Below are 57,671 nucleotides of genomic sequence, written 5' to 3'. Positions count from 1 at the left end.
CTGGGTCCATACCGGACGTACCAGGTGCCCATCGTGGACATTGCGGTCCTCACCGGTTTGAACCTGACCGTTCTGGCTGAGGCGGATGTTCTGGCGCCCCTGCCCACAATTCGAGACGATGCCGGCCCTCGAGAGCTATGGGTTGAGCTGCCTGAAATATCAGAAGTGCGCCTCGAACCCCCGCCAGATCGCCTGCCGGCCTAGCTCGCCGCAGAAGCTCGCGGCTTCGTTCTTCCGATCAGCTTCACACCGTCTGGGCGCAGTTCTCCGGACGGCGAGACGTGACGGTAGAGAGTTTGCCGGGTGACACCGAGCTCCTTGCAGAGGTCACCGATATGGGTTTCTTTCTGTCCCATGGCGGCCATAGCGAGGCGAACTTTGGCCGCTGTCATCTTGTATGGCCGGCCACCATTTCTTCCGCGGACCCTCGCCGCGGCGAGGCCGGCAATAGTGCGCTCGGAGATGAGCGTCCGTTCGAACTCTGCCAGGGCGGCGAAGATACCGAAGACGAGCTTCCCTGATGCGGTCGTGGTATCGATGGCGGTGCCCTCACCAGTAAGGACCTTCAACCCGATCCCCCTCCGTAAGGTCGCGCACCGTGTTGACGAGGTGACGGAGATCGCGGCCGAGCCGATCGAGCTTCCACACCAGAAGGGTGTCGCCGTTGCGGAGCCCTTTTAGGCACGCCGCCAGTTGGGGGCGGTCATCCTTCTTCCCGACGCCTGGTCCTCGTAGAGATTGTCCTTATCGACGCCGGCCGCGACGAGAGCGTCGCGCTGCAGGTCGGTGCTTTGAGATCCATCAGTCTTGGAGACGCGCATGTGCCCGACGAGCATGGCGGAACCCCTGTCATTTATGCCGCCGAATACGTGACAGACCTCTTCGTTCCTCATAGCGAATGGAAGTTGTCACTTAACCAATCACTCATTCTACGTTCCGTAAACACACGTAACCTTTGATTGCGTTATAGAGCTGCCCGGCGGGTCAACCGTGGCAAGACCTAGCGGCTGTCGGAGACCCGTACAGCACCGAGGGCGCAGGTCTGAGTCTCACACCGGCGGCGGAGGTGGCCCGGGAAAGTGATGTCTTGGTAAATGCTGACGAATGACTTGTTCGGTCAGCTCCACCTGCAGCGGATCCGCGCAGTGCATTCCTAAATCGATGAGTGAGGCGTGAAGCTCATACGGTCCGGCGTGCACGTCAGCCCACTGGCTGGAATCGATCTCGACACGCACTCGCGCGTACTCACCTGAGTCCAGCGGCAATGCAGGGTACTACCCGGCCACATACCCAAAATAGACGCCACGCTGCGTGCCACCAGGTTGTTGGAGCGCCGCGAAGACCATGAACGAGTCCCCTTGCGGAAGCCAGCGCTCGGGCCCGGTAATGATGATGTCGATCGCGAGCAGTTCGAGATCCGGTGCCGAGCGGGTCACCGCCGGCCAACGCAAGGCAAGCCCGCCGGCACGGTCCTTTCGACTGGGCCGACGAAGCTGAGATGCCGGATGCAGGCTCAAGCTGGGTTGGGCTGAGTCACCTGCTCCACGCACAATGTGACCAAGCCGCCACCACTGACCCTCATCATCAGCGGGAGCTCCAATAAGCGTGACGGTCCCGTTCGAGGTAGCAAGCACACGCCATCCCCGTCGGGGCGTGCCCACCGGCAACTCCCCCGTGACCTCCACAGCGAGATCAGTAACGAGCGCTTCGAGACCCCGGCCCTCTTGCTCGAGCAAGCCCAGGTCAACCGAAAGCATGCCAATCTGCGGACGCACATCTAACGGATCCATACCCCATAGTCACACACGGCAGTTGTCTCGTCCCGTGGATCACTTGCAAGCCCCACCGCTGGGAACCACAGCACTCACCGGGACGTAGCCCACGCTGAAGGACAGCATTTCTGTTTCGCTGAAGCGCTCAATCGCAACATATTCAGCTCGCCGGTTGACCGCAATCAGCTGCCGAGCGTGTCCGGTTGAACTCAAGGACCCCAGCAACAGGACTGTCAAACAATCCAAATACGACGCTATTCAGACGGGACGAGATGGATAGGCCGTACGCCCAGTTGAGCTGTACCCCAGATGTGCGCGCCGAGTACGAACGCGAACTTATCGTCGAGCGGGTCAATGCCGGAATTGCCGCCGCCAGGCTGACCGGGACGCGCTTCGGTCGTCCGCTGTCCGATCCGGTCGTGATCGCCGACAAGCTCCACTCTTAGCAGAAGCCCGAGCACACGCCGCACCGGCAAGGACGCAGCGCAACTGGGCGGATGGAGCCGCGCCACCCTTTACCGTCACCAGCAAGCCAAAGCAGCCCTAAGAGCACGAAGCCGTCCGACGGCGTAGAGCGGTGTCAGACTCGTCGGCACGCACTGCCTGGCGACACGCTCCTCCTTCGAGGACAGGCTTGTCTATTCCATCGAGGTTCCTCAGCCCAGCCGGAGTGACAGTCAGTTCCTTCTAGTCGCACAGGTAGAGGGCGCAACTCAAAGCCTCCATGAATACAACACCCATGCGTGGCCGAGTGGGGTGACTGCCCCTGAACGGGCCAGTCACCCCTACTTTCAGCTACAAGTGTGATTTCTCTCTGCGGCGAACGATGAGCGCGGCAAGGCTCAGCAGCGTTGTGAACAGAGCGAGCAGCACGACGAGGTTTGTTCGTACGGTATCCACGACGCCGCCAGCGAAAAATACCGATAAGGCGACCGCGGCAGTGGCAATTGCGAACAGCAGAGCGCCACCAGCAAGAACAATGACGATCCGACGAGTAGTCATGTGATTCAGCCTACTGACCCCAACAACTCGCGGCCGGAGAGCCACCGATGTTCAACCAGATCCCACCGTTACTACTGAAAGCCTGGCAAGTGGCCATGGCGGCCGCTCCGAAACCGATCACAGCGGTAACAAGCCCTGCGATCGGCGCCGCGACAGCCCCCACCCCGACCAGCAGGAGAGCTGCAGTCACGGCTCCAACTCCAGCTGTCCCAAGTCCGGCAGCTGCAATGATTTTGCTTGTGTTACAGCTGTTCGCCCCGAATTGAAAGCCCCATGGAATGTAGCGGCCGTTGTAACCGTTTTTACCCGAGCAGCTGGCTGCCAGGGCCGCGACCCGCTCTGATCCAGCCGAGGGTGCAGCGTTGACAGTGCCGACCACTGTCCATCCGTCGGACTCGAGGACAGCAGCGTAGTCCGCGATGCTTTGGGATGTCGCACCATCCTGGGCGGCGGCAGCCGCGTCAAAGACTAGGGCTTCGGTGTCGGTGGATCCGATCACAGCAGCGATGTCCGTTTCTTCTTGGACGGTCAAGGTGACCGGCGTCCCGCCGGAGACGACAGGTGTCGGCGGAGGTGTTTGCGGTGCGGCATTGGCCGCAGAGCTCGCCCCAAGAACAAGAGCGACCACTGTGGTGGTCGTTAGAAGGAGGGCCTGCCACTTGCGACGGCCAGTATTAGCGTGCATCTGTGGTCCCCTTTGAATAGCGTCGGTTTTGTTTCTTCTCTACGGGATGTCCGGCTAGGTCCGAAAGGTTCATGGTGGAGATGATTTGCAGGCGGTAGTCCCTGTGCCCCTAAGCGACTAGCTGGTTTCTTGTCGCGAAAGCTAAGTGTTCTACGACACCGAACGCAGCCGCCGGAGTGCAAAAAACGAGGCGTTTTCGCTGATATCCCGTCCGGAACTGGGTCCGCGATCGAGCGGCCGGGGATGAAGAAGCAACTCGACCACGCCGAACCGATCGACACGGTCCTCGTGTGCGGGTGAATAGCCCGTCAGGTCGTCGCCGTAGGTCGAAGTACCGTCGCCTGGCATCAAGCCCGAATTGCCTCGCCGCAGGGTTTGCCAGGAGCTGTATCGAGTGAACCGTTCCGGTTGTCCGGACATCTCTCTGTGAAGGGGAAACACCCCAGTCATGCAGAGGAGCTCATATGGGCAAAGTAAGTAGGCGCGGGACTTTTGCGGTTTTGGTCATAGCAGGTGTGCTGTCATTCGGGCAGGTATCCAGCGCCATGGCGCAATCGATACCCGACGCAGCAGAGGTGCACTGCGCGGCAGAGGTCACACCAATCAACGAACCGACGCTCCCGACCGATCCAGTCTGTTTCGGTACCGAGGTCGAAGCCGCAGCGTATATCGAGAGCCTTCAGCCGCAGGGCTGGGCTGCGCGCGGAGCCACCGCATCAACGATCGTCGGGACGGTGTATCAGGACACAAACCGAACTGGTTCCAGTCTGACGCTGTGGGGGGCGAATGGGTGCGCCGGTTCAGTATTTGGGTTCTCTTCGCTGGAGTCCGGTTGGACCAACACCATTAGCTCCGCCAGTGGTCAGAACGGGTGTTGGGTGACTCTCTATACGGCGGTGAGCTATGGAGGATCCCGGCTGAATTGCACGCCGTATTGCGCCAGTCTTGGGAGCTGGAATGACAATGTGAAATCGTTGGTTTTCCGTCCAAATGGAACATTCGGATAACCGGCTAACTCACCAGGGGTGCGAGCCCGACTATCTGGCAAACGTTCGCCGTTTCGCCGGGTACGACGGCCGCACTCCCATCACGCATCACACACACCTGCAGCTCCGGAACCACACCGGGCTTATTGGCTGGTGTGGTGGGTTCGAAATCGTTCGCGAGCACTCCTTGTTCCCACATGGCCGTGCAGAGCGTGAGAGCATCCCGGGCTTGGCCGCGTCCGTTGCTGTCCGCGATCGTCGCTGACGACCCAGGGTAGCTGCCATCAGCGTCTGCGCTCGTGGAGCTGTAGCAATGAACGATCGCCGTGTTCTCCACGTTCCTCTCCTGCAGCAGGACCGTGGCACCCGTGGTAGCTACGCCCGCGACCAGGAAGAAACCAGTAACCGAGAGCAAGATCCGGCGACGTCGACGTTGGATCCGACGAGCGGGTTCGTTCCGGAGAGTGTGCAGAAGGAGCCCCCGAATCGCGTCAGTTCTCTCAGGGGTCATCTCAGGCTCAACGGAACTCATCCTGATATCCCTTCTGAGGTCAATTCGCCGGCCGTACGTACTGTTATGTCCGACTCACCTAGATAGGTTCGGAGTTTCCTTCGCGCACCGTTCAATCGTGACTTTACTGTCCCGATTGGCACATCGAGCACCCCGGCGACCGTAGCCATCGAGAGCTCCTCTACAAGGCACAAGTCGACAACAGTCCGCTCGACCGCGCTTAATCGGCGCAGCGCCTGCGTGAGTATGTTGGCTCGCTCTTGCAGGTCCAGCCGGTCGTCAACATCGGGAACCGGATCAGCCGCAGGAGCAATTGGAAGCTTGGCGAGAAGCCGGCGATAGCGTCGCGCGGCTCGGTCACTGTTCAGAGTGAGGTACGTCGTGACCGAGAGCAACCACGGCAACAGCGAACCATCGACGATTCGCACTTTCTCGCGGGATCGCCAAGCTTCCAAAAAGACCATGGCTACCACATCCTCCGCATCATGCACGCTGCGAAGACGGGAATAGGCCTTCCGGAATATTCGGGCGCGATGCCGATCGAAGAGGACTGCAAACGCACTCTCCGTGCCCGCCACCGCTTCAAGCCACAGCGAAGCATCCGATACAGCGTCGCCGTTCACAAGCCCCTCCCCCCGGACACTTTTCAGACTAGCCGGTCAATCATTGCCCAATCCAAATATGCCCCGAACTAGGGGCCAAACCGGAAGGGGTCCGTTGCAAACCCATCAGCCCAGATTTGAACCTTTGGGAATCACCCGGACATACCAGGGAGAACCACTCCTCAAACTGATCCCCCCTTGGAGACACTGATGGCTGAATCACGAACAATCTCCGTCGATATAACGCACCTCGTAGAGGCAGCTCTCCACCTACCGGATCCTGAACGAGATGCCCGATCAAACCCTGTCGACGGCGCCACTCATCCAGCTTTCAGCGCGCAGTAGTTTGTTCATTCACGAGCTTGATTGATCCCGAGTCCGTCCTGTTCCTCATTGGCGTACTCCTCGTTCTCAACCTGAGCGTTCTGGGTAAGATCAAGACCCTCGAGCGCAAGACCACTGACCGAGATGACTCGGGATGCACATGCAGATGACCGACACCGAATATCGCCACTCTATGAAACGACGACTGTCCGTTCTGTTCTCGCCTATCCGTCTCGCCCTCTTCCTGGGGTCTGTGGTGTGGCTCATCGTGTTGAACGTGATCTACATCAGTAACTCCGGCAATCCGTCATGGGCTGGTCCCGCCTCGGCCTTTCCGATCCTGGTGTGGGTGACGGTCATGTTAATGACGGACAGCCGTTATCGGAGGGCGGGGAACGGAAGCTCTTCACCGAATCGGCCCAGAACGCGTCCTCACTAGCAGAGGAGGGTGGCGACGGGACGGGACAGTTTCGTCGCTACCGTCAGATCCAACGGCACCCTCTTTATAGTTTTCAGGCGCTCTCCGGCTTTCCATCAATTCAACGGATATCACGGCGTCCGGTAGTGCTCTCCGAATTCCGACGGCTGGCCATTCCCTACCGCGTCCGTTTCTCAAGTCAAGGCCGAGAGCATCTCATGATCCCGGCTCCTGTCCGAAGATGCATGCCAGCCTGCATTGGTCCTGCGAGTTCGACGTAGATTACTGGGCCAGCTAACGCTAGGCGGCTACCACGGAGCGCCGGTTCCGATTTAAGTCTTCGCCGCGACATCAACGACATGAAAAGGTTCGTGGAGCGCGATACACACGAGGAACTGCTGGCTGTGGTTGGGCGGTACGAGGAATTGCATCGGACCCAGTTCGCCGTGCAGAAGAACGTTGCGGCGGACGCGGAAGCGCTGAGCCGGACCTAGTCGCTGAGCTCGGTGCCCCTGCCCGAGCGTCTCGGAAAGTCGACTCATCACGTTTGGTGTCCCACCGCTCTACATGGGGTTCTTCGAAGCGGAACAGGATGGAGACGCCCAATGCCCAATTGGCCTGCACCCGTGCCATGCACTTGCTTCATTTGAACCGGCGACCCCCTGAAGGTTCTGGCCTTAATTCAGCCACTACCGAATGTCTCCGAAAACCCTCGGATTCCCTTGTGTTTACAGGGAACCAGACGATTCGCTGCCTCCGATTGTAGCCCATCATTTTGGGTCAAATAGAGATGAATTTGATGGGTAAATGATGGATTCTGGAGGCCTCTTTGAGTGGTCCATGACCCCTCGCAACATCCCCCATGTGCCGCTGCATGGGACCGGTCATCGCCGGAGATGGCGATCGGTTGTGCGCTCGGTCCGCGGTCTGTCTCGCATCACCGACGGCGCTATACACTGGGCGCGATTTAGTAGGTCGATCAGACAGCCCCGGCAATCGATCGAGACGGGTTTGACAAACGCGGGGTGTGCATCGAAGGAGAGCAACGAGATGAGACCACTCCGATACTCGATCAACGTCACGCTCGATGGCTGCTGCCACCACGAGGCAGGACTCCCCCCGGACGAGGAGTCGATGCGCTTCTGGACCGCTCAGCTGGAGCGAGCCGATGCCCTGCTCTTCGGCCGGGTGACCTACGAGATGATGGCGTCGGCGTGGCAGAAGCCGGCCACGGGCACGTGGCCCGACTGGATGAAGGACTGGCAGAAACCGTTCGCCGAGACCATCGACCGGGCGCACAAGTACGTCGTGTCGAGCACGCTGAACGAGGTGGATTGGAACGCCGAGCTGGTGCGCGGCGACCTGGCGCAAGCGGTTCAGCAGCTCAAGCAGGAGTCAGGCGAGGGCCTATGGGTCGGTGGCGTGACACTCCCCCTGGCGTTGACAGAACTGGGGCTGATCGACGAGTACGAGTTCCTTGTGCACCCGGTCATTGCTGGACACGGGCCCACGTTGCTTGCCGGTCTACGCGAGCGCATCCAGCTCGAACTCGTGGACCGCCACGAGTTCGGGTCGGGGGCAGTCTCCGTGCGATACCTGCCCAGAGAAGTCGCGGCTTGACGTGATTTGTTCTGGCACTTGGCCGGACGTCGGGAAGGGCTTCGGCTTGGCAGCGCGCATCCAAGCGGACACAACACCAGAAAAACAAAATTCCCGCGGAGCTGGCGACTTTGCCCCCATATTGGATCGTCCCGTAGCCACCTTTCGAGATGACCGCGTTTGTGGCTGTCTAGATCGGGGCGCCGCACGAACATCACGTCTGTTACGAGATGCTTCTTAGGCACCGGCACGTAAGGAAAGGTCCGCACTCGCGGACGATTCGTTCCCTTTTGGCGTACTGGACGTCGGCAGTGGCCAACCGATCGGTACCAGCTCTATCAGGCATCCAGAAGGTCGTCGGTACTGATGCCCTCATCGAGCATCATTTTGCCACCCACAAAAACCACGCCCAAGGCAAGTGCTGCAACGCCCACCATGCCTACTGTTTTCAGCAGCCCATCCAGGAAGTGTTTACTTTCGCTGTCTTTCTTGAAAGCAAGCTTCCCTGTCTCTTGGATCTGCTCAATAAGAAATTTCCGCTCATCCCAGCTCAAGTCATTTCTGTCGAGTTCGCCCTTTAGGATCTCCCTGATTTCTTGGAGCGCCTGGTAAACACGATCCTGGCTCTTGTCGTTGGCCGAAAGCGTAGTCGTGTGTGCCTTCTCCATTGACTTCACAGCCTCTAACGCAAATGCCGTAAAGGCTGGAAACTGCTCAATTATCTTGAGCGCCACCTCAGTATCAATGTCGGGCATCATAGCGGCGAACCGGAGCATCTTGTCCCTCGAGAGGTTTCTCCAGGTGTCAATTCCGAGCCTTCGCTTGACTTCGTCCTCGTTGTAGCCCATGTCTCACTCCATCCGGTCCAGTCGAGTATGCCCAAATACTATCGATTCCACGGAACGGCCACCCCAACGCGTCAGGCTGGGTGGGCTGGGCCTCAACTGCCTGACAGGGGCATGTGGCGAGCAGCCGGCCCGCCGCTAGACAGTGGCGACAACGACCACCCGCAAGAGGAATTTGTCGCACTTCTTACAGAGTCGCGAGTCCGCAGGTGGCGGAACTACGCGCTTGGTGTACAGGGTAATCGCAGTCCAGGGATTCAGCCGCTCAAACGGACCGGCCATCGGCCAACGCACTCAGATTGACGCCAAGTGTCTCCTCAACGAAAGCGATGGTCATGGGCTGGGCATCAAGTGACGCCCGTACGAGCTGCGATGTGAAAAGCCCGCTTCGCGGCAACCATTTGGCGCCCTGTCGGTCGACTGTTGCTGCCCAATCCACTGCAACTAAATACTCACAAATCGAGAGGTCGCTGGCGTCGTGTGCAATATTCGGCTCAGCGAGTTCATATTCAGCAAGCTGGAGTCCTTTGCTCCGATAATCGGCGTATGGAACTGCCGGTGACCGCACGACGCCCACACCCACGTAACCCGCACCTTTGAGGTAGGCGACGACCACATCACCGACTTCGAGCCCTCGAATTGGGTCACTCCACTTTGGATCGCCACCGGCGGCAAGAAATCCGAACTGCCGGCAATCATCCCAGTTGCGGGTCTCACCCTCGCCAACGTTGATGTAGTAGATACCGTTCTCAAAGTCGAAACGCGCGAGTCTCTTGTGGAACGTATCCCGCGGTCGAAACCGGCCGACGTATCGACCAGACGCAACATTGGTGAGTGTCCGGCCCAACTTCCAAATAAGCGTGGTCTCAACCATCAGCGCTTCCTCCGAAGTGAGCCCTTTGGCGATAATCCGAATAATGGGCTCCAGCCCTTCTTTCTGGATCGCCCTGATACGGGCAACCTTCACAGAGTCACCGACATCTTGAAGGTGCGCGTGGCTCCGAGACCCCGTTCCTTTGCCGTAATAGAACTCTTCGAAGTTGCGCGGGTCGATGTACACGTACACGTAATAGCGATCGGTCACGTTCACAGTATTCACTGTGCCAGCCGCACCGGCCAACGCAAGCGACTCCCGGCGGACCCAACGACATCCTCGACAAGTTGGAGAAGGCGCACCCTAATCAATCCCTGTACGGGCCGCCCGCCCCCTTGAGTTGGAGAGACGTCCGCGATCCGGTTGGCCGAAACCGCGGGGAGATGCCGCCCCCACCGACGGTTCCTCACCACGTACCAGCTGTGGATTCGATCCTCGACCTAGGGCTCCCGGAATTGCCTACCGACGCAGAGGCTCTCGCGACCGAACTGATAAGCAAAACTGCAATGCAACCGCTTCGTAGGCGACTATTTGGCCGAGAGCACCGGCCCCAAGACCGCGCTTGATCAAAACTTGAGCCCCGTAATCCAATGAGCGAGGTCAAGTTCATGGGTAGAGGGTCACAAGTTCATGCTCTCCGCGGACAACACTCCACAGTCAGAAATTCTAATTCTGTGAGCCTGGCGCGGGCCAGATCGCAACCGTTCGCCGGCTGGACGCTTCAGGCAGGCCAGCCAAGAAGGCACTCATGCGGTCGATATCGGCCGCGCTTCTCTCTCGGCGCGCTTCGCCGATCGGCAGTGAGCCGATTCTCCTCAGCAGCGCGTCGACGTTGGCCTTGGGCCGGAAAACTTCTACAGCGAGGTCTTGAATGGACACCACCTCCCTGCCGCCCCGATCCGTGAACGCGGTTCCGATGAATGAGAGCTTCTTCACCGCATGCCCGATGCCCGTAATCGATGTGCCGTCCATTTCGTAGTCCACCTGGCCGACGTAATCGATGTCAACGATTGCTACAACTTCGAACCTCAGCTCAAGCACTCGCGGGCCTTCCAGCTCACGCGCTTCCAGTGAGGCAACGCCCCAGCTTTCTGCAGCAGTGACAGTCATGCTCTCCGCGCTCGGAAGATCGAACGCCGGCGGAAACAACTCGACCGACGCTAGATGGCCGCCACGGAACATCAGGTCTTCTACCTTGGCAATCAACTCACTGTCTAGGTCGGGTCTGAAGGGTTCGCCGCGATACTTCCCCGGCAGCGCGACAAGCGAGATTGACTTCGCAATTGCAATCGTCCCCCCGCTGAGTATCGAAGCAACTTCGACCGACAAAGAGTTGCTGAGGCCTCCACTCGAGTCCATGAAACCCTTGTCTGCGGACACTAGAACGATGTCGTCTGCGGCATGCGTGGCGGCGATCGTGAGGATGCTGTGCCAATGCAAAGTATCGCGGTATCCACCACCGTTCTCATCAAAAGGTGGTCTGCGATCGATTGCTCGCTGGGCTATCTCGTCGTGAGAGGGAGACGGCGTCGCGAGTATTTCGAACCCTAGCTCAAGCACTCTTGCGTCGAGCTCGGCGCCGTACGCGCAAGCGTCGTCGTCGGTTATTCTGGCGGCCTCTTCAATGAGTTTCTTGGCTTCCGCAGTCGCTCTCTTGGCGGAGGCCAACATCGTGGCGGCGACTTTGGATCTTAGGTCCATGAACCGGGATTTTGCCTCCGCAAGCGCCACCCGAGGAATGAGAACACGCGTAGTTCCGGCGGCAACGGCGACAGCCAGTTGCTCCCAATTGTTGCTTCGGAGCCGGGCACCAGTCACGAGAGCGTTCGCATCGAGAACGACCACAAGCATTTCAGCGCCTCCCAAATGCGACGGCGCCATGAGTGCGCTAGAACTGAAGACTATTGCACACCCCGCATCGAATATGACCTGCCCGCAACACCCGCGCCCTGGCACCCGGTACTGCTCACCCTTGCGGTGCACGACGCTCGGGGGTGGGCCGGGCCGGGGTCAGACAGGTCACCCGTCACCACGCGGGCCAATCGTGCATTTCATACCAAGACAGCAACACAGCTGCATGTCGCTTTTGGCCGGCAGTAGCAGCTGACGCCGATGATCGATGGGCGCTCGAACACCGAGACGTACCTGGCCGACGCGACCTCCCGGCCGACGCATGGGTCCAGTTCGTCGTCCGATGGACGATCGCCCAACGGGCATTCGGTGGGCCGACGGTATCGCCTCAGCAACCGCCCTGGCCGGCAAGCTCTCGGACTCATTTCACACCGTTCAAACACCATGTCAGAACCCCTGTTCATTCAAACCCTCTTCCCGGAACTTGATTGCGGGCAGTTTTGTGAACAGCAGTTCTGACACCTTTGTGGGCTGCCCATATAGGTCCATTCATTGCAGCTCGAAACGATCGTTTTCGGCTCCGAGTGATCATGGTCTTGAGCCCAGGTGACAGGATGCAGTCATGACTGCCGTCGACCAGCCGTTCGGGCCTCCCTCGAAGAAGTACGACCCTCCACTGTTGCGCAGCATCATCTCTTCTCTTTGCGAATTGTGGGAGGAGGACAACGGCACCAGGGGCAACTTCCGCAAGGAGCTGGATCCCGCTCGAGCCGTAGCCATTCACGCCCACGCCCATCACGCGGTCAGGATGGCGAACATGACTTCGCGTCCGATTTGGACATATGTTCTAATTGGGTTGTGGGACCGAACAGGACACCTCCCAGTGACCCCGGCCGGCAATACAGGACGGCACGCGCCGACACCCTCGGGCAGGTTGAGCCCGACCGCGGCGGCGAATTCGTGGTGCGCCCGTCCAGCCTCACGCCCACGGAGCTGGGCGGCCTGCCGGCGGCAATGGCTGGCGAACCGATGCACGTTCTGGCCTGGGTGAGATACCCCGCCACGGCCAACCGCGTGCGCGGCCTGGCTCTGGCCTGGACGCCTCGCGCCGTCTACGTCGAGTGGGAAGATCGCGGCACTCACCGAGCGTGGGTGTGGGCCTCGGCTGTCGAGCGCGCTCCCGGCGACCAGGAGGCCGCCGCCGCCCCGGAGCGGCCTCAGTCGGCCGTGATAACGGGTAGGGGCACGGAACCCCTCGTGCACCTGGTCAACGCTCAATTGGCTCTCATCGGCGCTGAGTTTCGTACCGCCATGGCCAAGCCCACCGGGCCGTTTAGCGCGGTCGTGTTCGGCTCCATCGACGGCCACCACGTGCGGTTGGACTTCTCTACCGACCCCGCGACCGGCATGTGCGTGGTGGTCCTGGTGGGCCCTGAGGAAGCGCTACCCAACCAGAGCGCAGCACCGACATTCGAGAAAGCTATCGCGGCGCACCCCTGGACCGCGGCGATCGGCACACTCGCCCTCGAGGCGTCGAGCGAATGAAAAGAGGAGCCGACCCTTTGCGCAGCCGGCCCCTCTCTATTTAGAGCGACAGTCCCTCCCCGGACAAAGAGCCTCGGTACAAAGACTCGGGTTGATGTGGAAAAGACACCCAGAATGTACGTCGCCTACCCCCGGAGGTGCTTTACAGCTACCCCAAGGGGGTGGCCCCCGTGGGGTCGAGGGTCGACAAACGCGTCAGGGATATAGCCGAGAAAGCACCAAAATGCCCCGCTCGTCCTCGGACTGGCGGGGCATTTAGTATCGGCTGGTTAGTGAACGTCCAGAGCCAGTGACGTGACAAGCAGAGCCGAAGACATTTGGGCCGAAGCCGGTCTGCTAACTAGCGCCTGAGCGTGACGACGGACCAAAATCCTACAATCGTGGGCAAGATAATGGCCCACGGTGAGGTTCCAACAGTTGCCACTCCTACGAGCACGAGGACTATGGCCACCACGCAGACGAATAAGACTCCTAGGCTGACGAAGTCGAGCGGGCCTTCACGCCGCTTCGGAGGATGACTCTTCGGATGCGTTGTCGCTATAGCCATCGTCATCTCCCCGTCGCTTAAAAGTCACCTGGGTGATCGACCATTCCTTGGTCGTTCGACCATTCTTTGTGGTTCTGGTCTCGTTAATCAACACAGTGAAGATATCGTTCTTGTGGAGAGCCATCCCGCGATCAAGCCGAAGAAGAAAGTCTTCATCTTCTATTGTAGCCAGTCTGTTCCCCAGAGGCGTCTGAACGCGCCACTTTTCTCCCGGACGGAAGTCGATGCTCCTCAGCTGCGCCTCGGCCTCAAGGACTTCCGTTTCAATCGATTCGTCGTCTACCTCGGCCGCGGCTGTGTAGTAGTCGGAGCGACTCATCACAACCTCAGGTTCCGACTGCAAGACCTCATCCGACGATTCGTCTAGGGCGCCGTCGCGCACCTCAAGGTGGGCAACGTCGTCGCTTAGGGGCGCCATTATCTTCCGTAGAGCCTTACGTGTGGAAGACTTCATGGCGTTGAGTTGCTTCCACGCTGGTTCCGGCACTTCGCTAACGGTGCCATCGCGCCAGTTGAGCTTTACGTTGCCGTTATTGAGGTAGTCGATATTAGTAACGACGTCCCCTCGTAGTCGCTTCACTGCGACGTTGATGCTCTGACCGATGCCACCGGTCACCCCCATTATGGTGCCAACAGTAGCTACGGGGTCGATGCCGTACGACGTGACGATCGCATCTACGATGAACGAACCCTCGACTGGTGGACGGACTCGGACGACCGGAGCCATTCCATCCCCGAAACTGCCAGCCTTCGCTAATTGACTGGTGAACTCGACCAGTCCCTGAAGAACCTCCGCGAACTCAGCGGCGTTAATATCGTTGACCGTATTGTCTTCATTCGAGAACCGCAGCTGGACTACGCCGTCCGCTATGCCCTCGAAGTCTTGCGATGATTGCTTGCTCATGGTGCCCCCTTGCTGTCACACAGCTCAAGACTCACCGTAGTAGAGAGAATCGGAGCCCCCCTCCGCGCCTGCAGTTCTGAGCGAAGTGGGGCCACCCCAATTCGGGGCGCGAGGAATCAGCCCGCCCTAAGCGCTACAGCTGGACCATCCCGCACTCTGGGCACCGCCACACCATCGTTCCCCGCGTTCTTGGACGGAGCATTCATGACCGAGGCGCAGCATGCCCCACTTCGGGCACTAGACCCAGCAGGTCGCGGTGTAGCTTCGAGCCATGCCTGAAGTAGTCGCTTGGTTCCTTTCCGTCAATTGGTGGGAGGTCACTATGAGTGTCGCCATTCCAGTTGCGGCCATCCTTATCCCCACCGTGATAGCCGTGCGGCTCGCTAGAAACGAGCGTTCGGTGTCCGTACGCAGCCACTACCTTGAGCGTCGGCATGGGGCGGCACGGGGCGTGATAGTCGCCCTGTCCGACATGATCTCGATGGACCCCACGGCTGAAATGGTGGAACCGCTGCTTCGTGGTTTGCGCGGGAGCATTGCTGTCTACCGGGCTTCGTTGACTGCCGACGATGCAGTGTCCGGGCACTGGCTTGTTACAAGACAACTTCAAGGCGCTGAGCTATGGACCGCTGCTCATGGTCGACTTGCATTCGAACTTGCCCGCCGCACTCTAAGCACAGGCGATACGGCTCAAATCCTGCAGCCCGCGCACATGTGGGCGCACGACACGATGGAGACCTTCTCGGAATGGCTGTCCGGTCAGGTCCAAGATGCTGACCTGCAGGCTGATAGCGCGAGGCTCATTGCGGAGCGCGGCTCCAGGGTCTAGTCACTCAGAGCCTCACCATCCCGCACTCAGGACATCGCCAGACGACCGCACCGAATCGGTGGGTCGGATGCATCACATTAAGGCATGTGGGGCAGATTTGGGGCATCCAGATCATTTATGCGCGCCACCATATAGCGATATGTCCAGGACCCTTCCGCGCCGGCATCGTTGCTGATTCAATCGACCGCATGAAGAAGGACGAACTCTGGGCGTACGGAGCCACTGACACCGGGTACTACTACCGCGTCAAGATCCTGAGGGTTGAAGACAGGCGAGTACTCGTTGGGTTCGTCGACGAAGACGGAGTGGAGTACCAACGGAAGAAAGCCATGCCCCATTTTCTCCGCGCACCTTGGGATGACGCTCAAGAGTTCAGGCATGCCGCAATCATCCGAGAAGCGGATGGATATGCCGAGCAGGACGCCGCTGAATGGACCTTCGACCTGCTCGTGCCAAGCGACGTGGCCGTTGCGTCCCATCGATCTGACGACGCGTACATCATGGAGCCGGCAGCGCTCGCCGAGATCAGCGGCCTGAGCCTCGAGGAACTGGACAGCGAGTACATAGATAGCTACACAATCGCTCGCGCACTCGCAGCCCGGTACGGCGACCGCATGTTGCGGGCTCTGGACGATGAAGAACGCTACGACCGCTATCGCGCCGTGCGTGATGCGCAGAACACTGACCTCCAATGGTGGTACATGGAAGATGCAGAACAGATCGAGCGCTTTGCGCTTGATGCCGGGCGTCTCACGGAACGGCGCAACGCTGTGTTGCGTAAGTGGGCAGGTGAGGCTGCTGTCAGCGTTCGCCGAGAGAACAACCAGCTTCGTACCGAGGCGCTGAAACTGCGCCTGCTTGCCGAGCGGGCCCTGGAAGCGTTGGAGGACGCCGCCAAGACACAGAGGGCCCGTCGGGAGGCCGCTGTGATCAGGGTCGAACTGGAAGCCACCACCAGCGACCAACCCCACAACTCCCCACAATTCATCCATGAGTCAGCAAATTCAAACTGACTCAACTCCCGCGTAATTACGGGCTAGTTGGAATCTGACCCTGTCGTTTCGGGGTCGTTCGGCGGGTTCAAATCCCACCGGTGACGCCATGACGCCCTTCAGTTCCTGTTATGAACACTGGGTACTACATGCGGACGCGCACAGGTGTTGGGCCTGCCGTGCGACCCTGACGCCAGGTCGCAAAAGCGTCCTCTTGCTCCGCGATCCGCTTGGCGGCCTCTACTGCGCTACGAGCTTGAGCGGCATCGCGACGTTGGGTCTCTGTCTCCGGTGTGGCACCAAGGGGGCTCGTGCCGACTACTGCGTAGCGGTCTCGGTATGCCGCCACCATACGCGCCTGCAGCCTCCAGGCTGGTGCCTCGCGCCTTCGTGGCGAGACCCCGAGTGCCTGAACCCACCCAGCGCCTCCGCGCAATGCTTCGTCGAGGACGGCGTTCGCTCGTGATTCGATCAGATCGCGGCGCTCATCGAGGGCCTGGCGCATCTCCGCAGCCATCGGTCCGATCGCCTCCGGGATAAGCCCCACGATAAGCCGCGGTGTCCTGCGCGCTCTACCTGCGCGGGCGTCACGCGCGACCGCCGACGTTACCCGGGAGCACAGAACGGCCGCCACGTCCTCGGCATCCTCGAACCCGCGTGCTCCGGCTGCTCGATCAAGCAGCCTCCCGACGTCGATGTGGTGGGCTTCGGCTCGCCGAAGGCCCGCACTCAGGGCCCCGAATGCAGGTGACTTGATGACCTCGTCGGCCTGCCCGGACAAGAGCCCACTACCGAACACCAATGCCGTCCATCTATCGTGCTGCGCGGCCGCAGCGATGGTCTCATACTCAGCCGCAAGTTGCGCCACAGAACCCCAGACAACCTGCTCCTCCACGAGCGTCTCGTGCGCGGACGGTTCGGCGCCGACGTGCTTCAGAACGCCGCAAAGGACACTGTGAGCCGTCGCATCGTTGTCGTCACCCGATCGCGGCCCCACATGAGCCACATCGGGTCGGTCGACGGCGACGAACGCAGTGTTGGCATCACGGCCTCGCGTCATTGCCACGTAGAGGTTCTCGCGCGTCATGCCAGCGGTCACAACAACGTGTGCGGTGTCGGTCGTGATGCCCTGCGCGCGGTGCGAAGTGACGGCGTAGCCGAGTTCGAGGTGGTGCTTGACATAGTCCGCGGGAAGCCGCACCGCGCTCCCCCACCGGCGGCCGTGCCGGCGGAGATCGACCGCGCCGTTCTGGCGCACCCCGGTCACGGTCCACCGGTCGCCATTGCGCACCCAGCTTCGGGAGGTGCGCATCTGCCGGTCGTTTCGGCGGGTGATCACCGTGTCACCGACGGCTGCACGGTTTCCGTCGTGGAGGGAAACTTCTTGGACCGCGTCGATGCGACCCGCGAGGATGAGTTCCGTGCGGGCACGTGCGTTCATCGCGGCGACCGCCTCGTTCGAGTCGCTGATCAGGACGGCCGCCCTGCCGGCTCGGCTGTCCGCGCGCCAGGCTGCGTAGGCGGCATCCGTCATCGACTCGGTGTCACCGCCGATCACTCTTGCGTGCGCGATGTAGTGGTCGAGCGAGGCGGGGTCGCCCTGACGCAGTCCGAGGGAGGCTGTCTTCTCCCACTCGTGTGTGAAGCGGTGCACGTCGACGAGCTCTGGGGCATCCGCCCGGCTGTGAACCAGCATTGAGAATGCGCCGCCGGCGTCCACGGAGTGGAGCTGCGCGTAGTCGCCAACCAGCAGGACCTTCGCCCCGGCACTCGCGGCAAGCGCGGTGATCCGATCCAAGGACAGGGTACCTGCCAGGGAGGCTTCGTCGACAATGACGAGCTGGCCGGCGTGGAAGGCCTCTCCGTGGTCGAGATGGTTCTGCCACCACTTCGCCAGGTTCTCGGTTGGGATGACGAGATCTTCTGCCAATACTTGAGCGGCAGCGGCCGACGGAGCGAGCCCCACCACCGAGCCCGTGTGGTGCGCTGCCTCCCACGCGTGCCGAAGCGCGCTCATCGCGGTCGTCTTGCCTGCGCCGGCCGGACCCACCAGGACATCGACGGCGCGCCCTGAGCCGGCGATCGCGCTGAGCGCGGCGAGCTGGTCTTCAGCGAGCACGACGCCATTCGGTAGCAGTGCGAGTGACGTTGCACGAAGCATGGCCGGGTCGATTCGGGGGCCGGTTGTGTCCGCTGCGCGCTTCAGTAGCCGAGATTCCGCGTCGAGCAGTTCCGTAGAGGTGAAGAGGGTGGCGGGTTTCGGTCGGAAGACGGACGTGCCGTCCGCTCGCACAAACGACGCAGGACACGGCGCGAGTTCGGGTGGAGTGATCCGCAATGAGGCCCGCTCGGCGGCATCCACGACGAGGCCAATGACGGCTTCGCGATCAGATGCCGAGGCGAATCGTTGCTGCGCCAGCTGGCGTGCTGCCTCGGCGGCGAGATTCCAATGCCGCCAGGTCGCACGTTTCTCGCTCACCGCCGTCATAACGCTCGATCCGATCTCGTCGATCGCCTCCCGCGGCACGTCCTCGGCACGCAGCGTAGGTGCCGGAATGGTCGCGGCTGCTGTGGACGCCCACTTCGTCGCGTCCTCGCCGAGCACTCGCTCCGCTCTGGTGCGCCAGGCCGAGGTGAGGTCGGCAAGCGAGTGCACTTCCTTCGCGGGCCTCGTGGAGAGTGTCGCCTGCGCGCGGAGTTTCGTAATGGTCACTGGGCCGGGTCGGCGTCCGTGCCTGGCATGGTAGGCGTCGATGAGTGCGTCGGTCGCGATATCGATGTGCTGCGACCGCGACGAGAACTCTGTCACGAGTGCCTCAGGCACTGAACTGATCGATAGGGCGGGGTGGCGATCTCTCCCCCGCTGCCGCATCTCCCACCGCACGCCCAGTGATCGCGTCAAGGCGTCCGCGAACAAGGACTCGTGTAGTTCGGAGAGCGCGACGACGGCGGCGTGCATCGGTCGGCCGTCGAGGGAGCGCCATTTGCCGTCGAGCACGGTTTGCACCTTGTTGCTGATCACCACGTGCGTGTGCAGGTGCGGGTCGCCGGCTCTGCTGTCGAAGTGGTCGAAAGCCGTGGCGATGAGGCCCGTGACATCGACTTGTGCGACGGCTCCGTCGTATGCGGTGGTTCCTGTCCGCGTCGCCGCGACCTCGCGCTCCATGTACGCCACGACTTCGGAGACCGCTGCATGATGCGCCTGCATGATTCGCGATTGTGTTGCTGCGTCTGACACGCCCCAGAGGACGCTCGCCGACTTTGGAATCGAGAACGCGAAGTCATACCCGGCGACCGCACGCCGCCGGGCAACTGTCTCCTGAGCGTTGCCGGGCGCCGGATCAGCTGCCGTCTGATATTCGGGATAGGCGCGACCGAGGGGTGCCCCGTCGACCGGGTCTCGACCCAGTCCGATCAGTTTCTGCAGCTGGGCCTCCGTGACCTCGGCGCCTTCAAGGATGCGGCCCGAGCTGAGGCCCGGCAGACCGCTTCCTATCCATCGACCCGCCGGTGTTCCCTTGGCACTGTAGTAGCGGGTCAAGGGTGTGGAGAGTGACCGCTGCCCGTCGCCGGCAGCGACGGTGCGCAGCAGGTACTTGTAACCGTCGCCGGCGCTCATCACCCGCATCGACACCGTCACCACGGCCTCCTCCGTTGTTACCTAGGAGGTGTGCCGCCTCGATCTGCAAGAGGCGTGGCAATTCCAATACGGGACTTCCCAAGTCGCTCTAGGTTTCATTTCTCATAAGTAAGCAGGAGTCGGCGAGCAGGCTGCCGGCCTGTCCAAACCACAGTCGCTCAACAACCGATCTAAAGTGGCCTGTCCGGCTGAGAGCGCTGGCCAGTTTATGGGGGATGAATGCCACGCCTCATTCGCTCCCGACGCGGGGCATTCTTACTCCCTGCTCGCTACGGGTGTCATCGCAGTACTTCGGCAATCTTCTTGCTCCGTCCGGAGCCGGTGTAAGACCACCCGAACATAGTCATCCTGAAGCGATTTGAAAGAGAAGAGGACCAATTGAGCGCCGTTTCCCTGCCACAGATTGCACGCCACGGCCCAGCGGGACGTCAGACCCGAGACTCCAGATATCAGTGTCCCTAGATTGCGCTGCTCTGGATGACTCGGAGATCTCCAGCGCGCGTGAAAAGACGTCAATAGATCCAGCACCGCGCGAGCGCTCGCTGGGCCGACACGGCCGTCAACGGCCTGAGAAAGAGGGCGATAGCCTTCTCACCTGTTCGGTTAGATACTTCGGCACACGAACGTCGCTTAGCGCCCCGCGCAAGAACGCCGGGTACCAACCGTTCACACCTTTGTCGAACTTTTCATCAGAGAGACGCGTCTCCAATTCAGTCCGAGTTTCCGCCAGGGTGGGAGAAACACCCACTCTGTTCCTAATCGTGTTCGGGAGCGTCGACCAATAACGCCGGCTGTTCTCTTGCCACTCGGTACCGAGGACTTTCGAAAGGTGGTACTGGACCGTCGGCCACCGACTCGCTGCTACAAGTTCGCTCGGAACTGCCCGAAACACGACGGCGTCCAGATCAGGACCGAACGCGACCTTCCATATCGGGTCAGAAGCCCATTCATCGTAGTAAGGATGAATAAGGCGTTCAGGAGCGCCCACTCCGCGGAAATCCGACCCTTTCTCATCGCTGTTGCAGATAGTGCAAGCTGGAACCAGGTTTTCTCGCACGATCGAGAATTCGGGGAACGCCGCCCTCGGCAATGCATGGTCGAGGGACCTGCCCCCAGACGATCCGCACATCGGGCAGGACGAGAATCCGCCCTCCGGTCTCCTTATCCGACGGATCGGCCCGCCCCTGCGACGATCGTCGTAAAGCTTGCGCAGCGCCGTCTTTTCTTCTTCAGTGAAAGCCGCTGCAGTCACGACCCACGGATCGCCACCGGCCGAGCGGTAAGCGGCCGTTGCTGTCAACCATCGGTCGCGGTATCCATCCCAACCGTTCGCCTTGCACTGAGTAGTTACTACTGCATCCCCGGAGTCTGCGGGCATCGGTAAATGCCTCACAGCGGCTGCCGATCCGCAAACATCTGAGCGATATAGGAGAGTGTCTCCGCGTTCAGATCCTCTCGAAAGCTCTCTCGGAACTGGTCCAGTGTGGCGTTAGGCGTCTCTGTCAGCCAACTATCGAGAACTTTGTGGAAACGGTGCTTCAGCTCGACATCGCCAAAAACGAACTGCGAGATCGTGTCAATGCTGGCACCGAAGGTTTGCATTCCCGGTGGCTCGATAATTATCCCGCCCTCTGGGTCCTTCCGCATGATGCGTACACGTCGGGCTGGCACCTCCCTAACGACATAGGCAGAATGAGTGGCGATCAAGGCAATGGAACCGGACAATTCAAGCAGGCGCTCGAGCATAGTCATGAGAATCGACACGTAGCGGGGATGGAGGTGTGTTTCAGGTTCATCAAACAAAAACAGAGTTCCCGATCGCAGCGACCCTATCGCCTGGGTTGCGAAGCGAAGGAGCGCCTGCTCGCCGCTACTGAGGTCACGGGTTCGCTGTTTTGCTTCTAGCACCCTTGGCGGGGCGTTGGGGACCATCCTCGCCTGGAGCTGCAATCTGCGTTGCTCCCCGCGTATGCCGAAAAAAGGCAAGTAGTGGCGGTCGTCCACCTGAATCGGAACGGGAAGCAGGTCCGCTTGTTGGCCGATTGGGGCGACTTCGACGTAGAGATCGTCTTTGAAACCGAGTGGCCCTAGGACGGCGTCTAGAAGCTCCATTCTGTCGGTGCCATAAAGTCCCGTGAGATCGCCCTCTGAGCGCATGCAATCCAGAAGAGACTGTGCGAGGTCATCGGCCACTCCACCCGGATGACCTATCATCCGGTGGAAGCGGTAGTCGACGCCGCGCCAGGGCGGTACCTGCGAAGGGTAGGGATCCGAAGCCGCCGATGAAAAAACGATCAGTCTCGAGAATTCCGGCCTTGGACTGAAGGTCGGTGGTTGTTGCTGTGATTGCACATCCCAATCCGGGACAGTTTGCACGCCATCAATGAGGGCCCTGAAGAAGCGCGTCTTACCTACGCCGTTCTCTCCGACGAGCACCAACGCCCGCCTTGATAGCGGAAAATCCTGGCCGAAGTCGGCATCGAGTGAATGGGTACCGCTCATCCCCTGCAGCTGTACTTCAATGTTGAAGGACTGCGCCGCGTCAGCGACATCTGGCACGATACCCGGCGTCAGGTATCGGTCGCCCTGACGCATCGCATCCCAAGTCGCGTCTTCGCGGAGAACACTCTGCACGAAGCTCATGCTCTGAGCCAAAGCGAGAGTCACCTGATCTGCTCCTTCGAGCCGCGTAACTACTGCATCGTGCATCCGCCGTAGTGATGCGAACGCATCCGCGAAACTCAGCCGCTCCACAAAAATCCGGTAACTCTCTGTGTTGGCGAGCACGGACACAAAGGATTCTTCAATGAGTTCCAGCTCCGCGTGCGCTCGCTTTCCCAGAATGCCATCCACCGCCGTCGAGGCGTCCACCGCGCTCGCGAACATGAGCTTCATCTCGATGGGGGAATGAAGTTCGGCGAAGCCCGCGAAATGCAGTCGTGCACGGAAGTTCTTGTTGAAATCGTTCCATCCGCTGGCGTCTGGCACGACAACAAGAGTTCGCTGTCCGGCCATTTGCCAAGCCGCCTTGTCAAATGTTCTTGCAAAGGAAATCTCGATCTCGGTGTCGACAGGTATCAACGGCATGTGGGGCCCAGGTTTCAGTTCAGTAGATGAGTATGCAGACGCCGACCGAAAATGGGGCCATTTTGCCGACGGAAAACAGGGCCACTCTCGTTGTGGTTCTAGTGTGCCGTACTCACGGCGGGTCCATGCCGGCTGAGCTTCTGGCTGCTGCCCCTATGGCTGATGACGTCGACGCAGTGGACGACTCGGTCGTCTGTCGTGGGGACGATGGTGAGTCGTCGAAAGCGTCATGGCAGTGCGGGTACGGCAGTTTGCTCGTCATGACAATTAGCGAGTGTTTGGAGAGACTCAAGACGAGATGGGAGTTCGCGGCACCTGGTCGAACGGGATGCAACCTACGCCGTCGACGCTGAGCTGGCTCACCGGAGCAAGGGCCAGTTCTGCGAGGAGGGAGTTACATACTCTGCACCCACCGATAAACTCTCGCTGCGGTTCGCTGCTCGGGCCCGCATTGCTACATTCACCCGGTTGGTCGATGGCTACTCCGTACGATCGTGACCTTGGAGAGCCATCTTCGCGACGTTCGAGCCTCGGCTGCTCACTGGGTGAGATAGGTTTTGAATCAATTGCCTCGTAGGGTTCGTATCCTCAAGTCGAATGCGCGCTAATCATCACCTCTCGAAATTATCTGTAGGAGACCCAGTGCTTTTAGACCACTTCGAAATATTCGAGTTTCGACGGCTGGTCAAGGCATCTGCGTACGTCGGCCGCAAAACCGTGGCCTTCGTAGGCCCGAATGAGGCGGGCAAATCGTCGGTTTTAGCTGCGCTACTGCTCTTCGATAATACAAATCCGGTTTCGCCACAGTCCCGTTCTCGTTCCAGACGTGACGAGGGCTGGACCGCCAATGCCGACGTGGTCAGGCTTGATTTCGCTATACCCGCTGCGCAGATCGCGTTGCTGGGTGATTTGCCGATCCGAATGGCGCCCACGCACTATCGCCGACATAAAAGGGTCGACGGCACCATCGACTACTCATTCTGGCCAGTACCCGAGCTAAAGCCAGAGTTGTTCACTGACGCAGATTCGCTCTTCCCGACTTTGGCCAAATACGTTGACGAGTACACGTCGACGATCGAAGGATCAGACCCGGAGGCGGCCTCAAGTCAGCGCGACGACCCCCTTCTAATAGCCAATCACTTCAAGGGCGGGGAAGCGGATGAAGGCGCGTTCCTCAGGACTCAGTCGTTGATCGCGGAACATATAAAGCTTTCAAACAGGTATTCCAGTGAAGCATCCGGGGCGTTCGACCTGTACATTCGCTTCGCACTGCCATCGATCGACCTGCGAAATCTAGTGCGAAACCAATTGGAGATTGTGGAAACGCAATTCGTCATGTTCGGCTCTGAGGAGCGCGATATTCGGTCGGAATACTCTCTAACCGACCCAGCTACGGATACTTCAATTGCGCTCCGAAACTTGTTACTGGTAGCTGGGCTCGACCTGAACCGTGTTCGTGAGCACAGGGCGGACAGCGCATACATAGCCCAGTTGGTTGACGATGCTCGGGATCGGCTCGCAAGATTTTTCTCAGCGCGGTGGAGCCAGGAATCGATCGCTGTGGGCCTGCAAATCGACGGTGACATCCTGCGCGTTCATGTGAGGGACGTTAGAGAAGGATCAGTCGGCTGGCTTGACATTTCGGAACGCAGCGATGGCCTTCGAACGTTTGTCGCGCTGGCGACGTTTCTTCATAGCAAAGGCACCGAACAGCCTCCGATACTACTTATAGATGAAGCTGAGCAACACCTACACATCAACGCGCAGGCTGACCTTGTTCGGATGCTGCAGGGGCTGGAACAAGTGCAGCAAGTTATCTACACAACTCACTCCCCCGGCTGCCTGCCAGCAGACCTTGGGAACGGCGTTCGTTTCGTCGAGCCTGGCGCCGGCGGCGTTTCCAGGATAAGACACGACTTTTGGTCCATCAAGGCGTCCGACCACGTCGGTTTCAACCCTTTGCTAATCGTGATGGGTGCCGCCGCCGCGGCATTTTCCGGCCTAAGAAGCGCGATGGTGGTTGAGGGCGCCGCTGACATGCTCCTGATGCCCACGCTCATTCAACTCGCGATCGGCGAGAAGGACCTTACTTATCAGGTTGCTCCCGGCATTGCCGCCGCGAGCAAGAATGACATGGGGGTGCTAGACACCATTGCGGCCAAAGTGGTCTTCCTCGTGGACGGCGACGCCGGTGGGAAAGCTTGGAACAAACAGCTGGTGGAGGCATCGATACCCGCGAAACGGATTCGGTCGCTCCCTCCGGAAGAAGCACTTGAAGACTTTCTGCATGAGGACTTCTACATTCAAACGCTCAACGACTTCTTCTCCATCACGAAAGTGTCTACTGAAGCGATTTCAGGCACCGGTCCCATAAAGGTTCGACTAAATGCCTGGGCGTCCACAAACAGAGAATCAATGCCCGGTCCCGTCGCGGTCGCCGAGCATATTCTCGGCCTACACGAATCAGGCGAGCGGCTGATCCGGCTCAAACCCGACCGCCGGCGGACTCTTCAGGCGCTGCACGCCTGGGCCGAGAAGTCTTTCTAGGCAAGGGGCGGCCAGAGTCGGAACGGTGGAAATGCAAATGGGCACGAGGTCACACTCGAATACTCCCATGCTCGCCCCAGTTGCGAGCATGGGCGCAGAGCTTCGCTAAGAGTGGTCATGTCCTAGTCTGTGCCGCGATATAAGGCGATTTTCTCATATCATCTGCACCGAGAAAGGTATTGTCCAATTAGGACGAGATACTTTGTTCGTCGCCGCGCTCAGATGGAGGAGGCTCTATGCCTGTAGGCGACTGCGAAAGTGCATTCGCCCTGAAAGCAGCCGCAGATGGCATCGTGTTGACTCGTGCCCGCGTTCCGTGGCTGAACCAGCGCGGTCATCTCGGAGTTCCGGATGCCCCACCGGCTGTTCTCGCGCTCCTTGGCGCGATTTTCGACTCGTTGGGCGGGCGCGTCGAAGAACAGGCCGCGAAGCGCCTGACCCCTCTGCCGGGTGACTTTTTCCACGCACAGAGCGGCACATTTATCGAAGTCGACGAATCCCAGCACTTCACGAGTTTCAGGCTGCTCACACTTGAGCTCTATTCTCCCGCCGCGCGCTTGGGCTTCGACCTGCGCGCGTATCGAGGCCTGTGCAGCGAATGGGCTGGCCGTTCAGATAAATATAGAAAGAGCAAGGCGGCGAAAGGCTTCGGGGAAGGTGGAAGGCAGCGTCAGCGCGCCTACCACGACGCGCTTCGTGACCTCATAACTCCTGCCCTGGGACACCCCCCGGTCATTCGAGTGGCTGCACCCGACCGTGACGGGGCTGCGGCATACCAGCGGGTCCGCGACAGGCTCCAGGACTGCCGACCGCTTGGTTAGTTCGTTTCACCGGCGTCAGCGCAGCCGACAGCGGCTGGCCTAGGCCCACATGTTGTTGCTGGCCTTCGCCGCCCCAGCACCGCTGATGCGCCGCGAGACTGGGTCTGTTCGTTTGCTACTAGGGTGCTTTCACAGTAAGACTCGGATCGTTTTCAACGACTTCCGGAGAATCTGCAGCAAGGGCGATACAGCCCGCGATCGCTAATAGCGAAGCAGACAGACTGATGGCCAGTGTATTGATCGTCTCAGCTGGGGTTAGGCCTTCTAGCCCGATAGACGCAAGCAATTTCGTCCGGCTTTCATTCGCGAGGTGGGCGACGCCTCCCGATGACCGAAACCGGTTCAGATCGCGGATCGGAGCGATGATGGAAGGGTCACCACCGAGTTGCGTGACGAGTTCTCCAAGCAGCACCACAGACCGGCTTTCGCTCGGGCCGGCTACCTCTTTGATCAGCTTCACATTGATCGCATCCACCAGCGCCTTCGTCAGCAGCAGGATCGGCTGGACAAGTGCCCGCTTTCCATCGTGCACGGGCGGGTGGAGCCGCTCGAATTCTTGCGCCTCATCCGCGGCGAGAGGCCGAAACAGAGGCCGACCCCAGGCTCGTTCCGCGGCGGCGTTGGCCGATGTTAGGGCATCTCGAAGCATCTCAAGCGGCTCCATTTCTCCGGCGAATTGGCCGAGAAAGTCTCGCCTGTAACGGTCTGGATTCATTTCCCCGCGGGGCACTACGTTGTGGGCTCCCCAGTGAGGGTGTTCCAGCCACGGGAGGTCTCTCCCTAAGTCACCGAGGTAGATCTCAACATCGCCTGTCGACGTCCTACCGATGGAGACAGACCACATGTCGACAGCAGACAGCCTTCTAGTCGAGACCACGTAACGATCCGGCTCGTCAAGATACCGGTCAAGCACCTTCTGATCGAAATGCACACTCGTAAGGTAATGCGGTGCATCAGGGTTCTTGCCAAAGTAATTGGCGAGCAAGTCCGGGTCGCTTGTGTGCGACACAGGCCTGCCCGTTTCAGGCTCGACGCCGATGATGAACTCGCCGTAGCGCTCATCCCCGTGGTCCAACCAGGCCGGCATGGGTCTTCCCCGAATGCCAGTAACGATGTTCTGCCCGAGCAGCCTGGAGTGCGCATTCTGACCGGGGATCGGTTGACCATGCCGGGCGTTAAAAGCAAGACTGCACCACTCGCTCGTGTAGGCGAGATCGACTGGATCAAACTTCGCCACGTTCGCCCAGCGCACGTGGTCGCGCTGAATGAGTCCGAGCAGTTCGCGTTGCTGAAGGTAGCGCCTGAACTCGAGCGCCCGAACCTCAACTGTGTAGTCCGCCTCATTCAAAGTCGTGCGGATCAGTTGCTGCTCGCGCCCCGCTCTGTCCAGATAGAACCAATTGTTTCCGTCGCGAATCGCATCCCAAAACCATAGGAAGGGATACGCGATCTCGACGGTCGGCGGCCTGACCCCATGGTTCTTCTGGACTTGACAGAAAAATTCAGCCTGCCCATCTCCCATCTCTGTAGTGAGCCCAAGCTCAACCTGGTCCCCGTTTTCAAGCCCGAACTCGCCCAGATACGTGCCGGACCACGTTCGTTCCTCGAAGGCGGCAGCGCGCGCTGATGAGGTGATGAGCACCGTTGACACCCCGTCAGAGTCATGGTTTCTATGCACGAATTGCTCCACAACAAGCCATGACGTGGGGTACTGCTCGATCGAGGCCATCGCTGATGGGCGCAAATCCACATGCTCGAAATTAAGTGGTTCTGCCCACTCGTCAAGAACGGACTGGGGGCTCGGGGTTCCAGGGAATGCCATGGGACTTCCTTTCGAGAGTGACCAGCCCATTCTCCGGTACAGGAGATGCGCAAATCACGTTGCCCACGACAACTATCAAGAAGAACTCCCCTAGCGTTCCGCCCATAGGATCGTTGTTCATGGCCCAGAACAGCGTGCCCCGGAGTGCGATGCCGCTGTTTTCAGCGGAAATGAATGAACGTATTACTAACGCGCTACCGGCGGCCAGACGATGGGCCGATCGGCGGCTTAGGACTGCGCTAACGAGCCACCCGTCCCCAGGAAACGTCTTGGAGGGAATCGCCGCCGTCAGGATGCTCTCGAACGTTCGCCTCGCACTCATCGCTGCATGCGAGCCAATCTATGCTGCCTATTCTTCGGTGCGCTGGCTCTGGTACCTGCGTCGAACAGATTTCTCGGTGATCCGCGGTTACCTACCCAACACCGCGACGTCGATCATGCGAATAGCAGAGAACGTTTCCGGGATGTCTCAGCGCCCGCCATCGGATGACACACCCATCATTCGGGTGCCTCTGACGTTTGCGGTAGATCAGGCCGCCATCTCGCGAATCGCGAGGCTCCTCGCTGCCGCAGAGCTCATCAACCACGCCGAGGGGTGGCTACGACGCTCAAGCAAAAATGCCAAATTTGTGATGATCGACGGGGGCTTCCCTGATCTCGTCGAGGACGAACAATTAGAAGCGGCCATTGAGGTCTTCGATGAACGGGTGGTGGAAGCTGCCAACCATCGCTGGCACCCGACAGTCGTCCCGTTCACGGGAGTTGAGACAGTTAATGAGCCGCTACTCGTCGATCTTTCGATGTTCATGGACGGTGTCGGACAGACGCCAATGTGGACGGGCCGGATTTCTGACAAACCTAGGTGGGTTGTCGGCGCGGGCCGTTTCCGCTTCAACTCGGCATCGTTGACGGACCAATCAAACGCCCACCAATTGCGTGGGTCGCTGGAAGCCATGGAACATCCAGAGCTTGTCGCAGGCTTGGTGGTTTTCTCACAAGCGCTTATGTGGCACGCCACTTGGTATGCGGAGAATATCGGAGTCAGCTTCCCGCGGGTGGGATACGTGCTGATGCGCCTCGAAAACCTGCATCGCCCCATATCCGACGTTCTGGCACTCGCGAACGAGAAAGTCTGGCCGGCCATGGCGGGCTTCATTCCAAGAGACGCCGCCGCCGTAATCACGGCCCTTGAATCGGTGGAAGAAGGCGGAGTCATTGGAGCTGCGGGCCCCGTTTTGAGATTCTGGCAGAACGGAGTCGTCATGGTTGATGCATTCGCACTGGGGATCACACTGACAGAGCGTCTACGGATGGCACCCTCAACGGGTGGAAGACGCGTCAACATCATTGCCGCAGATTTCGAATTGGCCGTGCAGGCCGTCGTCGACTCGGCTGGTCTCACACCACGGCCCGAGGTCGCCGCGCTGCGGGGCAAGACGCTCCGCCTGGCAGGAGCAAGTGTCACCGATGTCGACGCTTTCATGGAGGTCGATGGGGCATTGGTATGCATAAGTTGTAAGAAGTTCGAGCTCAACCGTGTCTACGATGCGGGCGATTACGTCAGTGTCCGAAACGCAAAGTCCAAAGTTGAGGCGGCGGTGACCGAGTGGTCCGGACGGCTCGCCACACTTGCTGCCCATCCTGTCGGCGACAACTACGATTTCTCAAAGTATGAGCGAGTAGTTGGTCTCGTTGTGACGCCCGAGTTAGCCTTCGTGATGTCCGCTGAGGCCCTCGAGAAGATCACGTTCAAGAATCTGCATCCGACTTACGCGTACATCTCATTCGGAGAACTGACAAAACTTGCCGCCCGTCTGAAGCCGGTCTGAAACAGGCTTCGGCTATTGTCGCTTCGAATTGGCTGCTTGATCAGGTCGGTATGCCTGCCGGCGCTGGGCGGCACCGCGGCGGAAGTTCCGACCGTTGACGATAAACCGTCCTGATGCGACCGTGCACGTAGCCAAAACGCTGAAAGTGCATCGCTAGGATCTGAAGGTCTCGGAGAGGACCACTCCGCCGGGATACTGGTATCGGGCTACAATCCGACCTTTGCCTTCCACGACTGCCGGCAAGGTTGCCCGCAGTGCGGCGGACGTTCCGAAAGGCTAGGTCTGGGTGGCCAGCTCATAGAGCACCGTGCCTGAGACGCTGTAGCCCACATTAGTAAGAGCAAGCGCGATAGCGCCCACGACAGATTTCATGAATGCTCCCTTCTGAGCCGTTCCGATATTTCTCTGCGGAGTCGAGTTCTTGAGTCTCGAAACAATTGGGGCAAGAAATGAGAAGCAGCAAACAAGAAAAGCAACTACAGCGGTCCACGGAAGAGTCGAACTTCCAACCGCATACCCAGGCCTAGCCCGTCGGACTACGTCTGGTGTTTAACCTATCGCCGTTCTTGGCCACGGAGTCGCCTCGGGCGAGGGTGCCCCGAGCTCGCCGAAAAATCTCAAGATGATCCGATGTGCCGCGGGACGCGGATTTCGGTTGCTGGCATCCAGCCGAGCGCTCAGAGACTGGCGGCAAAGCGTCCTGACGGAGCTACGCGGCGAACAGTTGATTCCAGTTGACGCGCGCCAAGACAAATCCGCCGCGTTCCAACAGTTTCCCGATTCCCGGAAGATGCGCGTGGCCCCAGATCATCACTACATCATTTCTAGCGGCGAGCGCGGCGCGCGCGGCTACTGAGTTTCGTTCTCGGAGGATCACGCTTGTCTTCATCACCATCCACATCGGAAAGGTCTTTCCGGCATCTGTGTGTAATTGCCTAACCTGAGATCGGCCGTAAGCCCTGGCAACGTTCTGATTGAGGCTAAGCAGCAAGGAAACGACAGCTGCAATTATCAGCGGTCCTATGTGAATGGCAGACAGCGTTCTGGCGACGGGGACGTCGTGATTCTCCCAATTGGGGCCAATTGACAGCGCGTCGAATTGAAACTCGCAGCCGGCTGCAGTCCAAATTCTGTGCTGAGACCGGTCGAGGCTCCTGCCAATGAGGGACTTGAATCTAAGACGCCGTGGCACTAGATCACGTATTGGCTGTTCGAAATGAATAGCCGTCTTGCCATCAAGCGCAGTGAGCTGAACGGAAATGTTTGTCCAGAACTGACTTGACGCGTAGTGCTTCACCCCGATGATCACGATCTCTCGTCCGAGACTGTTGGTGTATACGGCAGTTGGGACTTCAAGACGGCCGTCGTTGAGGCGGTCAGTAAGTGCCGACGAGGGAGTGTGCCCAGTGACTGAGTGGTGTTTGCTCATGTAGTCATTCTGTTCACTAACACTGACATTGAACGAGAAGGTGGGCGCCTGGATACTCTGAATGACTCCAATCCGTTCTGGCGGGTGCTAACGCGCCCTTGCGACAATGCAGCCAGTCGCAGACGCCACCAGCGCACGTTTGCCACGAATCACTTCACCTCGAGCTGTACATGGAGGGCAGTTGGTCGACATGAGCTGGAGCAACTGACCTTCCCGGCGACCGCTCGCCTCGGCGGCATGCCCTGAGTTCAACGTTGCTTGCCCCCGACACCTGGCACCGCCGCGACCTGTTTCATCCACGTCGAGATCTGGAGTTCGTCGAGGTCACCCACGGACTCGAGCTCGACGCCCCCTCGTCGATTTGCCCATCCCCATCGGCATCACTGGCGGCACCGGTTCGAGCACTGTGCCATTGATGAACATGAGCTTGAGGTGGCCGGCGAAGCTGCCGCAGCTGAAGCACCAACTGTCGCCGACGCAGTAGTACGCCATCCCCCGCGCCTACTCCCCCCGCGCCGCAAGGCCGGCACCGCGACCGGGTTCTCGGTCGTGGATGTCGGCGGCAATTGGCTCCGCTTCTACCGGCACGCATCATCCGAGGACGACCCTGCAGAAACGTCGCTCCGGCCTCCTCCGGGTGATCGACGTCGCCGCCCGGCAGGGTGACTCGCGCGGCGACCAAGAGCAGGCGATCGCTGTCCTCGACGCCGGGGTCGCCCGATACCCTGACGCGCCGCCGATCGAGGTGTTCGAGGCGTTGCTTTACCGCGCAGAACTCAGAGGGCGAACGGGAGCGGACGCGGCCCCCGACCTTGCCGCCGTGAGGGCGCTGCTCACCGAACACCAGTTCGGCGAGGATGCAGAGCAAGCGCTGGTCCTCCCGGTTGAGGCGGACCTCACGGCCCAACAGCACAACGGGTGGGCGGGTTGGGCGAAGACTGGAGCGTGCTCAACGAGAATGACAGCCCCTCAGGATGACTGGCGTGAAGTTGCGGATGTCCGTCCGCACAGAACGATTGCAAACGCTCGATCCTCGGCGCAAAATGGAAGGTAGTTCTGAGCAAGGCCCGCACGTTTGCATCGACGACTTGATTCTCAGGCTTTCGGTAAAACTCCAGATGGCACGGTGTGGCCGCTGCGGCATCACCGCGGACAGGCGCAACCCCACGAAACCTCGTTTGCGGACGACGAAGTGAGATTTGCGTCTGAACTGCAAAACCCCAGATGGCACGGCGCCGCCACCGTGGCGGCACCGTGAAAAGTCAGCATCCATCGCGAACGCACGGTCAGGAAAGCTGCTGCGCTCGGGCCACAGATTCAGGTTGAAGAGTCGAAATCCCAGATGGTGCGGTGCTGCCACCGTGGCAGCACCGTGTTCAGTCTTCGTCTTTAGCGAAGGCTCGGTCGAGGAGCGCCGCGGTGGCCGGGTTCACCAGCTCGCTGCGTTGGATGTAGTGCATCACCGTGACCCTGGTATCGGTGTGGCCGAGGAGTTCTGCAGCGAGTTCGATGCTGGCGTTGGTGTTGACCGCCGTCGCTACGGTGCGTCGGAACATGTGCGGGGTCACGCCGTTGATTCCGGCGCCCTCGAGGACCTGTCGGAGTTGTCTTCGCACGTTCGCGGTGGTCAGTGGGGTGCCGTCCCGGGATTGGAACAGCAGGTCATCCAGGCCCATACTGCCGACCTTGGCGAGCCGCCGGCGGACTGCGTCGGAGGTGAAGGTGGGGATGGCCACAACGCGGGTGGACTTGGCGGTTTTGGGGTGGTCCTGCCGGAAGGTCTGCTCACCCTTGCGGCTGACGATGGTGCCGGCCAGACGGATGGAGGGTACTGGGCTGGTGATGTCGACGTCTCGGCGGCGGATGGCCAGGACCTCGCCGATCCGGGCTGAGGTGCCGAGCATCACCTCGATGATCGCGCCGAGTTGGCCGTCGGGCTTGGGGCCGGAGATGTGGTTGACGGCGCTCTCCCACTGGGCGATCGCCGCGCGGATCACGTTCACCTCCGGGGCCATGAGTGCGGCGGGGACGTGCGGCTCGCGGTGCAGGCGGGCGACGTGGTCCATGGGGTTGCGCGGCAGGACTTCGTGCCGCACCGCCAGCTCCAGGGCGAGCCGCAGCACCACCCGGGCTTGCTTGGCGCGGTTGTAGGAGATCTTCGCGAGCTGTTTGATGAACTTGTCGCACCGGGCCACACCGATCTCCCGCAACGCCAGGTGGTCGAAGGCAGGTGACACGAGGGTGCGCATGTTGCGCTCATAGAGGTTCCGGGTGGTGCGGGAGATCCGGTCCTCCAGGTTGATGTCCTCCAACCAGTAGGTCACCAGGTCACTGAACAGGCTGTCCGGGGTGAGCGACGTGTCGGCCGGTTGGAACAGGTCCCGGTCGGCGAGCTTGGCCTTCAGTGCCCGTTCGGCGGCCTTGGCGGTGGCGCCGGTGCCTTGCACCAGGCGCGCGTGGCCGTCCCAGTCGCGGTAGCGAGTTCGTGCCTCGTAGCGTCCGTTCGGCATCTGGCGGGTGCTGATGTCGCCGAAGGTGCCGATCGTCAATCGCTGCCGGGGCATCTCAAATCACCGCCGATCGGTGTGCCTCAGCGAGCTGGAGGAGGGTTCCCGCTGCTGGGCGATCCAGGCCCGCACATCGGAGATGGCGAACTTGAGGTGCTTGCCGAACCGGTACGCGGCGGGGCCTTTGCCATGCACCCGCCAGTCGTAGACCGTGGAGATCGGGATGCCCAGGTAGGCCGCCAGCTCGGCAACGTCCATCAGGGGCTCCAGGCCCCAGTCGTCGGTGGAAGTTGAGGTTGGGTTCTCGTTGTGGATGCTCATACCCGGAAGGTGTGCCGGGCGATCCCGGACGTTCGGGAGGAACCGAGACCGACCTCAGCGCCCCGTACGGCAGGGCCGGCAATGCGGCTGAAATGGGCTGAAAGTGATGGGGTAGTGATGGGAACATCAAATCTCTTAACCAAAAAAGTCCCGGAAACCCTTGAGTTTCCGGGACATTTGGTCGGGCTGACAGGATTTGAACCTGCGACCCCCTGACCCCCAGTCAGGTGCGCTACCAAGCTGCGCTACAGCCCGCCGTGCCCGACAGATTCCCGTATGGGCGTCCACCGGAGGCAACTGGAATAGCTTACCGCGTCGGCGGAGTGCTCGCGTTCACTTTTGGGGTGTATCTGGGCGCGGGGTGCTGGGAAATGCGGTTGACAATGTTGCAGAGCGACGTAGTGTCTACCGGAGACAGGGCACCGGATCTCGACAGGATCGGTCAGCGCGTGGGATCGGTCAGCGGGTGGGCTCGATCAGCGGGTGCGACGACGATTCTCTGCTCACACATAGGTTGTCCATAGGAATGATGCGTAGCGTGACGCGAGGTCGTCACCGGCCGCTCATACAACGAAGGAAGTTATGTCCCAGAACAGCTCACGTCCCCTGTCCAAGTTCAACCTCGTCTTGGCACTGCTGTGGCTGGTCGACGTGGTCGTGACCGCCGCGGGGTACCTGATCCTGACCTCCTCCAACGCCACCCAGGCCGAGTTCTACACCTCGCAGTCCTCCGACTACGTGGCGTACTTCTCCGCCCAGTCCGGCAGCGGTCTCGGTGCCACCCTGATCGGCACCGGCATCCTGGGCTTCATCATCACCCTCGCGGCCATGGTCGTGGCCCGGTCAATCGCCAAGAACGCCGTCGTGACGCCCGCCGCTATCGATGACGAGCCGGACTTCGACTTCGATGAGACCGACTTCGACTCCGCCTCCGACACTGACGAGAAGACTGCCGTGACGACGCCGGCTGCCGCCGCGCCGACCGTTGAGGCTCCCACCGCCGACACCACCTCGGGCGACGAGCCCACCGACGAGCCCAAGACCGCTCGCTAGCTCCTCCGCGCGCAAGCGCTGACGTGGGAATGCCCGGGGCGGTGCCCTAACCACCGCCCCGGGCATATCTATGTTTGGGCCTCCCCCGCCCAAAAACCTGTTAGGAGAGAGCTTCGAGGAGCTTCTGCACCTCGGCGTCGGGCAGCACGGACCACGGTGAACCGTCCGGGTCCGCGGCCGCGGCATCCGGGCTCTCGCCCTGATTCCACCATTTACTCTCGTAGGGAACCCCGTCGAAGAGGATCAGGGCGCTCTTCTCGTAGATGGCGGTGCCGTCCCAGGTGGGGTACGTGCCGGCGGGCAGGGTGGGCTTGGGGATCGGGGTCTCCCCCGGCATCACCGGGCCGATCAGCACCCATGGTGTCTCCCACTCGTTGAGCACCGGGTTGTCGGGCAGGTCACCGCGCGTCCACCACTTGGTCTGGTAGACGTTCTTGTGCCAAACCACCTTGGTGCCCTCGAGGTAGGAGGATTCCTCCGCCCAGATCGAGTACGGGCTGGTGTCGGGGTCGTCGACGATCGACTCGATCTCCTTGGCCTCGTCGGTGGTCACCGACGCCGCCGCGTGAACGGGGCGGCCGGTGAAGCCCTTGCCCAGCACGTCCACGAACTTCTCATCGCCCTGGTCGATGCCGCTGCAGGAGTCCGACACCCGGGTGAGGTCGGCGTAGTTCGATCCGCAGGTTGTGTCCCGGTTGAGCGACCACAACGACATCCGGCCGATCTTCTGTTCCCGCGCGAACGTGTTCACGGCACGGGCGTCGTCGAGGTCGAAGACCTCGTCGGGCACGTCGTTCTGGCCGGCCATGGGCGTCATGCCGATCTTCGACCACACCGTGGCATCCGTCAGCTGGGTGCCGGCCCGGCTGTACAGGGTGCCGATCTGCCGGTGCGCGGCCGTGACGGCGCGAATGGATGCCTCGGCCATGGTCTCGCCGGCGTCCTTGCTGCTGCCGTAGTCCATGGTCATCAGGTTCACCCCGGCCAGGTCCACCTTGGCGTCGAGCATGGCGGTGACCGCGTCGGTGCCGTCTTCAGTGAGACCGAAGGTGCCCACGGGCAGGGTCAGCCACACCGCAAGGTCCTCGCCGTCGGCGCGGCGGTCGGCCTGCAGGTCGGCGAGCGCGGTGGCCCGGCGTTCGGCCGCCGCACTGTCGGTGAGGTTGTCCCCCTCGAGATCGAGGTCGATGGTGGTCACGTCGTACCGGTCGAGCACCGCGGCGTAGGCGGCGGTGAGCTTCTCGGTGTCGGTGCAGCCGGTGCCGAGTTCGGTGTTGAGCAGGCCGCCGAAGGAGACGATGACCTGACCGTCGAGCTGGGTCACCCGGGCCAGCCGGCGGTCGAGGTCCAGCTCGTCCGCAGCCTCATCCAGGGTGTAATAGGTGCCCCAGCTGGGCGTGCAGGGCTCCTCGGCGTCAGCAACGATGAATGAGAGCACCACGTCGCTGCCGGCCCGGTCGGCCGACGCCTCGAAGTCGTAGGTGGGGGTGGCGGTCACGTCGACGTAGCCGGCGAACCAGGGGTCGTAGGCCTCGGCGGCCTGCGCCGAACCCCACCACTGCCAGCCGAGGTAACCGCCGCTGGACAACGCCACGACGAGCACCACACCGAGGAAGACCCGCACCACCGAGAGGCGCCGACGCGGCTTGGCGACCGCGGTGACGGTCTCGGGGGCGGTGGGCGCTGATGCGCCGGGTTCTACGGCGCTCATTTGAGTGCTCCCTGCTTGGTGCTCTTTGAGCCGGGCTGGTTCACGAACGGTCCGGTGATCACTTCCACGTCGCTGGGCAGCTCGCCCACTGCGTGGCCGTGATAGATCACCGCGCGCCAGTCCAGGACGGGCTCCAGCGGTTGAGGCGCCTCGACGGCGACACTGCGGCGGGGGGCGCGTTCGACGAACATCCACTGGGTCAAGCCGAGCCAGACATCCACGATCGAGTTCCACAGACCGATGTAGGCAGCAATCGCGAAGACGGCCAGCAGGGCATTAAACCCGGCGAACAAGGCGTTGCCCCAGTTCCCTTGCGACACATCGCGCCACAGGGTGAGCGCGGAGAACGCGACGATCACGTACGGCACCACCACGAACAGCAGCGGCGCGGCCGTGCGGTTGCGCACCTTGGGGGTGCGGGCGAACGGGATCTTCTTGCTGGTCACGGCCTGCTGCATCGACTTGAGCACCCCGGCGAGGTTCACCGGCAGCAGGATCAGGTTGAAGCCGTAGATGCGCAGGATGTCGCTGAACTTGTAGCCGCAGGACCGCAGGTCGCTGCCCATCGCGAGGAAGTACGGCACGGCGGCGAGCACAACGACGGGGCTGAGCAGTCGGCTGTCGTAGGGGTAGGCGAGAAGGAAGATCAGGCCGAAGCTGGCCCAGGCGATGCTGGCCATGTAGTTCACCCGCAGCGCCAGTTCGATCACGCTGATCGGGTGGCCCTGGCGGCGGCGCTCACGCAGCTGGCGCCAGAGCTTGGGCAGGATCAGCAGTCCGCCGTTGGCCCAGCGGCGACGCTGCACGATGAGCGAACCGAAGTCGGGCGGGGTGGCGCTGTAGCTGAGTCGCTCGGGGTAGTTCGTCAGCGACCAGCCGTGGGTGCCCAGGTCGATGCTGGACTCGGTGTCCTCGATCACGGTGCGGTCCTGCACGTAGCGGCGCACCTCGAAGCCGCCCACGGTTTCCACCTCGACGATGTCTTCCAAGGCCACCTTGCGGATCACGGCGTTCGCCCCCACCCAGAAGGTGGCGCCGTAGTGCGACAGGCCCTGGTGCAGAATGTGCTGGATGTCGGTGGTGGCGCCGGCGAGCCGCTCGATGCGGGTGGGGGCGCCGCGGAACGACGAGTACGGCGTCTGGGTGACGGCGACTCTGGCGTTGTCGGGCTGTTCGAGGAAGTAGACCAGGCGCAGACAGTAGTCGCGCAGCAGCAGCGAGTCGGCGTCGAGGGTGAGCAGGTACTCGGAGTCGCGCACCACATAGTCGGCTGGTGCATCGTCGGCGACCGGGCGCAGGATGGTGCCGTCCGGCCCCTCCTCGCGCTGGAACCGGCGACCCATCAGACCGATGTACGCGTTGAGGTTCATCGCCTTGTTGGCCTCGTGCGACAGCGACGAGAACAGTTTGCGCTCGAAGGTGTCCAGCTCGGCGGAGAAGGTCCAGAGCAACCGGCGGTGCAGCTCCAGCATCCGGGCGGCGCTGGGGGCGGTGCCCTCCCGCGCGGCCGCGGTCAGCGCTGCGCCGGTGAGGGAGAGTTCCGCGGCAAGGCCACCGAGCACCTGCTCCACGAAGAAGGTGTCGACGTGGTCATCGATGGTCTCGGCGGAGGCCATCGCCTGCAGCCAGCGGGCAGCCCACTGGTAGCTGTCGGCGAGGCGCTGCACGGCCCGTTGGGTGGGCTGCTGGTCGTCAGCGAGTTCGATCTCGCAGATCAACAGCTCTTCGGCGAACCGGTTCTTCGGTACCGCCAGGGCCAGTTCGATGTCCCGGGCTATGCTGCGGGAGGACCGCAGCTGGGCGGCGACGGCCGGGTCGGTCGGGTGCGGCGGGTCGTCAAGCAGCAGCACGATGCGCAGGTCGGGATACTCCTGCAACGCGGCCGACCACAGAGTTGCCCGCACCACGCCGTGTTCCTCGCTGTAGGAAGGCACCAGCACGGTAAGTGAGCCCTGGTGGTTGGCGAAGTGTCCGTCGAGTTCGGCACGGGGTACCCGCACGTGGTCGCGGAACCGTTGAAGTGCGCCCTGCCGGGCTACCAGGTACAGCAGCGCGGAGAAGGTGAGGAAGGTCACCACGATCACGTAGGAGACGGCCTCGGTGGTGAACCGGAAGCTCTCGGCGCCGTTATTGAGGAACTGACGCAGGATCGTGTAGATGACGTACGCGAGCCAGGCCAGCACAGTGCTGATGATGGCGAGTCGACCCCAGATGATTTTGGCGTCGCTGGGGATGTCGTGAACGGTGGGAAGGGGCTGGGTGCTGCGTTCGGCGCCGAGTTGGCGTTTGCGGGCAGGCGAAGCTAGGGACTTCGAGGGCACAGTGAATTCATCCTTGGAATAGGGCCAGGGATCTCGCTGGATCAGCGGTCGAGAGTTCGGGTTCTCGTTTAGACCAGGTCACAACGAAATGCAGGGACACGGAAATGTCGGAAGGGCTACGTGGTGCGCCCAGCGCCGCTCTAGGAAGCGGACGGCTGAGGGGGAAGAGGAAGCTGGAGCGGCCGCGAGCTGGCGAGCGTTCCGCGGGTTTCGGGGCCGGCGGATGCTGCGGATGATGCGGTCGAACCGGGGCGTGAGCTCGATGTACTGAGGAACGTCGAAGTGGAGCACTCCGGTGTGGATCACGGGCCGGGTGAGGCTCGTTGATTGGGCGGTGCCGGTGGAACCGGGTGGGTTCTGCCAGCAGTTAGAACATAAGACAATGTCACCGGCGCGGGAAACCCCCTCGTTTGGGGGTACCTTCAACCTCAGCTTGCGGGTTCAGGTTTCCGTTTCCGCACCAGCGCTGGGATCGGGTCGCTAGGGTTGCGTTGTCCTTAGGCGGCCCTTGAGCAAAGCTTGCGCCAACCGTGCGGCGTGATTCCGCGGGCACACACGAAAAAGCCGCGTGCCGGCATCCGAAGATGCGGCACACGGCCTGACCGAACCCGCCGGGTAGCCGGCGGTCGGGTTAGCGCTTGCGCTTCTCGCGCACCCGCATGCTGATGTTGATCGGGCTGCCGGCGAAGCCGTAGACCTCACGCAGACGACGCTGGATGAACCGGCGGTAGCCCGGGTCAAGGAACCCGGTGGTGAAGATCACGAAGGTCGGCGGGCGGCTGGAGGCCTGGGTACCGAACAGGATGCGTGGCTGCTTGCCACTGCGCACCGGGTGCGGGTGCTCCGCGGCCAGCTCGGCGAGGAACGCGTTGAACTTGCCGGTGGCAACGCGGGTGTCCCACGACTCGAGTGCGAGCTCGAGGGCCGGAACCAGCTTCTCCATGTGACGGCCGGTCTTGGCCGAGATGTTCACGCGCGGGGCCCAGGCCACGTGCGCCAGGTCCTGCTCGATCTCACGCTCCAGGTAGCGGCGACGGTCGTCGTCGATCTGGTCCCACTTGTTGAACGCGAGCACCAGCGCACGGCCGGACTCGAGAACCAGGTCGATGACGCGCACGTCCTGCTCGCTGATGACCTCGGTGACGTCGATGAGCACCACGGCCACCTCGGCCTTTTCCAGGGCCGCGCTCGTGCGCAGTGACGCGTAGAAGTCGGCGCCCTGAGAGAGGTGCACGCGACGACGGATGCCGGCGGTGTCGACGAAACGCCAGACCTTGCCGCCGAGCTCAACCTGCTCATCGACCGGGTCGCGGGTGGTGCCGGCCAGCTCGTTGACAACAACACGCTCTTCGCCGACGACCTTGTTCAACAGGCTGGACTTGCCCACGTTCGGGCGTCCCAGGATGGCAACGCGGCGCGGGCCACCCACTTCCTGCTTGGCGACGTTGGAGATCTCGGGGAGCTTCTCGAGGATCGCGTCGAGCAGGTCGGCAACGCCGCGGCCGTGCAGCGCGGAGACCGGCCAGGGCTGGCCGAGGCCGAGCGCCCACAGGCTGGCCGCTTCGGGCTCCTGACGGATGTCGTCGACCTTGTTGGCGATGAGGAAGACCGGCTTGCCGCTGCGACGCAGCAGCTTGACGACGGCCTCGTCGGTGGAGGTCGGGCCCACGTTGGAGTCCACGACGAACATGACGACATCGCACAGCTCGATGGCCAGTTCGGCCTGCATGGCCACGGACGCGTCGATGCCCTTGGCGTCGGGCTCCCAGCCGCCGGTGTCGACGAGGCTGAAGCGGCGTTCGTGCCATTCACCCTTGTAGGTGACCCGGTCGCGGGTCACGCCGGGAGTGTCCTCCACGACGGCCTCGCGGCGGCCGAGGATGCGGTTCACGAGCGCGGACTTGCCCACGTTGGGGCGGCCGACGATCGCGATGACCGGCAGGGCCGGCAGGTACTGGATCGCGTCGGGGTCATCGGAGACCGAGTCGAGAACGTCGAAGTCCTCGTCGTCAAGGTCGTATTCGTTCAGGCCGGTGCGCAGCGCGGTGGCGCGCTGAGTGATCAGGGCGTCGTCCTCGTCGAGGTCGGTCAGGCGCGATGCGATTTCCGGGTCGAGTTCGGGGATCGTCGTGTCGTCGAATTGATTAGTCATGCGAGTTCCTCGCGGTATTGATGACCTCTACAACCGCGTCAATGGTCTGGTCGAAGTCGAGATGGGTGGAGTCGACGGTGGTCACACCGTCTGCGGCGCTCATGAATTCCACTACCTGGGAGTCGGCGCGATCCCTCGATCGCAGCTGTTCCGCCACGGTGTGGGCCGATTGGGTTGATATTTCCGCAGAGCGCCTAGCCATTCTAGCCTCTTCGGTTGCTGTGAGTAGAATGCGGACCTCGGCCTCGGGCGCGACGACGGTGGTGATGTCGCGGCCCTCGACCACCACGCCCGGCTGCGGAACCGCCCGGGCGATGCGGCGGAACAGCTCGGTCAGGTGGCTGCGCACCGCGGGGACCCGGGCAATTGCGCTGACCGCCGCCGAGATCTGCGGTTCACGGATGGCGTCGGTGACGTCGGTCTCCCCCACCCGCACGAAATAGGCATCCGGTTCGGTGCCGATCGTGTAGTCGAAGCTGGGCAGCAGTGCGCTGACCGCGGCGGAGTTCTGCGGGTCAACCTCCTGGTCGATGACCAACCAGGCCAGCGCCCGGTAGGCGGCGCCGGTGTCGAGGTAGCCGTAACCGAGTTTGCGGGCCACGGCCCGGCTCACGCTGGACTTGCCGCTGCCGGCAGGCCCGTCGATCGCAACGAACAGGGGGTAGGAGTGCTTACTCAAATGTCTAACCGACAATCCGCCAGCCGCGGGCGGCCAGCTCAGTGGTGAGGCGGCTGACCGCCTCGGGGAGGATGCTGATCTCGGCGAGCCCGATCTGGGCTCCCGGGGAGTGTTCGAGGCGCAGGTCCTCGAGGTTGACGCCGGCCTCGCCGATTTCGTTGAACAGGCGGGCGAGCTGGCCGGGGGTGTCGTCGACCATCACGGTGAGGCTGGCGTAACGGCGGTCCTGGCCGTGCTTGCCGGGCAGCCGGGCCACGCCGGTGTTGCCGCCGGCGATCTCCTCGGCCACCTGACGGCGGGCGCCGGGGGCGGATGGGTCGGCGAGGGCGCCGATGAACCGGTCCAGGTCGTCGCGCAGCGCGAGCAGGATCTCGCGTACCGGCGCGGGGTTGGCACCGAGGATCTGCACCCACAGTTCGGGGTCGCTCGCGGCGACGCGGGTGACGTCGCGCAAGCCCTGCCCGGCGAGGTTCAGCGCGGAGGCGGGCGCGTCGGTGAGGCGGCGGGCCATCAGGGTGGCCACCACCTGGGGCACGTGCGAGACGAGGGCGACACCCTTGTCGTGCTCTTCCGGGGTCATCTCCACCAGGGTGGCGCCGAGGTCGAGGATCAGGTCGTCGATCGCGGTGGCGCGCTGGTAGCTGATGTCATCGTGCGCGGCGACCACCCAGGGCCGGCCGATGAACAGATCGGCGCGGCCGGCGAGCGGTCCGCCGCGTTCCCGGCCGGCGAGGGGGTGCGAGCCGATGTAGCGGGACGTGTCGGCGCCGCGGGCGCGCAGCTCGGTCAGCGGGGCCAGCTTGACGCTGGCCACATCCGTCACGATCGCGTCGGGGAACGCCTCGAGTTCACGGGCGACGATGTCGGCGGTCACGTCCGGGGGCACACACACCACGATCAGCTGGGGGGCGTCGGCGGGCGTGGCGGCGCGGCCGGCACCGTAGTCGATGGCCAGTGACAGGTTGGTCGGCGACGCGTCGGCGAGGATCACGTCGATGCCCCGGGCGCTTAGGCCCAGGCCGATGCTGGTTCCCAGGAGACCTGCGCCGACGACACGCACCGGCCCGATCAGGCGAGACTCGACCACGTTCGGCTCCAAACTTGCGCGGGTGACAGGGTGAAACGGATGCTGCGGGTTACTCAGCCGGCTACTTCTGCACTTCGGCGCGGGACACCGTGAGCAGCTGACCGAGTTCCACCTTAGTGAGGTCGCGCACGGCGCCGGAGCGGAGGGTGCCCAGCTGCAGCGGCCCGAACTGGCGGCGCACCAGGTCCACGACGGGGTGGCCGACGGCGTCCATCATCCGGCGCACGATGCGGTTGCGGCCGGAGTGCAGGGTCAGCTCCACGAGGGTGAAGCCGTCGCCGGGAGGGCTGGTGAGGATGCGGGCCTTGTCGGCGGCGATGGGGCCGTCCTCCAGCTCGATACCGCTCTGCAGCTTGCCGATGGTCTGCGCCGAGACGCGGCCCTCGACCTTGGCGATGTAGGTCTTGGCGACGCCGAAGGAGGGGTGCGCGAGAACGTGGGCAAGGTCACCGTCGTTGGTCAGGATCAGCAGGCCGCTGGTGGCGGCGTCGAGGCGGCCCACGTTGAAGAGGCGCTCCTCGTAGCCTTGCGTGAACTGGCGGAGGTCCGGCCGGCCGCTCTCGTCCTGCATGGAGGAGACCACGCCGACGGGCTTGTTCAGCATCACGTAGCGGCGGCTGGTGTCCAGCTGCACGGCGACGTTGTCCACGGCGATCTTGTCGGTCTCGGGGTGCACGCGGCGTCCGAGTTCGGTGACGACCTTGCCGTTGACCCGCACCCGGCCGGAGCTGATCATTTCTTCGCTGACCCGGCGGGAGGCGACGCCCGCGGCGGAGAGCACCTTCTGCAGGCGGATGCCGTCGGCGGCGGCCTCGGGGTTGGTGGCGAAGTCCGGGTTGGTGCTGCTGGTGTCGGTGTAGCCGTCGTTGTGGTCGGTCATGGTAGATCCTCGAATCCGTTCGCACCGTCGGCGAGCAACGGCGAAATTAGTGGCAACTCGTCGAGCGAGTTGATTCCCAGCTGGGTGAGCAGCAGGTCGGTGGTGGCGTAATTGATCGCGCCGGTCTCGCTATCGGTGAAGGCCTCGGTGATCAATCCGCGGCCCAGGAGGGTGCGCACGACCGAGTCGACGTTAACGGCCCGAATCGAGGCTACCGCGCCGCGGCTGAGCGGTTGCTTGTAAGCGATCACCGCGAGGGTCTCCAGGGCGGCCTGGGAGAGCCGGCTGGGGTTCTGGGTGAGCACGAAATCGGCGACGACCGGGTCGTGCTCCGCACGCACGTAGATGCGCCAGCCGCCGGCCACCTCGCGCAGTTCGAAGCCGCGCCGCACGGTGCCGTCGACCCCGTCGAAGTCGGCGACCAGCCGCAGGATGGCCGCGCGTACGTCCACGAGCGGGTGCGCGACCGCGGTCGCCAGATGCACCAGGCTCTGCGGCTCATCCGCCACCATCAAAATCGCCTCAAGGCGCCGCTCAATGGCCACCGCTCCCCCGCCGCCGTTCGAGCGATTCCCGTCGGTCGAGCCTGTCGAGACCTCGTCAAGGGTTGTCACACTGGCATCAAGACTCATAATCGCCTCCAAGGTTCGCAAGATTGTCATCCGACCAGCCCTCGGCATCCCAGTGCAAACTGAGCTCGCCCAGCGGTTCGAGCTGGTCGAAGGTCAGAGCCCCGTGCCGGTACAGCTCCAGCACGGCCAGAAAACGGGCGATCACGAGCCCCTTCTCGGCGCAGTCCACGATCAGCTCCCGAAACGTCAGGCTGTGGTTGGCCCGCAACATCGCCACCACGATCGCCGCCTGCTCCCGGATGCTGACCAGCGGCGCGTGCAAATGCTCCAGCCCCACGGTCGGCAGCTCTCGCGGCGTGAGCGCCAACGCCGCCAGCGCGCCGAAGTCGCCCAGCGACAACGTCCAGACGAGCTCCGGCGTGGTCGTGCGGTACTTCTCCTCGAGCCGCACCGAGCGCACATGGCGGGTGGCCTCGTGCTCGAGCCGTTCGAGGAACCACTCAGACGCGGTCTTGAACGCCCGGTACTGCAACAGCCGGGCGAAGAGCAGGTCGCGGGCCTCGAGCAGCGCCACGTCCTCGGCATCCACCAGTTCGCCCTGCGGCAGCAGCCCGACCAGTTTGAGGTCGAGCAGGGTGGCGGCCACGACGAGGAACTCGGTGGCCTGGTCGAGCTCCTCGGCGGCGTCGAGCCCGCGCAGGTAGGAGATGAACTCGTCGGTGACCCGGCTCAGCGAGATCTCGGTGATATCGAGTTCGTGCTTGCCGATCAACGAGAGCAGCAGGTCGAACGGTCCCTCGAAGTTCTGCAGAGCCACCGAGAAGCCGGGCGCGGGTGTACCGGCGTCGCCGATGGACTCGAGCGTGCCGGTGCCGGCCGTGCGGGTGTGGGTCGTGGCGGTGGTCGCCGCGACGCGGGCCGAAGCGGCCGAGGTGCGCTTAGGCGACCGCGCCACGCTGGATCAGTTCCCGCGCCGCCTGCTTGTAGGCCTTGGCGGCGGCGTGTTCCGGAGCGAACTCGGTGATCGGCACCCCCGCGACACTGGCATCCGGGAATTTGACCGTACGGCCGATGACGGTGTCGAGCACCCGGTCGCCGAACGCGTCAACGACCCGTTCGAGTACCTCGCGCGAGTGCAGGGTGCGGGAGTCGTACATGGTGGCCAGGATGCCGTCGAGTTCGATGGCCGGGTTGAGCCGGTCGCGCACCTTGTCGATGGTTTCGATGAGCAGCGCCACCCCGCGCAGGGCGAAGAACTCGCACTCCAGCGGGATCAGCACGCCGTGGCTGGCGGTGAGAGCGTTGACGGTGAGGATGCCCAGCGACGGCTGGCAGTCGATGAGGATCACGTCGTAATCGTTGGAGACCTTGCGCAGCACCCGGGCGAGAATCTGCTCGCGGGCGACCTCGTTGACGAGGTGCACCTCCGCGGCGGAGAGGTCGATGTTGGCCGGGATGATGTCCAGACCCACGACGGAGGTCTGCTGGATGGCTTCCTTGGGATCCTTGGAGCCGCTCAGGAGCAGGTCGTAGATGGTGGTGACGTCGTGCGTGGGCACGCCGAGACCAGCCGACAGGGCGCCCTGCGGGTCGAAGTCGATGGCGAGCACCCGGCGGCCGTAGCCGGCCAGTGCCGCTCCCAGGTTGATGGTGGTCGTCGTCTTGCCGACGCCGCCCTTCTGGTTGCACAGCGAGACGATGCGCGCCGGGCCGTGACTTTTCAGCGGGGCGGGCTCATCGAACACCTGCAGCGGGCGACCGGTTGCACCGGTGGGTGGTTCCTCGAGTCCGGGAAGCTGCGTCCGGCTATCCGTTCTACGCGCCACTGGGCTGTCCTCGATCCGTCATGCAGTTCACTTGGTTGATTCTACCGAGCCGAGAGGCCCAGCCCGGCCAGATTCCCCGGTGTGCCGCCAGCTGCCTCGCCGGCTGAGTCAGCCGGCCTTCTTGTCGTCGGTGCCCCGGCGCACCCGCACCACGGTCTCCCAGCCGGCCACGAGCACGAGCACCCCGGTGGTCACCGAGCCCAGCTGCAGCGGGGTGAGCTCGAAGGCCGCGCCGAACGCAACCAGCAGCGCCCCGATGCCCACCAGGTACGACACGAGCAGCTCCCGCGCCACGACGAGCCGGAACAGCAGCATCCCCAGCACGTAGAGCGCCGGCCCGCCCACCAGGACCACCGCGGTGGACAGGGTCATCTCCGTATGGGGATGCGTGAGCACCTCTTTGTCGGCCACCGAGGTGAGCACGATGCCGGCGATGATCACGGCGTGCACGTAGGTGTACGCGAGCCGGGCGATGCGGCCGGGCTCCGCGGCGGCGGCGATGGCCTTGGCGCCGGCGCGTTCGCTGTGGTCGAAGTACAGCCACCACATCGCCACCGTCGCACCGAACGCGAGCAGCATGCCCAGGATGCTCGCCGCCGAAGATTCCTTCGCGACGAACGCGAATCCGGTGACCAGCAGCGATTCGCCCAGGGCGATGATCACGAACAGGGCGCTGCGCTCGGCGATGTGCGGGCCGGAGAGGTTCCACTGGTCGATGCCGGACGCGCCGAGTCCCGGCACCCGGAAGCCGACCCCGGCGGAGAGGTACTCGATGGCCAGGGCGATCAGCCAGAGCGGCAGCCGATATTGCAACGGCAGCAGCGCCCCGACGATCCAGAACACGCTCGAGAGAGCCAGCCAGATCAGGATCCGCACGAAGGTGCGGCGCAGCTCGGCGTCGTGCCGGGCCACGGCGAGCACCATGAAGGCCGTGCGGCCCAGTTGCAGCACCGAGTAGGCCAGCGCGAAGACGATGCCGCGGTCGCCGAACGACTCGTAGATCGAGACGCTCACCACGAACCCCACCAGCGACAGACCCAGCACCACGCCGCGCACGGGCAGCTTGGCCGGGTCGAGCCAGTTGGTCACCCAGGTCGTGTACACCCACACCCACCAGAGCGCGAGCACCAGCATCGCCGACTCGAGGGCACCCTCCCAGGACTGGTTCTCGTAGAGGTAGCGGGAGAGTTGGGTGAGCGCGAAGACGAAGATCAGGTCGAAGAACAGCTCGACGTAGGTGACCCGGTCGGAGCTGGTGGAGTCCTCGGGCCGCAGCAGAGTGCGGCGGATGCCGAAGCGGCCGGCCGGCGTCGGTGCGGGCGGTGGTGTTGAGGTACGGGTCACTCCCCCATTGTGGCCGCCCTTGCCTGCGAAACACACACACACACAGGTCACCGGCGGGCGGCGCGGGTCAGCGGGCGCGGGGGTGCGCCGTGGTGTACACGTCGCGGAGGGTGTCGATGGTGACGAGGGTGTAGATCTGGGTGGTGGCCACCGACGAGTGACCGAGCAGTTCCTGCACCACGCGCACGTCGGCGCCGCCGGAGAGCAGGTGGGTGGCGAACGAGTGCCGCAGCGTGTGCGGCGACACCTCGATGCCCAGCTGGGCGCGTTCCGCGGCGGCCCGGATGATCAACCAGGCGTTCTGCCGGCTCACCCGATGCCCCCGCACGCCGAGGAACAGCGCCGGGGTGGACTTACCCCGCCCCGACAACACCGGTCGGGCCCGCACCAGGTACGCGTCCACGGCGGCCCGGGCGAAGCTGCCGACGGGCACGATGCGCTGCCGGTTGCCCTTGCCGGTGAGCCGCACCACGTCTTCCTCGAGCATGTCGTCCACGTTGAGGTTGACCACCTCGGACACCCGCGCCCCGGTGGCGTAGAGCAGTTCGAGCAGCGCCTTGTCGCGAAGCTGCTGCAGTTCCTCCCCGTCGGTCGCGGCCAGCAGCGCGTTCACCTGCTCGATCGAGATGGCCTTGGGCAGCCGCAGGCCGAGCTTGGGCGGTTTGGTCTCGTGCGCCACGTCCACGTCCACCAGCGATTCCTCGAGCAGGAACCGGTGGAAGCCGCGCACGGTGCTCAGGATCCGCGCGACGGAGGCCGCGGTCAGCGGCGATTCGGTGCGACTGCCCAGGTGCTGCACGAACGCGCTCACCTGCGGCCCGGTCACGGCGCGCAGATCGGTGATCTCGGCATCCGTGAGCCAGCCGGCGTAGATCACCAGGTCGCGCCGGTAGGCGGCGACGGTGTTGGCGCTCAGCCCGCGTTCAATCGAGACATGCCGCAAGTACGAGTGCACGGCCGGCTCGACGAGCGCGGGGCCGGTCACACCGTGTGGTCCCAGTTGTTCGGATGCCGCGGCCAAGGCAGGTCGGCCGGCGCCAACGACGCCCAGCCGCGGGAGCGGGAGGCGGCGGCAGCCAGCACACCGACAACAAGCGACGGGTTCTGCACCCGGCGGGCCAGCGCGGCGTCAACGGCGTCGTCCAGGGACACCCAGCGGGTGACCATGTCGGCTTCCTCGTCGGTGCGGTCGAAGGCCTCGGTGGCCGGCGACAGGCCGCGGGCCAGGTAAATGCGGATCACTTCGTTGCTGCCGCCCGGGGACGTGTAGAACTCGGTGAGCACATTCCACTCGGATGCGACGACGTCGGTCTCCTCGGCCAGCTCGCGCTGGGCGCCGAGAAGAGCGTGTTCGCCGTCGACGTCGAGCAGCCCGGCGGGCAGCTCCCACTCCCGCATCCGCACCGGGTGCCGGTACTGCTGGATCAGCAGTACCCGGTCCTTGTCGTCGAGGGCGAGAATCGCGACCGCACCGGGGTGGTCGACGTACTCACGCACGATCTCGGCGCCGTTGTAGTCGAACGCGTCCTGGCGGATGTTCCACACGTGACCGTCGAACCGCACCGCACTGGAGGTCAGCGCGGTCGGTGCCGGCTCATCCTCGATGCGGGGCAGCAACGCGTCGGCTTCGGCGCGGGCGGCGCGGGTCTCAGGCATCTTCCTTGACCTCGAACAGGCGGCTGGCCTGCTGGCGGTCCAGGGCCGCACCGATCAGGCCGACGAACAGCGGGTGCGCGTGGCTGGGGCGTGAGCGCAGTTCGGGGTGGGCCTGGGTGCCCACGTAGAACGGGTGCTCGGCGCGGGGCAGCTCCACGTACTCGACGAGGTGGCCGTCGGGCGAGGTGCCGGAGAACCACAGGCCGGCCTCGGCGATCTGGGCGCGGTAGTTGTTGTTCACCTCGTAGCGGTGACGGTGACGCTCGGAGGCGACCGGGGCGCCGTAGAGCTCGGCAACGATGGATCCGTCGGCGAGGTTGGCCGGGTACAGGCCGAGGCGCATGGTGCCGCCCAGGTCGCCGCCGGCGATGATCTCGACCTGCTCTTCCATTGTCGCGATCACGGGGAACTCGGTCTCGGGCTCGAACTCGCTCGACGAGGCGCCTTCGAGGCCGGCCTTGTTGCGGGCGTATTCGATGACCATGCACTGCAGGCCCAGGCACAGGCCGAGCACGGGGATGGCGTTCTCGCGGGCGAACTTGAGGGCGCCGAGCTTGCCCTCGATGCCGCGCACGCCGAAGCCGCCGGGCACGCAGATGCCGTCGAGCTCGGCGAGCATCGCCGCGGCGCCTTCGGGCGTCTCGCAGGTGTCCGAGGCGATCCACTCGAGCTTGACCTTGGTCTGCTGGGCGAAACCGCCGGCGCGCAGCGCCTCGGTCACCGAGAGGTACGCGTCGGGCAGGTCGATGTACTTGCCGACCAGGCCGATGGTGACCTCGTGCTTGGGCTCGCGCACGGCGTCGAGCACGCGCTGCCAGGCGGTCCAGTCCACGTCCTTGACCGGCAGGCTCAGGGCGTCGGTGATGTACTTGTCCAGGCCCTGCTCGTGCAGCACGGCGGGGATCTCGTAGATGCTGGGCACGTCGACGCAGTTGACGACGGCGTCCTCTTCGACATCGCACATCAGCGCGATCTTGCGCTTGTTGGATTCGGAGACGGGGCGGTCGCTGCGCAGCACCAGGGCATCCGGCTGGATACCGAGGGAGCGGAGCGCTGCGACGGAGTGCTGGGTGGGCTTGGTCTTCTGCTCACCGGAGGCGGCCATGAACGGCACCAGCGACACGTGCACGAAGAAGACGTTCTTGCGGCCCAGCTCGTGGCGCACCTGGCGGGCGGCCTCGATGAAGGGCTGCGACTCGATGTCGCCGACGGTGCCGCCGACCTCGGTGATGATGACGTCGGGGCGCGGCTCGTCGCTGGCCTGCAGGCGCATCCGTCGCTTGATCTCGTCGGTGATGTGCGGGATGACCTGGACGGTGTCGCCCAGGTACTCGCCGCGGCGTTCGCGGGCGATGACCTGAGAGTAGACCTGACCGGTGGTGACGTTCGCCGCCTGGGTGAGGTTGATGTCGAGGAAGCGCTCGTAGTGGCCGATGTCGAGGTCGGTCTCCGAGCCGTCGTCGGTGACGAAGACTTCACCGTGCTGGAACGGGTTCATCGTGCCCGGGTCGACGTTGAGGTAGGGGTCCAGCTTCTGCATGACGACGCGTACGCCGCGAGCAGTCAGGAGGTTGCCGAGGCTTGCCGCCGTCAGGCCTTTACCCAATGAAGAAACGACACCACCGGTCACAAAAATGTGCTTCGTAATGCCGTCTGAATTGTCCGCGTTTGTAATGTTCACCACGGGCTTCGATCCTATCACCTAGCTGGGGCCTCTCCGTTGGAGCGAGTTGAGTGGGCAAGTTCAATGAGCTCGCGAGCGTGCTCGAGGCCGCTGGCGGAGTCGGGCAGTCCGGAGAGCAGCCGGGCCATCTCGGCGGCCCTGTCGTCGCCGGTGAGCTGGCGTACGCTGCTCGCGGTGACCGAGCCGTGGCTGTCCTTGACGACGCTGAGGTGGTTGCCGGCGAACGCCGCCACCTGGGCGAGGTGGGTGACCACGATCACCTGGGCGGTGTCAGCGAGTCGGGCGAGTCGCCGGCCGATCTCGATCGCGGCCGCGCCGCCCACTCCGGCGTCGACCTCGTCGAAGACGAAGGTGGGCACAGGGTCGGTGGCGTTGATGACGACCTCGATGGCCAGCATCACCCGCGACAGCTCGCCCCCGGATGCGCCACGCGCCAGTGCCCGCGGCTCGGCGCCCGCGTGGGGCTGCAACATGATGCGCACCAGGTCGTGGCCGGTCACCGAGACCTCGTCCAGCCGGTCGATCTCCACCACCAGGCGGGCGTCCGGCATGGCTAGCGCGGCCAGTTCGGTGGTGACGGCGGCGCCGAGCGCGGCGGCCGCGGTGGTGCGGATGCCGGTGAGCGCCTCGGCGAGCCGCTGCACGAGGTCGCGGTCGGCGGTCGTGTCGGCGCGCAGGGCGTCGATCCGGTCGGAGTCACTGTCGAGCTCGAGCAGGCGGCTGCTGCCGGTGTCGAGATAGTCGATGGCCTCGTCGAGGCCGCCGACGAACTTGCGCGAGAGCACGCTCAGCTCGGCGCGGCGCTCCTGCACCACCTCGAGTTCCCTGGCGCCGTCGGCGTCCAGGCCGGCGAGGTAGCTGGAGAGTTGTGCGGCGATGTCGGCGACGATGAAGCCGGCGTTGGCGAGGGCCTCGGCCAGCGGCGGCAGCACCGGGTCGTGTGCGGCGGCTCGGTCCAGCTGGCGGCGGGCGGATTCGAGCAGGGCGACGACATCGGGCGTGTCGTCGGTGGATTCCTCGGCCGAGAGCAGTTCGCGAGACGAGGCGGCGGCCAGCCGGAGTTCTTCGAGGTTACCGAGCCGTTCGGCGCGGCCGGCGAGTTCGTCGTCTTCGCCGCGCTGCGGGGCGGCGAGCTCGATCTCGGCGATCCGCAGGCGCAGGTCTTCGGCTTCTCGGGCCCGGCGGTCCTGCTCGGCGATGAGCAGGTCGAGTTCGGCTTGGTTGGCGTGCCAGCGGTGGTAGACGTGCTGGAAGGCAGTGAGGGCCTCGGTGAGTTCGGGGCCGGCGAACCGGTCCAGCGCCCCGCGCTGCGCGGAGGTGGACCGCAGGCGCACCTGGTCGGACTGGCCGTGCACGACGACGAGGTCACCGCCGAGGTCGCCGAGCACCCCGGCGGGGGCGCTGCGGCCGCCGACGACGGCGCGGCTGCGGCCTTCGGCCGACACCGAACGGCTGAGCAGCAGCTCGGGGCCGTCGAGGTCTCCTCCGGCGTCCCGCACCCGCTGGGCGACGGGCCCGTCGGGGGCGATCAGCCAGCGGCCCTCCACCCAGCTCTGCGGTTGGCCGGCGCGCACGGTGCCCGGGTCGGCGCGCTCGCCCAGCAGCAGGCCGAGCGCGGTGACGACCATGGTCTTGCCCGCGCCGGTCTCGCCGGTGATGGCGGTGAAGCCGGGGCCGAGCGGCAGGGTGGCTTCCTTGATCACGCCGAGGTCGCGGATGACGAGTTCTTCGATCATGCGGTCACCTCACTCACGTCCGACCGGGCCCCGCCAGCCCGTGATGGGCAGGTTGAACTTGTTCACCAGCCGGTCGGTGAACGGGCCGCTGTGCAGCCGGGCGAGACGTACCGGAACCGGTGAGCGTCGCACGACCACCCGGGCGCCGGGCGGCAGATCATGCACGCGACGGCCATCGGCGCAGAGCACCGCGGTGCTGTCGCCGCGGGCGAGGATCTCCACGGCGAGGGAGGAGTCCGGTCCGACGACGAGGGGGCGGGCGAACAGGGCATGGGCGCTCAGCGGCACGAGCAGCAGGGCGTCCAGGCTCGGCCAGACGATCGGTCCCCCGGCGGAGAACGAGTAGGCGGTCGACCCGGTGGGGGTGGACAGCACCACGCCGTCGCAGCCGAAGGCGGACAGCGGGCGGCCGTCGACCTCGATGATGACCTCGATCATCCGCTGCCTGCTGGCCTTTTCGACGGTGGCCTCGTTGAGCGCCCAGGTTTCGTAGACCACTTCGTGGTCCACCTTCACCCTCACCGAGAGCGTCATGCGCTCCTCCACGAGGTAGTCGCGCAGCAGGGCGCGACGCACGGCCTCGCCAAGGTCGTCGCGTTCGCTTTCGGCCAGGAATCCCACGTGGCCCAGGTTGATGCCCAGCAGCGGCGCGGAGCAGCCGCGCACGATCTCGGCGGCGCGCAGGATGGTGCCGTCGCCGCCGAGCACGATCACGAGTTCCAGGTCGGTGGCCTGCACGGTCTCGCCGAGCACGGCGGTGCTGCCGTTCAGTTGCGGGCAGGACGCCAGCAGGTCGGCGCGTTCCTCGGCGGCCAGCACCGGTACGGCGCCGGCGGCGATCAGCTGTTCGCAGACGGTGGCCGCGGCTTCGAGGGAGTCCTGACGGCCGGTGTGGGCGACGACGAGGATGTGTCGTGGCGTTGCGGTCATGCGCGTCACGCTCCCACCAGGATGGTTATCCGATCGATCCATTCTGTCGGATTAGTTCCGGTTCCACGTCTGAGCCACACGAGATACTCGTGGTTGCCTGCGGCCCCGGCGATCGGCGACGCGATCAGGCCGTTCACGCCGAGCCCCAGGTCCCAGGCGGCCCAGAGCACACCGGCGACGGCGTCGGCGCGAAGTCCGGCGTTGTGCACGACACCCTCCCGGATGCCGCCGCGACCGACCTCGAATTGGGGTTTGATCAGCAGCACGAAGTCGGCACCTTCGGTTGCGGTGGCGACCAGGGCCGGCAGCACCGTGGTGAGGGAGATGAACGAGAGGTCGCCGACAACGAGGTCGGGTTGCTCGGTGATGCCGGAGGCTCCCGCGATGGACTCCGCGGTGGCGTAGCGCAGGTTGAAGCCCTCGACGAGCGTCACCCGCTGGTCGGCCTTGATGGTCGGCGACAGCTGGCCGTGGCCCACGTCGACGGCGATGATCCGGGCGATGTCGCGTTCGAGCAGCACCTGGCTGAAGCCGCCGGTGGAGGCACCGGCATCCATCGCGGTGCGGCCGGCGACCGGTAGATCGAACGCGTCGAGCGCGGCAACGAGCTTGTGCGCTCCGCGGCTCACGTAGTGGTCGGTGGGGGCCACGGCGATGACCTGGCTGTCGCGCACCTTGGCGGATGCCTTGACGACAGGGCTGCCGTCCACGGTGACCAGGCCCTCGGTGATGAGCCGGGCGGCGACGGTGCGCGATCGCACCAAGCCCCGTTCGAACAGCGCCGAATCCAGGCGCTGCTCCCCCGTGGGTGAAACCGTGGGTTCAGCGGCGGGCGCCGGTGGCGTGCTGATCGGCACGCTGGTGGGCTGTGGCGCCGACCGTCTCGGCTCCGGCGCGTCCTCGTGCTGGGTCCCCATCTCGGGGTCTGGCTCTGGCGTGCTGGAGGTGGTCATTCGGCCTTCGATCGGGGCACGTCGCCACCTTCGAGGTGGTCGCGCAGACTGTCGTGCAGCTGGAGATACGCCGCGGCCCGGTCCTCGAGCGGCAGCGCCTCGGCGGCCGTGATGCGGGCCTCGAGGTCACCGTCCAGCACGGGCGGGGCGGGTGCGTCGTCGGTAGGCGCGGGCGCTGGTGCAGACGGCGTCGGGCGCGGCCCCGGGCGACCCGGGGTCGGCGCACTGGGCGGCCCGGCCGCATCTACTCCGTCTGCACTCACGCCTCCTAGGCTACCGTCCGAGATAGAGGCTCTCCGGAACGTTGAGGCCGTAGATCGGTCGGCCGGACGCCCAGATCACGGCGCAGGCGGCCCGCAACAGGTTGATTCCGTCGTCGCCGACGGCCATGATCTCCACGTCGGCGCCGTGGATGCGCACGCTGGCGCCGTCGACCGTGGCCTGGGACTTGTCCTTGGAGAAGACCGTCACGGGGTAGGGCTCGTGCAGCTGGCGCAGGTCCTCGAGGATGAACGTCGGACGCTCCGTGGGGCCGGCCGCCAGAGCCTGCTTGGCCTTGTCGATGCCGGTGAGCACGAGCACCGACGGCATCCCAGCGCGGTTGGCGCCGAGAATGTCGGTGTCGAGCCGGTCGCCGATGAACAGCGGAGCGGTGGCATCGAAGCGTTTGATGGCCTCGAGGAAGATCGGGATCTCCGGCTTGCCGGCCACGAGCGGCAGACGCCCGACCGCGGTGTGCACCGCGGAGACCAGGGTGCCGTTGCCCGGGGCGATGCCGCGGGCCTGCGGAATGGTCCAGTCGGTATTCGTCGCGATCCACGGAATGCCCGGGTAGTCGCCGTCCAGGGTCACGCCGGCGTTCAGCGCAAAGCTGGCCTCGGCCAGCTGGGTCCAGCCCACGTCAGGAGCGAAGCCCTGCACCACGGCGGCCGGGGAATCCTCGGCGGACCGGGTCACCTCGAAGCCGTGCTTCTGCAGTTCGTCGACGAGACCGTCGCCGCCCACCACCAGGATCCGCGATCCGGCCGGCACCTGCTCCACGAGCAGCCGCATGGCTGCCTGGGGCGAGGTGACGACGTCGGACGGCGCCACGGTGAGACCGAGGTCGGTCAGGTGGCCGGCCACGGATGCATCCGTGCGTGATGCGTTGTTGGTGATGTAGCCCACCCGGATGCTTTCGGCGGCCTTGTTGAGGCCGTCGATCGCGTACGGGATGGCGTGTGGGCCGGCGTAGACGACACCGTCGAGGTCGGCCAGGACCACGTCGATGCCGGCCAGGGGTGTGGCCGGCTCAGTCAACGGGCGTCGTTTCAGGATCTTCGTCCACACCCTTGGCGTCGTCGTGTGATTCGTCATCGGATGAAGCAGCGTCCTCGGTGTCAGTTTCGGTGTCAGAGATGGTGATGGTGTCGTCGGCGGTCTCGAGCTCGTCGGGCGTGTCGGCGTTGTCCTGATCGGACTCGTCCTCATCCTGGTCGGCGTCCTCGTCCTCGTCCTCGTCCTCGTCCTCATCGAATTCTTCGTCGAGTTCGACGATCTCGATGGTCTCGTCGACGTCGCCGTTCAGAGCGGCGTCCGCGCGGGAGGCACGTTCGTTCCAGACGTCGGCCTCGTCGGTGCGGCCGAGTTCTTCGAGAACCTCGGCGTAGGCGGCGAACAGCTCCGAGCTGTAGGAGAACGCGGTCTTGGGGTCGAGCTGGGCGATTTCGAGCTCGCTCAGCGCGGCCTCGGTCTCCCCCAGGTCGAGACGGGCGCCGGACATGGCGATGGCCAGGGCCACCTGAACGCCGGCGGGCAGGGTGGAGCGGTCCACCGAACGGCCCAGCTCCAGGGCGCGGTCGGGGCGGCCCACGCCGCGTTCGCTGTCCACCATCAGCGGCAGCTGGGCGTTGGAGCCGGAAATACGGCGGTAGGTGCGGAGTTCCCGCAACGCCAGGGCGAAGTCGCCGGTGGCGTAGGCCGTGATGGCCAGGCTCTCGCGCACCACGGCGATGCGGCCGGCGCGACGCGCGGCGCTCATGACGTGGCGGTGCGCCAGCTCCGGGTCTTCCTCGATGACCCGGGCGGCCATGGCCAGGTGACGGCCCACGGCTTCCGCGTTGTCCTTGGTGAGGGTCTTGAGCTCATTGCGGGCGATGCGGTCGAGGTCCTCGGACGTGATGTCGTCGGGCAGCTCGGGGTCGTCGTGACGCGGGCGCACCGAACGCAGCTCGCGCTGCATGCGCTGCTCTTCGGTCATCTCCTCTTCGACGACGCGGGCGTCGCGGTCACCGCGGGCGGGGGCGCCTTCGCGGGTCCACAGTTTCTTGCCGGAGTCGCGGGGAGCTCCGGCGCGGGTCGGCGAGCCGCCGCGGGCACTGTCCTTCAGCCACGGCTTGTTCTCGGTATCGCGCTCGGGACGGTCGGAGTTGCCCTTGTACGCGGGGCGGTCGCTGTTGCCCTTGTACGCGGGACGGTCTCCGTCGCGCTGCGGACGGTCGGAGTTGCCCTTGTACGCGGGGCGGTCGCTGTTGCCCTTGTACGCGGGACGGTCACCGTCGCGCTGCGGACGGTCGCTGTTGCCCTTGTACGCGGGACGATCGCTGTTGCCCTTGTACGCGGGACGGTCGCCATCACGCTGCGGACGGTCGGAGTTGCCCTTATATGCCGGACGGTCCGAGTTGTACGCGGGACGATCGCTGTTGCCGCGGTAGGGAGGACGGTCACCATCGCGCTGCGGGCGGTCCGAGTTGCCCTTGTACGCCGGACGGTCCGAGTTATATGCCGGGCGGTCGCTGTTGCCGCGGTAGGGAGGACGG

42 protein-coding genes, 1 tRNA gene and 3 pseudogenes (1 of these 46 running past the window's edge) are annotated in these 57,671 nt (G+C 63.6%); 11 read left to right on the top strand and 35 right to left on the bottom strand.

All coding sequences use genetic code 11. The annotated features are described in order from the left end of the window. A pseudogene (locus E3T22_RS06270) lies at positions 1–204 on the top strand (DNA/RNA non-specific endonuclease) (it extends 690 nt beyond the left edge of the window). On the opposite strand, the pseudogene E3T22_RS06265 reads toward E3T22_RS06270, so the two are convergent. Both E3T22_RS06265 and E3T22_RS19005 read right to left on the bottom strand, forming a co-directional pair. Continuing rightward, positions 201–836: pseudogene (locus E3T22_RS06265) on the bottom strand (recombinase family protein). The pseudogenes E3T22_RS06270 and E3T22_RS06265 sit on opposite strands and share 4 nt — an antisense overlap. Positions 837–1,274: 438 nt before the next feature. Continuing rightward, positions 1,275–1,436 (bottom strand): hypothetical protein, encoded by a 162-nt coding sequence (locus tag E3T22_RS19005; RefSeq protein ID WP_166789269.1) that lies wholly within the window; start codon positions 1,434–1,436, stop codon positions 1,275–1,277. Positions 1,437–2,089: 653 nt separating this feature from the next. On the opposite strand from E3T22_RS19005, the pseudogene E3T22_RS06260 reads away from it, so the two are divergent. Then, positions 2,090–2,345 (top strand): annotated as a pseudogene (locus tag E3T22_RS06260) (recombinase family protein); the annotation flags it as partial. A 222-nt stretch (positions 2,346–2,567) separates the two neighbouring features. Here the strand turns inward: E3T22_RS06260 and E3T22_RS06255 are convergent. Both E3T22_RS06255 and E3T22_RS06245 read right to left on the bottom strand, forming a co-directional pair. Beyond that, on the bottom strand, positions 2,568–2,774 hold the full coding sequence (locus E3T22_RS06255) for a hypothetical protein (protein ID WP_134480524.1): 207 nt from the start codon (positions 2,772–2,774) through the stop codon (positions 2,568–2,570). A 2,199-nt stretch (positions 2,775–4,973) separates the two neighbouring features. Then, positions 4,974–5,579 (bottom strand): RNA polymerase sigma factor, encoded by a 606-nt coding sequence (locus tag E3T22_RS06245; RefSeq protein ID WP_166789268.1) that lies wholly within the window; start codon positions 5,577–5,579, stop codon positions 4,974–4,976. A 1,771-nt stretch (positions 5,580–7,350) separates the two neighbouring features. Here E3T22_RS06245 and E3T22_RS06240 point away from each other — a divergent pair. Further along, positions 7,351–7,920: a dihydrofolate reductase family protein gene (locus E3T22_RS06240; protein ID WP_134480522.1), complete on the top strand. Its 570-nt coding sequence runs from the start codon at positions 7,351–7,353 to the stop codon at positions 7,918–7,920. Positions 7,921–8,237: 317 nt separating this feature from the next. On the opposite strand, the gene E3T22_RS06235 is transcribed toward E3T22_RS06240, so the two are convergent. From E3T22_RS06235 to E3T22_RS06225, 3 genes are all read right to left on the bottom strand, one after another. Beyond that, positions 8,238–8,747 carry a hypothetical protein gene (locus E3T22_RS06235; RefSeq protein WP_134480521.1) on the bottom strand — a complete coding sequence of 170 codons (510 nt, stop codon included), beginning with the start codon at positions 8,745–8,747 and terminating at the stop codon, positions 8,238–8,240. Positions 8,748–9,009: 262 nt separating this feature from the next. Continuing rightward, on the bottom strand, positions 9,010–9,828 hold the full coding sequence (locus tag E3T22_RS06230; protein WP_134480520.1) for a GIY-YIG nuclease family protein: 819 nt from the start codon (positions 9,826–9,828) through the stop codon (positions 9,010–9,012). A gap of 456 nt (positions 9,829–10,284) precedes the next feature. Next, on the bottom strand, positions 10,285–11,469 hold the full coding sequence (locus tag E3T22_RS06225) for a PIN domain-containing protein (RefSeq protein ID WP_134480519.1): 1,185 nt from the start codon (positions 11,467–11,469) through the stop codon (positions 10,285–10,287). An 858-nt stretch (positions 11,470–12,327) separates the two neighbouring features. On the opposite strand from E3T22_RS06225, the gene E3T22_RS06220 reads away from it, so the two are divergent. Continuing rightward, positions 12,328–13,014, top strand: coding sequence for a hypothetical protein (locus E3T22_RS06220; protein ID WP_134480518.1), 687 nt, complete (start codon positions 12,328–12,330; stop codon positions 13,012–13,014). 497 nt (positions 13,015–13,511) lie between these two features. On the opposite strand, the gene E3T22_RS06215 is transcribed toward E3T22_RS06220, so the two are convergent. Then, positions 13,512–14,465, bottom strand: coding sequence for a hypothetical protein (locus E3T22_RS06215; protein ID WP_134480517.1), 954 nt, complete (start codon positions 14,463–14,465; stop codon positions 13,512–13,514). Between the two features lie 271 nt (positions 14,466–14,736). On the opposite strand from E3T22_RS06215, the gene E3T22_RS06210 reads away from it, so the two are divergent. Beyond that, the gene (locus E3T22_RS06210) at positions 14,737–15,294 is read left to right on the top strand and encodes a hypothetical protein (RefSeq protein ID WP_104165117.1); all 558 of its coding nucleotides are present in this window, start codon (positions 14,737–14,739) and stop codon (positions 15,292–15,294) included. A gap of 4 nt (positions 15,295–15,298) precedes the next feature. On the opposite strand, the gene E3T22_RS19645 is transcribed toward E3T22_RS06210, so the two are convergent. Next, positions 15,299–15,400: a zf-TFIIB domain-containing protein gene (locus E3T22_RS19645; RefSeq protein WP_370291464.1), complete on the bottom strand. Its 102-nt coding sequence runs from the start codon at positions 15,398–15,400 to the stop codon at positions 15,299–15,301. Positions 15,401–15,482: 82 nt separating this feature from the next. Between E3T22_RS19645 and E3T22_RS06200 the strand changes: the two genes are divergently transcribed. Then, complete coding sequence (locus tag E3T22_RS06200; RefSeq protein WP_134480515.1) at positions 15,483–16,307, top strand: hypothetical protein; 825 nt, start codon at positions 15,483–15,485, stop codon at positions 16,305–16,307. 124 nt (positions 16,308–16,431) lie between these two features. Here E3T22_RS06200 and mobF read toward each other — a convergent pair whose 3' ends face one another. Then, positions 16,432–19,914 (bottom strand): MobF family relaxase, encoded by a 3,483-nt coding sequence (mobF, locus tag E3T22_RS06195; protein ID WP_134480591.1) that lies wholly within the window; start codon positions 19,912–19,914, stop codon positions 16,432–16,434. A 1,401-nt stretch (positions 19,915–21,315) separates the two neighbouring features. Continuing rightward, positions 21,316–23,013 (bottom strand): AAA family ATPase, encoded by a 1,698-nt coding sequence (locus E3T22_RS06190; RefSeq protein WP_134480514.1) that lies wholly within the window; start codon positions 23,011–23,013, stop codon positions 21,316–21,318. A gap of 642 nt (positions 23,014–23,655) precedes the next feature. Here E3T22_RS06190 and E3T22_RS06185 point away from each other — a divergent pair. Together E3T22_RS06185 and E3T22_RS06180 are read left to right on the top strand one after the other, a co-directional pair. Next, positions 23,656–25,560 carry an AAA family ATPase gene (locus E3T22_RS06185; RefSeq protein WP_166789267.1) on the top strand — a complete coding sequence of 635 codons (1,905 nt, stop codon included), beginning with the start codon at positions 23,656–23,658 and terminating at the stop codon, positions 25,558–25,560. Positions 25,561–25,796: 236 nt separating this feature from the next. Then, complete coding sequence (locus E3T22_RS06180; protein ID WP_134480512.1) at positions 25,797–26,381, top strand: hypothetical protein; 585 nt, start codon at positions 25,797–25,799, stop codon at positions 26,379–26,381. A 118-nt stretch (positions 26,382–26,499) separates the two neighbouring features. On the opposite strand, the gene E3T22_RS06175 is transcribed toward E3T22_RS06180, so the two are convergent. Continuing rightward, complete coding sequence (locus tag E3T22_RS06175; protein WP_134480511.1) at positions 26,500–28,203, bottom strand: hypothetical protein; 1,704 nt, start codon at positions 28,201–28,203, stop codon at positions 26,500–26,502. A gap of 119 nt (positions 28,204–28,322) precedes the next feature. Here E3T22_RS06175 and E3T22_RS06170 point away from each other — a divergent pair, with 119 nt between their 5' ends. Beyond that, the gene (locus E3T22_RS06170) at positions 28,323–30,032 is read left to right on the top strand and encodes a hypothetical protein (protein WP_134480510.1); all 1,710 of its coding nucleotides are present in this window, start codon (positions 28,323–28,325) and stop codon (positions 30,030–30,032) included. Positions 30,033–30,741: 709 nt separating this feature from the next. Here E3T22_RS06170 and E3T22_RS06165 read toward each other — a convergent pair. Beyond that, positions 30,742–31,461, bottom strand: coding sequence for a hypothetical protein (locus E3T22_RS06165; RefSeq protein ID WP_134480509.1), 720 nt, complete (start codon positions 31,459–31,461; stop codon positions 30,742–30,744). Positions 31,462–32,098: 637 nt separating this feature from the next. Here E3T22_RS06165 and E3T22_RS06155 point away from each other — a divergent pair. Next, the gene (locus tag E3T22_RS06155; protein WP_134480508.1) at positions 32,099–32,515 is read left to right on the top strand and encodes a hypothetical protein; all 417 of its coding nucleotides are present in this window, start codon (positions 32,099–32,101) and stop codon (positions 32,513–32,515) included. A gap of 322 nt (positions 32,516–32,837) precedes the next feature. Here E3T22_RS06155 and E3T22_RS06150 read toward each other — a convergent pair whose 3' ends face one another. The 3 genes from E3T22_RS06150 to E3T22_RS06140 form a co-directional block, all read right to left on the bottom strand. Then, positions 32,838–34,025, bottom strand: a complete 1,188-nt coding sequence (locus E3T22_RS06150; RefSeq protein ID WP_134480507.1) for a tyrosine-type recombinase/integrase — start codon at positions 34,023–34,025, stop codon at positions 32,838–32,840. A gap of 6 nt (positions 34,026–34,031) precedes the next feature. Then, positions 34,032–34,289, bottom strand: coding sequence for a helix-turn-helix domain-containing protein (locus E3T22_RS06145; RefSeq protein ID WP_241983610.1), 258 nt, complete (start codon positions 34,287–34,289; stop codon positions 34,032–34,034). A 178-nt stretch (positions 34,290–34,467) separates the two neighbouring features. Next, positions 34,468–34,544 (bottom strand) — tRNA-Pro (locus E3T22_RS06140). 327 nt (positions 34,545–34,871) lie between these two features. On the opposite strand from E3T22_RS06140, the gene E3T22_RS06135 reads away from it, so the two are divergent. After that, positions 34,872–35,342 (top strand): hypothetical protein, encoded by a 471-nt coding sequence (locus E3T22_RS06135; RefSeq protein ID WP_134480506.1) that lies wholly within the window; start codon positions 34,872–34,874, stop codon positions 35,340–35,342. A 100-nt stretch (positions 35,343–35,442) separates the two neighbouring features. Here E3T22_RS06135 and E3T22_RS06130 read toward each other — a convergent pair whose 3' ends face one another. The 19 genes from E3T22_RS06130 to E3T22_RS19190 form a co-directional block, all read right to left on the bottom strand. Beyond that, the gene (locus E3T22_RS06130; protein WP_134480505.1) at positions 35,443–37,053 is read right to left on the bottom strand and encodes a chitinase; all 1,611 of its coding nucleotides are present in this window, start codon (positions 37,051–37,053) and stop codon (positions 35,443–35,445) included. Further along, positions 37,050–39,374, bottom strand: coding sequence for a glycosyltransferase family 2 protein (locus tag E3T22_RS06125; protein ID WP_134408842.1), 2,325 nt, complete (start codon positions 39,372–39,374; stop codon positions 37,050–37,052). Before E3T22_RS06125 ends, E3T22_RS06130 begins: the two co-directional genes overlap by 4 nt. A 631-nt stretch (positions 39,375–40,005) precedes the next feature. Further along, complete coding sequence (gene der, locus E3T22_RS06120; protein WP_134480504.1) at positions 40,006–41,526, bottom strand: ribosome biogenesis GTPase Der; 1,521 nt, start codon at positions 41,524–41,526, stop codon at positions 40,006–40,008. After that, a complete protein-coding gene (cmk, locus tag E3T22_RS06115) occupies positions 41,519–42,205 on the bottom strand; it encodes a (d)CMP kinase (protein ID WP_134408841.1) in 687 nt (228 codons plus the stop codon). The genes der and cmk overlap by 8 nt, the downstream gene beginning before the upstream one ends. Positions 42,206–42,209: 4 nt before the next feature. Further along, positions 42,210–43,292 (bottom strand): prephenate dehydrogenase, encoded by a 1,083-nt coding sequence (locus E3T22_RS06110; RefSeq protein ID WP_241980190.1) that lies wholly within the window; start codon positions 43,290–43,292, stop codon positions 42,210–42,212. A 61-nt stretch (positions 43,293–43,353) separates the two neighbouring features. Continuing rightward, the gene (locus E3T22_RS06105; protein WP_103478981.1) at positions 43,354–44,172 is read right to left on the bottom strand and encodes a pseudouridine synthase; all 819 of its coding nucleotides are present in this window, start codon (positions 44,170–44,172) and stop codon (positions 43,354–43,356) included. Continuing rightward, positions 44,169–44,804 (bottom strand): SMC-Scp complex subunit ScpB, encoded by a 636-nt coding sequence (locus tag E3T22_RS06100; RefSeq protein ID WP_134480503.1) that lies wholly within the window; start codon positions 44,802–44,804, stop codon positions 44,169–44,171. Before E3T22_RS06100 ends, E3T22_RS06105 begins: the two co-directional genes overlap by 4 nt. Then, positions 44,794–45,597 (bottom strand): ScpA family protein, encoded by an 804-nt coding sequence (locus E3T22_RS06095; protein WP_241983619.1) that lies wholly within the window; start codon positions 45,595–45,597, stop codon positions 44,794–44,796. Before E3T22_RS06095 ends, E3T22_RS06100 begins: the two co-directional genes overlap by 11 nt. An 85-nt stretch (positions 45,598–45,682) precedes the next feature. Then, complete coding sequence (locus E3T22_RS06090) at positions 45,683–46,570, bottom strand: ParA family protein (RefSeq protein ID WP_088455765.1); 888 nt, start codon at positions 46,568–46,570, stop codon at positions 45,683–45,685. A 108-nt stretch (positions 46,571–46,678) separates the two neighbouring features. Beyond that, a complete protein-coding gene (locus tag E3T22_RS06085) occupies positions 46,679–47,914 on the bottom strand; it encodes a low temperature requirement protein A (protein WP_166789266.1) in 1,236 nt (411 codons plus the stop codon). A gap of 67 nt (positions 47,915–47,981) precedes the next feature. Further along, positions 47,982–48,899: a site-specific tyrosine recombinase XerD gene (gene xerD / locus E3T22_RS06080; RefSeq protein WP_241983608.1), complete on the bottom strand. Its 918-nt coding sequence runs from the start codon at positions 48,897–48,899 to the stop codon at positions 47,982–47,984. Continuing rightward, positions 48,896–49,570: an NUDIX hydrolase gene (locus E3T22_RS06075; protein WP_134480501.1), complete on the bottom strand. Its 675-nt coding sequence runs from the start codon at positions 49,568–49,570 to the stop codon at positions 48,896–48,898. The genes xerD and E3T22_RS06075 overlap by 4 nt, the downstream gene beginning before the upstream one ends. Further along, on the bottom strand, positions 49,563–51,218 hold the full coding sequence (locus tag E3T22_RS06070) for a CTP synthase (RefSeq protein WP_174776249.1): 1,656 nt from the start codon (positions 51,216–51,218) through the stop codon (positions 49,563–49,565). Before E3T22_RS06070 ends, E3T22_RS06075 begins: the two co-directional genes overlap by 8 nt. 50 nt (positions 51,219–51,268) lie before the next feature. Continuing rightward, entirely contained in the window at positions 51,269–52,990 is a 1,722-nt protein-coding gene (recN, locus tag E3T22_RS06065; protein ID WP_134480500.1) for a DNA repair protein RecN, read from the bottom strand. 9 nt (positions 52,991–52,999) lie between these two features. Continuing rightward, a complete protein-coding gene (locus tag E3T22_RS06060) occupies positions 53,000–53,920 on the bottom strand; it encodes an NAD kinase (protein ID WP_088455761.1) in 921 nt (306 codons plus the stop codon). A gap of 5 nt (positions 53,921–53,925) precedes the next feature. Further along, a complete protein-coding gene (locus tag E3T22_RS06055; RefSeq protein ID WP_241983607.1) occupies positions 53,926–54,873 on the bottom strand; it encodes a TlyA family RNA methyltransferase in 948 nt (315 codons plus the stop codon). Then, a complete protein-coding gene (locus E3T22_RS06050) occupies positions 54,870–55,136 on the bottom strand; it encodes a hypothetical protein (RefSeq protein WP_133163905.1) in 267 nt (88 codons plus the stop codon). The genes E3T22_RS06055 and E3T22_RS06050 overlap by 4 nt, the downstream gene beginning before the upstream one ends. A gap of 10 nt (positions 55,137–55,146) precedes the next feature. Beyond that, positions 55,147–56,229 carry an HAD-IIA family hydrolase gene (locus tag E3T22_RS06045; protein ID WP_134408837.1) on the bottom strand — a complete coding sequence of 361 codons (1,083 nt, stop codon included), beginning with the start codon at positions 56,227–56,229 and terminating at the stop codon, positions 55,147–55,149. Continuing rightward, on the bottom strand, positions 56,165–57,671 hold a 1,507-nt coding region (locus tag E3T22_RS19190), incomplete at its 5' end, for a lipopolysaccharide assembly protein LapB (protein ID WP_174776858.1). The genes E3T22_RS06045 and E3T22_RS19190, both read right to left, overlap by 65 nt.

The sequence above is a fragment of the Cryobacterium sp. TMB3-10 genome, from assembly GCF_004402305.1.
GTDB lineage: Bacteria > Actinomycetota > Actinomycetes > Actinomycetales > Microbacteriaceae > Cryobacterium > Cryobacterium zongtaii.
Note: the sequence above shows the minus strand (reverse complement) of the source record. Positions and strands in the feature narration are given on the sequence as shown.

Bases quoted from the DNA above. Each gene is read 5' to 3' on its own strand.
- E3T22_RS06055 (WP_241983607.1), bottom strand. From the start codon at position 54,873: ATGACCACCTCCAGCACGCCAGAGCCAGACCCCGAGATGGGGACCCAG.
- E3T22_RS06210 (WP_104165117.1), top strand. From the start codon at position 14,737: ATGCCTGAAGTAGTCGCTTGGTTCCTTTCCGTCAATTGGTGGGAGGTC.
- E3T22_RS06170 (WP_134480510.1), top strand. From the start codon at position 28,323: ATGGCCCAGAACAGCGTGCCCCGGAGTGCGATGCCGCTGTTTTCAGCG.
- E3T22_RS06165 (WP_134480509.1), bottom strand. From the start codon at position 31,461: ATGAGCAAACACCACTCAGTCACTGGGCACACTCCCTCGTCGGCACTT.
- E3T22_RS06075 (WP_134480501.1), bottom strand. From the start codon at position 49,570: ATGCCTGAGACCCGCGCCGCCCGCGCCGAAGCCGACGCGTTGCTGCCC.
- E3T22_RS06180 (WP_134480512.1), top strand. From the start codon at position 25,797: ATGCCTGTAGGCGACTGCGAAAGTGCATTCGCCCTGAAAGCAGCCGCA.
- E3T22_RS06060 (WP_088455761.1), bottom strand. From the start codon at position 53,920: ATGACCGCAACGCCACGACACATCCTCGTCGTCGCCCACACCGGCCGT.
- E3T22_RS06240 (WP_134480522.1), top strand. From the start codon at position 7,351: ATGAGACCACTCCGATACTCGATCAACGTCACGCTCGATGGCTGCTGC.
- E3T22_RS06130 (WP_134480505.1), bottom strand. From the start codon at position 37,053: ATGAGCGCCGTAGAACCCGGCGCATCAGCGCCCACCGCCCCCGAGACC.
- E3T22_RS06255 (WP_134480524.1), bottom strand. From the start codon at position 2,774: ATGACTACTCGTCGGATCGTCATTGTTCTTGCTGGTGGCGCTCTGCTG.
- E3T22_RS06135 (WP_134480506.1), top strand. From the start codon at position 34,872: ATGTCCCAGAACAGCTCACGTCCCCTGTCCAAGTTCAACCTCGTCTTG.
- E3T22_RS06100 (WP_134480503.1), bottom strand. From the start codon at position 44,804: ATGAGTCTTGATGCCAGTGTGACAACCCTTGACGAGGTCTCGACAGGC.
- E3T22_RS19645 (WP_370291464.1), bottom strand. From the start codon at position 15,400: ATGCCCCAAATCTGCCCCACATGCCTTAATGTGATGCATCCGACCCAC.
- recN (WP_134480500.1), bottom strand. From the start codon at position 52,990: ATGATCGAAGAACTCGTCATCCGCGACCTCGGCGTGATCAAGGAAGCC.
- mobF (WP_134480591.1), bottom strand. From the start codon at position 19,914: ATGCGGGTGATGAGCGCCGGCGACGGTTACAAGTACCTGCTGCGCACC.
- E3T22_RS06235 (WP_134480521.1), bottom strand. From the start codon at position 8,747: ATGGGCTACAACGAGGACGAAGTCAAGCGAAGGCTCGGAATTGACACC.
- E3T22_RS06150 (WP_134480507.1), bottom strand. From the start codon at position 34,025: ATGCCCCGGCAGCGATTGACGATCGGCACCTTCGGCGACATCAGCACC.
- der (WP_134480504.1), bottom strand. From the start codon at position 41,526: ATGACTAATCAATTCGACGACACGACGATCCCCGAACTCGACCCGGAA.
- E3T22_RS06190 (WP_134480514.1), bottom strand. From the start codon at position 23,013: ATGCCGTTGATACCTGTCGACACCGAGATCGAGATTTCCTTTGCAAGA.
- E3T22_RS06215 (WP_134480517.1), bottom strand. From the start codon at position 14,465: ATGAGCAAGCAATCATCGCAAGACTTCGAGGGCATAGCGGACGGCGTA.
- E3T22_RS06200 (WP_134480515.1), top strand. From the start codon at position 15,483: ATGAAGAAGGACGAACTCTGGGCGTACGGAGCCACTGACACCGGGTAC.
- E3T22_RS06175 (WP_134480511.1), bottom strand. From the start codon at position 28,203: ATGGCATTCCCTGGAACCCCGAGCCCCCAGTCCGTTCTTGACGAGTGG.
- E3T22_RS06225 (WP_134480519.1), bottom strand. From the start codon at position 11,469: ATGCTTGTGGTCGTTCTCGATGCGAACGCTCTCGTGACTGGTGCCCGG.
- E3T22_RS06045 (WP_134408837.1), bottom strand. From the start codon at position 56,229: ATGACGAATCACACGACGACGCCAAGGGTGTGGACGAAGATCCTGAAA.
- E3T22_RS06145 (WP_241983610.1), bottom strand. From the start codon at position 34,289: ATGAGCATCCACAACGAGAACCCAACCTCAACTTCCACCGACGACTGG.
- E3T22_RS06105 (WP_103478981.1), bottom strand. From the start codon at position 44,172: ATGACCGACCACAACGACGGCTACACCGACACCAGCAGCACCAACCCG.